The following is a 56,007-nucleotide window of genomic DNA, read 5'->3' as shown; positions in this document are numbered from 1 at the left end:
ATCGCCCAGGTCGCCAACGGCCAGCGCGAGAAACTGTCCGTGTACGGTGGCGACTACCCGACCCCGGACGGCACCGGCATGCGCGACTACATCCACGTGGTCGACCTGGCGATCGGCCACGTCAAGACCCTCGACAAGCTGGCCCAGGGAGCCGGCCTGCATACTTACAACCTCGGCACCGGCAATGGCAACAGCGTGCTGGAAATGGTGCATGCCTTCAAAAAGGCTTGCGGCAAGCCGATTCCGTATCAGATCGTAGACCGTCGCCCCGGCGACATCGCGAAGTGCTACGCCGACCCGATCCGCGCGCGCGAGGAACTCGGTTGGACGGCGAAGCGTGACATCGCGCAAATGTGCGCCGACTCCTGGCGCTACCAGACGACCCCAAAATGAGCATGAGGTAACTCGCGGACCGCCCCCTTCCTTACGCTCTGAATCAGGCAATCTATGCAAGCGATTGTCTGATTCAGTTCGCACCCACCAGGCTCGTCACCCGGATCGTCTTGGTTTCCGGAATCTCGGAATGCGACAGGACCTTCAACTGCGGCAGCGCCCGGCGCAGGAAGCGCGACAGCAGCGTACGCAGCGGTCCCGGCACCAGCAGCACCGGCGTCAGCCCCATCGCCTCCTGCTGCTGGGTGGCGTTGGCGGCCTGCTGGACGATGGTATCGGCCAGGCCCGGCTCGATGCCGGTGCCGTCGCCGCCGGCGTTCAGGGCTTGCACCAGCAGGCGCTCGAGACGGTTGTCCAGGGTCATCACCGACAGCTCATTAGTGCCCGGGAAAAGCTGCTGGACGATGGCGCGGCCCAGCGCGATGCGCACCAGCGCCGTCAGGTCGTTCGGATCCTGCACCGCCCCCCCATGCTCGGACAGGGTCTCGATGATGGTGCGCATGTCGCGGATATGCACGCCTTCCTGCAGCAGGTTCTGCAGCACTTTCTGCAAGGTCGACAGCGACACGACCTTCGGCACCAGGTCCTCGACCAGCTTCGGCGCATCTTTTGCCAAATGGTCAAGAAGTGCCTGCACCTCGGTGCGACCCAGCAGCTCCGAGGCGTGGGTCGTGATCAAGTGATTCAGGTGGGTGGCGATCACGGTGCCGGCGTCGACCACCGTATAACCCATGTTCTGCGCCTCGTCCCTGAGGCCGGCGTCGATCCAGATTGCCGGCAGGCCGAAGGCCGGATCGGTGGTGACCGTACCGGGCAGCGTGCCGCTCGCCATGCCGGGGTTGATCGCCAGGAACTGGCCGTTCATGGCTTCGCCGCTGCCCATTTCCACACCCTTCAGGGTGATGCGGTAGGCCGAGGGCTTCAGCTCCAGGTTGTCGCGGATGTGCACTGGCGGCGCCAGGAAACCGACTTCCTGGGCAAACTTCTTGCGGATGCCCTTGATGCGCTTGAGCAGGTCGCCGTTCTGGCCCTTGTCGACCAGCGGAATGAGGCGGTAGCCAACTTCCAGGCCCAGGGTATCGACCGGCATGACGTCCTGCCAGGTGGCCTCTTCCTGCTCGGTCGGCGCCGCCGCCGCTGCACCGCCGGCACCTCCCGCCCCGCCGGCGGCCTGCCCGGCGGCGGCGGCGCTGCGCGGCCCGCTTCCCGCCGGCGCGTTCTTGAGGCGCCGCTCCACCAGCCAGCCGGCGCCGATCAGGACGCTGCCCAGCAGCAGGAACACGAGGTTGGGCATGCCCGGGATCAGACCCATGCCGCCGATGATGCCGCCGGTGATATACATGACGATGGGACGGCCGAACAGCTGGCCGATGACCTGCTCGCCGACGTCCTGGTCGCTGGCCACGCGCGACACCACCATACCGGCGGCGATCGAGATGATCAGCGAAGGGATCTGCGCGACTAGGCCGTCGCCGATGGCCAGCAGGGTGTAGTTCTTGACCGCGTCGGCGAAGCCCATGTCGTGCTGGAGCATGCCGACGATCAGGCCGCCGATCACGTTGATCAGGGTCACCAGGATGCCGGCCACCGCATCGCCCTGCACGTACTTCGAGGCACCGTCCATCGAGCCATAGAATTCGGCTTCCATCGCCACGTCCGCGCGGCGCTGCTTGGCCTCCGCCTCGCCGATCAGGCCGGCGTTCAGGTCGGCGTCGATCGCCATCTGCTTGCCCGGCATCGCATCCAGGGCGAAGCGCGCCCCCACCTCGGCGATACGGCCGGCACCCTTGGTGACGACCATGAAGTTGATGATGGTGAGGATGATGAACACCACCAGGCCGACGGTGTAGTTGCCGCCGATGAGGAAGTGGCCGAAGGCTTCGATCACCTTGCCGGCCGCCGCGCCGCCGGTATGGCCTTCGGTCAGCACCACGCGGGTCGAAGCCACGTTCAGCGCCAGGCGCAGCAGGGTGGTAACCAGCAGCACCGCCGGGAAGGCCATGAAGTCGAGCGGCTTGACCGTGTACAGGGCGGTCAGCAGCACGATGACGGACATCGCGATGTTAAAGCTGAAGAACAGGTCGAGTGCGAAGGCCGGCAGCGGCAGGATCATCATCGACAGCAGCAGGATGATGAGGATAGGCGCCGCCAGCGCGTTGCCGCGTCCCGCGATGCCCTGGAGCCAGGCCGGTAGTCTGAAGCCGTTCATTGCTTGATTTCCTCGATTGCTTTCTTTGTTTGTTGCTTATTGCTTTTGCTGCGACGCGGGATTGAACGGGTCCATCTCCGGCGGCACCGGCAGCTTGTCCGGGCGGTCCGGATAGTGGTCGCTGCTGCCCTTGGTGTAGGCGCGCAGCTGGTACACATAGGCCAGCACTTCGGCCACCGCCGAGTACAGGGCTTCCGGGATCTCGTCGTCGATGTCGGCGTGCTTGTACAGCGCACGGGCCAGGGCCGGGGCTTCCAGCAGCGCGACCTTGTTTTCCTTCGCGATCTCGCGAATCCTGGCCGCGACTTCGTCGGTACCCTTGGCCACCACGCGCGGCGCGCCCTTCTGGCCGTCGGCGTACTTCAGCGCCACCGCGAAGTGGGTCGGGTTGGTCACGACCACGTCGGCGGTCGGGACGTTGCTCATCATGCGCTTGCGCGCCATCTCGCGCTGCAGCTGGCGGATCTTGCCCTTGATCTGGGGATTACCCTCCGACTCCTTGGACTCCTGGATCACTTCCTGGCGCGTCATCTTCAGCTTGTTGGCGTAGTGCCATTTCTGGTACGGGCCGTCCAGCACCGCAATCGCCCCTAGCGAGCCGACCATGATCATGAAGGCCTTGACCAGCAGGCTCGTGAGGTGACCGGTGGCGGTGCCCAGCGGCTCGAGCGCCAGGCCGATCACGGCGTCCTTCTCGCTCATCAGCACATACCAGGCCACCGCGCCGACCAGCAGGGTCTTGGCGACGGCTTTCAGCAGCTCGATCAGGGAGTTGCTCGAGACCATGTTGCCGAGGCCGTTCAGCGGATTCATCTTGCCGAAGTTCGGCATGAAGGATTTGGAGGTGAAGTTCCAGCCGCCGATCAGCAGCGGCGACACCACGCCGACCAGCATGATGGCGATCGCAAGCGGCAGGCAGGCCAGGATCACGCTGCCGATATCGGCGGTGATGCGTTCGATCAGGAGGTTCGGGTTGGTGATCTGGTCGCGGTTGAGCGAGAGGCCGCGCGCCAGCGTGCTCGACAGCTTGTTGACGACACCGCCGCCCAGCATCCACAGGACGGCACCGGCGGTCATCAGGACGGTAAAGGTGGAAACTTCGCGCGAGCGGGGAATGTCGCCGTTCTTGCGTGCGTCACGCAAGCGTTTGGCTGACGCTGGTTCTGTCTTTTCTGCGTTGCTGCTCTCCGCCATTCCCGCTCCTGTTGCGCCGGCTGCGCTGCCGGCTTTGGTTCAGGATGGGATTATTCCAGAAGTTGCCCTAGGGCTATAGAGCGAACAGGTGGGAAAAGAGCTGCCTTTTCCGTTCCTGGGGCTGGAAAGCGTTAGAAAATGTGAGATTGTTTAAATATAATTGCTGTACACTGATGTGTTACGGGCAAGTGAAAGAATATTTACACTTTCCGTATGGGTCGTTGGAAAGACTGGCCTGACACTTTTAATGATTTAAAGGAACAACATGAAAAAATTGATGATCGTCGGCGCCATCCTGAGCGCACTGTCGGCACAAGTGCTGGCACAAGACAATACTGCTCCGGCTTCGAACTCGGGTAATACCGCTGCTGCCCAGACCGGCACTGCTTCGACCGGCACCACCGGCGCCGCGTCGTCGTCGGGCAGCTTCTTCGGCAGCGGCACCATCGCCGGCATGTCGACCGGCACCGCTATTGCCATCGGCAGCGCGATTGCCTTCGTTGCCGTCGCTGCTTCGGACAACGAGACCACCACCAGCCACGCGACCACGACTCACCACTGATCGGCTTGCCGGACGCTTTTGGGCGTCCGGCAATTTCACTAACCGCCTATGCCGCGGTTCGTGGAAAAATACTCACAGTTTTCGTCCTTGATTGCTGAACAGGCAGGTTGATAGTGAGTCAAGGCAACATTTCGTTGTTATAATCCCATAGCAACAAAGTATTGCTGCACTATTTATTTAATCAAGGACCCAATATGAAGAAAATCATCGCTGCTGGCGCAATCCTGAGCCTGCTGTCGGCACCAGTGCTGGCACAAGAATCCGCTGCTGCCTCGAACACCGGTAACGCTGCTGCCGCTGGCCAGACCGCTGGTACTGCCGGCACCGCTGGCACCGCCGGCACCGCTGCTGGTGCAGCGTCGTCGGGTGGCTTCTTCGGCGCCGGCGCCATCGCTGGCCTGTCGACCGGCACCCTGGTCGCCGTCGGCGCCGCTGTGGCTGCCGTGGCCGTTGCCGCTTCGGACAATGGCTCGACCACCAACCACTCGACCACCACCCACCACTAATCGGTGCGTGGGCGCCTCGCGCGCTCCGGTTGCAAAAATATCGGCTGCTCACGCAGCCGATTTTTTTTACCCGAACACCTCGATCTCGCCGAAAGACTTCCCCTGCGCGTCCTTCGGCGCCAGCCGGGGTTCGCCGTCGATGGGCCAGGCAATGTCCAGGGACGGATCCTTCCACGACAGCGTGCGCTCATGCTCCGGGTACCAGTAATCGGTGGTCTTGTAGAGCACCTCGGCCACCTCGCTCAAGGCCAGGAAGCCATGGGCGAAGCCGGGCGGAATCCATAACTGCCGGCGGTTCTCCGCGCTCAGCACTGCGCCGGCCCAGCGTCCGAAGGTAGGCGAGGACTTGCGCAGATCGACCGCGACGTCGAACACGCTGCCGCCCACGGCGCGCATCAGCTTTCCCTGCGGATGCCGGATCTGGTAGTGCAGGCCGCGCAGTACACCCTGCGTGGACATGCTGTGATTTTCTTGTACGAATTCGACATCAAGTCCTGTCGCGTTCCAGAAATCGCGCAGGTTGTAGCTTTCATAAAAGTAGCCGCGATCGTCGCTGAAGACCTTTGGTTCAAGCAGCAGTACATCGGGGATCGTGGTGGCGGTGACGGTGTAGGGCATGTGTTAACTTGTCTGGAAAATCTGGCGCAATACACTGCCTACACCCTCTTGCCACGGCGGCAGCCGCAGGCCGAAGGTGCTGCCGAACAGGCTCGTGTCGAGACACGAATTGGCCGGGCGCTTTGCCGCGCTCGGAAAGGCGGCCGTCTTCACTGGCATTACGCTCTCGGGTGCCGCCATGAGCGGTTTGCCGGCCGCGCGCGCGGCCTCGAGCACGAAACGGGCATAGTCGTACCAGCTGGTTTGACCTGCTGCCGTCACATGATAAGTCCCGTAAGGGAAGACATGGCCGCCTTCACGCGCATACTGCCGGACCAGATGGGCAGTCAGGTCTGCCAGCAAGGCGGCGGAGGTAGGTGCACCGAACTGGTCGTCGACGACTTGCAGCCATTCGCGTTCGGCGGCCAGGCGCAGCATGGTCTTTGCAAAATTGCCGCCGTGGCTGCCCAGCACCCAGCTGGTACGCAGGATCAGGTGGCGCGCCGTGGCCCCGGCCAGCGCGCGCTCACCGGCCAGCTTGCTGCTGCCGTAGACGCTCTGCGGCGCGGGCGTATCGCTTTCCTTGTAGGGGGCCTGGCCTGAGCCATCGAAGACGTAGTCGGTCGAGTAGTGAACGACCAGGGCATTTAGACGCGCGGCTTCTTCGCCCAGGACGCCGGGTGCGCTGGCATTGACGGCAAATGCGGCCTCGCGCTCGGATTCGGCGCGGTCGACCGCGGTCCAGGCAGCCGGGTTGACGATGACGTCGGGGGCCACGCGCCGCACCAGTTTGCGCACGGCGGCCGCATCGCCCAGATCGCAGTCGGCGCGGCCGACGGCGACGACCTCCCCCAGCGGCGCCAGTGCGCGCGCCAGTTCGAAGCCGACCTGCCCGTCCTTGCCCGTCAACAGAATCTTCATCGATGTCCCGTAGCGATGCGCGCTGGTTCTAGCACGTATATTCTTTCCATTGTACGTGCAGAACCTTACGCGCAGGGGGCACCGTCAGTAGCTGCCGCTCCAGGCCACGCTGACCGACTTCGGCCCCGGGGCGACGGCAAAGCTCGAGCGCGTATCGCTGCGCTGCGCCTGCCACAGCCAGCTGCCCATCGCATAGCCGAGCACACCGCCGGCAACCACGTCGGACACCCAGTGCTCGCGCCCCGCGGCACGGCCCAGCGAACTGGCGGCGGCAAGACCGTACAGCCACGGCGCATCGTACTCCTGTGCGAACGGGGTCACCGCCGCGAACGCGACCGTGCTGTGATTCGACGGGAAGGAGGCATTCGAGCGGTCCGAGGCCTTGCTCCACTGCCCCAGTCCTTCGTTGGGCCGCGCACGGCCGACGATGCGCTTGGTGGCCATCGACACCGCCGCCGCGCCGGCAATCGACTCGAGCGAGATGATGCCCATGTTCTGGGCGCGCGCATCGCCAAAGGCAACCGCACCGGCGGCAGCGCCGGCCAGCAGCACCGGCATGCCCTTGCCCACGTTGTCCCAGGCGCGCGCGATGCTGGAGCCGGCGTGCTTTTCCATGAAGCGGTCGACCGGCTTGTCGAGCAGGGCGCCGCCCAGGATCGCACCGCCGCCAAGCACCGTGCCCTTCGCCCATTGCGGCAGGGTCGGCGTATTCGAGAACGACTGCTCGATGCGATAGCGGAACAGCGGCCACATGTTCGGCGTCGGCCGCACCGGCGGATTCACGGCTGCCAGGTTCTGCTCGTCGCGGCGCTCGGCAAAGTTGCCCAAGCCGTCGTAGGTCGTCAGGTCGCGGCGCGGCTGCTCGAACAGGTCGTACAGGTCGCCGGGGCTGGCGACCATCTGGCCGACGTCGCGGGTCCAGGGCGACAGGCCGATGCCGGCCGTCGACTGCGAATCCATCGGCAGCATGATGTTCAGCGGCACCGACAGGAATACGCCTTTGTCATTGTAGGGATTGGTCGGCGTGCCCGGGTTGGTGATGTCCTTGCCGTTGGTCTTGGTGTACCAGGCGCCGATCTCGACACCCGAGGGGAAGCGGCGCTTGAGCTCGAAACGCACGCCTTCGTCGCGCGCCAGGAAGCGCCCTGCCCGCGCAGTTGCGGTCATGTCGTAAGGTAGCTTGTAGTGCAAGGAGCCTAGCGCCGTGACGGTCTTGTAGTCGAGCTTGTCGAACCACCCCTTGTAGCCGCGCTGCTGGAGCGCGTCGACCGCCACGTCGGCTGCCCAGCGGCTGTCCTTCGGCAGGTACAGCACCTGGCCGCCAACGCCTCGGTACATCTCTTCATAGAAGCCGGCCGAGGCGCGCGCATACAGGCGCTCGTCGAGCGTGAGGTACTGGTTGAGCAACAGGCGATTCAGCTTGAGGCGGCCACCGCGCTTGTACTCGGCGACGTCAGTGCGCACGTGCGGCAGCAGGCTGTTGGACTTCTGGGTCACGCCCGACACGTTCTCGAACAGGTCGAGCTTGAACGCGCTGTTCAGGTAAGTGCCCTGGCCCAGGCGCTTGTCGTAATTGGCCGCGGCCGCCACCTCGTAGCGCAGCGCGCCGCTCGGATCGTTGAAGAAGAAGGCGATCTTCGGCACCGTCTTGAAGCGATTGGCCTCGCGGTCTTCGGACACGACCTGGACGATGTTGCCGTCCTGGCCCACCTGCACCGCCAGACCGCTCTTCTCCTCGCGCACCGCGGCGAGCAGGCCCTGCTGGTCGTCGATACGGTCCGCCGGGCTCGAATAGCGCACCAGCACGGTCTGCAAGAAGGACTCGCGGTCGGCCAGGCCGGTCAGGTAGTCCGTAAGTCGCTGCATGTCCTGGAACTCGTAGGTAGCAATCGGCTGTTCGAGCTTGGTGTACGTGACATGGATCGCACGCGTACCTTCCGGTGCGAACGCGAGCGCGGTGCGCACCGCCCGGCCGATGGCGCGTCCCATATTCGAGATGCGGTTGTTGGTCAGCGTGAGCTTGAGGACGTTGCTGTCGAGTTCGACGCGCACGTTCTTGAAGTCCTGCCTGACCAGGGCCTGGGCGAGCGCGGCCCCGTGGTTGCCGTCCTGCTGCCATTCCGCGGCCGACACCTTCGCTGGGGCCTTCTTCGGGTCGAAGGGGGCCGGTTCGTACAGCTTCGGGATGAATTCCCGCTCCGAGAATGGGATGCTGACGTAGGCGTTGGCGCTGAAGTGGTCGCGGTGGCGCGCGACTTGAGCGCCTAGCCAGCCCCAGCGGTATTCGAGGCCGACGGCCGGGCCTTTTTCGCGCAGGGCGGCACCGGTGTCGGCGGCGTGGAAATCCTTCTTGTAGTCGTTGGCGTCGTATTCGGCGACCACGGCCCAGCCTGGCAGCGCGGTCGGGGCCCAGCGGGCGCCTGCGAATAGACCGCTTGGGCGCTTTCGTCCGTAACCCAGACTGGCCTCAATATTCCGCGCCGCGCCAAAAGTCTTGGTCAACACCACGTACTGCCCCTTGAACAGCTCAGTCCCGAGCAAGTCGGTTGCGCCAACCGACACAGCCGGCAACCAGCCCGTTTCCTTCCAGACGTTGAGCTTGGCGTCGAAGACCTTGTCTTTATAGCGCCCATATCGCTGTCCGTATTCCGGACTGACGCTCTCGAACGGAGGCACCCCGTTCAAGGAAACATAACGGCCTGTCAACTGGAGGAACGGCAAGAAGGTCGCGGACACCCATGTACTACCGTATGGGCTGTCATAACTGTAACCTGTGCTAAAAGTGCCATCCTGCTCGACCCAGGCGCTCGGCATATTGATATAACCAGACTGCCCCTGGGTTCCAGGAGTCGATCCGAATGCGCTCGTTGCGGCAAGCACCAGTGAACTGCAAAGGGACAGCTTGAATGAGTTTCTGAATGCGGTATCGATCATCTAAAAATCCGGCAAAGACGCGATCGACCTCTAATCCGAAATCTCGTGCTAATGACAATCGCAAATGTGAGATTTTATCAGCTCAACCATCAGCAGCCAACTGCGCATCCTGGTATCCGGTGAATAACAGACAACACCGAAATTTATAAGTCGCTGAACACTACTTCATCAGGGGTGTAAAGATGTTAAAAGCGTTCCTCTCGAAAATTCGTTCAAATACGGATGATGCAACTACGCAACAGTTCGTTAAGACTCTTCTTAGTCGCAAGTCTTTCGGAAACTGCAGGCTTTAGCTTGTTTGTAGCTTGCCCAAGGTCTGCCACTTCAAGCTTTTTCCCTGCAAGAAGGACCAATTTACTGCAAAAATATTACCTCAATTAACCATTTTGCAACTCTCAAATTCCCCCACTGGAGGAGGAAAAATCCTACTCCTGCCTGCCTTTTTCCTCAGCAATAAAGTATCATTCTGGGCACATCATGCATTGCAGCAGCCCCGTAAGTCAGCGCTCGCAAATCCGTTACAAACGGTGAGAATTTAACCGCCCCAGGAATAAGAAATTTTCCCGGCATTCGCCGAAAAGCTCGGTTTTCATTCAAAAAATCGCTGCGCTGAATAATTGATGACATTTAGGCGAAACAAAAAGTCATCTCATTACAAAATATGAAGAAAACATTCCTCGACCTACCTCGTCGCCAAAAGCAGGCCGTCGCAGCCGCAGCGGATCTGATTTTTGTGCCGCTGACTTTTATTGTGGCGCTGGCGCTACACTTCAACAGCATCCAGCCATCGGAATTCAGTAAATACATATGGCTGATCCTGGCTGCACCAATCATCTCGATTCCGGTGTATGCACGGATTGGGCTCTATCGCGCCATTATCCGCTATATCGACCACCAAATCGTCGTGACGGTCGTGAGAGGTGCGGCTGTGTCTGTAGCCATGCTTGCCCTGATGGCGCTGGTATCGCTCGGTGATGCGTTTTCGCCGACTCCGTTCCTTATCTTTACCGCCAACCTTATCCTATATTTGCTGGCAAGCCGCTTCTTGGCGCGTGGGTTCTTCTTGGGAGACCGTCGTGCCGCCGACCGCGTCAACGTGATCATTTATGGCGCAGGCGATGCGGGCGTGCAGCTTGCCAATGCTTTACTGCCCGGCAAAGAGTATCTGCCGGTCGCCTTCGTGGACGACAATCCCCAGTTGCACCGAGCGACGATCAGCGGCATCAAGGTCCACGCATCGGAGCGGCTCGGCGATCTCGTGGAGCGACATGACGTCAACACCGTCCTGCTGGCGATGCCCTCGCTGAGCCGCGGCGAACAGAAGCAGATTATCGACCGCCTCACTCCGCTCAAGGTCAAGATCAAGGTCACGCCGCCGGTCAAGAACCTGGTCAAGGGTATGTCGCGGGTCGACGACGTGCGGCAGGTCGAGATCGAGGACCTGCTCAGCCGCGACCCGGTCGCGCCCGATGAGGCCCTGCTGTCGGTCTGCATTACCGGCAAGGCGGTGGCGGTCAGCGGCGCCGGCGGTTCGATCGGTTCGGAACTGTGCCGCCAGATCATCAAGCTGAAACCGCGCCGCCTGGTCCTGCTCGAGATTTCCGAGTATGCGCTATACGCGATCGACCAGGAACTGCGCGCTGCGTTGGCGGCAAGCGGCCAGGAGACCGAACTCGTTCCCTTTATTGGATCGGTGCTGGATTTCGACAAGGCACGCGACATCTTCCAGCATTTCGAGATCGACACCGTGTATCACGCAGCAGCGTACAAGCACGTGCCGCTGGTGGAGCAGAATCCGGTCGCGGGCATCCGCAACAACGTGTTCGGCACGCTGAACTTTGCCCGTGCCGCAGTGGCGGCTAAGGTGAAATGCTTCGTCCTGGTTTCTACCGACAAGGCAGTCCGCCCGACCAATGTGATGGGGTCAACTAAGCGTCTGGCCGAACTGATCCTGCAGGCTTTTGCACGCCAGCACAGCGGTACCCGCTTCTGCATGGTCCGCTTTGGTAACGTGCTCGGTTCGTCCGGTTCGGTCGTACCGCTGTTCCGCAAACAGATCGCCGCCGGCGGCCCGGTGACCCTGACCCATCCGGAAATCACGCGCTACTTCATGACGATTCCCGAAGCAGCCCAGCTCGTCATTCAGGCCGGCTCGATGGGCCAAGGCGGCGACGTGTTCGTGCTCGACATGGGCGAACCGGTCAAGATTGCCGACCTGGCGAAGAAAATGATCCAACTGAGCGGCAACGAAGTCAGGTCTCCCATGTCGGAGAGTGGCATCGAGATCCGCTATGTCGGGCTGCGCCCTGGCGAAAAGCTTTATGAAGAGCTGCTCATCGGCGACAACGTGAGCGGCACCGACCATCCACTGATCATGCGCGCCCAGGAAGCCGAGATTGCGTGGCCCTTCCTGGAAATCATGCTGAAGCACCTGGACGAGGCCTGCGCCCGCAGCGATCAAGACGCGATCCGCGCCCAGCTGCGCAAGATCGTTCCGGAATTCACCCCATCGTCGGAGATCGACGACCACTTCTGGAAAAGCCGTAGGGAAGACCTGGATTCCACCGGCATCGATAAACCGCTCGAAGAAGCGCGTGCCTGAACATTAAGTATTAAGGGTTAGTACCACATGAAACGTGTAGTTGATTTTGTATTGGCATTGATCGCATCGCTGATTTTCCTTCCCCTGCTGTCCGTGCTCGCGGTCGTGGTAAAGCTGACCTCGAAAGGACCTGTGCTGTACTGGTCGGATCGCGTCGGTCGGGATAACCGCATGTTCTCGATGCCCAAGCTGCGCACCATGCGCACCGACACGCCGGTGGTGGCAACCCACCTGCTGTCCGATCCGAACCAATATCTGACTCCGGTCGGCGGTTTCCTGCGCCGTACTAGCTTGGACGAACTGCCCCAGCTTTGGTGCATCCTGACAGGCGACATGAGCGTGGTCGGACCGCGCCCTGCGTTGTTCAATCAACAGAACCTGATCGAATTGCGCACCGAACATGGCGTCCATACGATCCGTCCAGGGCTGACTGGCTGGGCACAGATCAATGGCCGTGACGAACTTCCGATCCCGGACAAAGTGCGACTTGATGCTGACTATCTTCACAGGCAATCATTTGTCTTCGATGCTAAAGTTATGATTCTTACCTTTATCAAGGTGGCGCGTCGGGAAGGTATTACTCACTGATGCAGAATCGGCGCAGGTTTCAAAAAGGTCAGGACCGGGCAATCTCGACCTGCCAATTCTAGTACATCGAACGAAGCCTTGAACGCAAAGCGTCCGCTGAACACAGTAGACGCTCCAGATCCGCTCTAGGTACCTTGCCGGTAGCGGAAAAGCCGGTAACTCGGCAATCAGCAATATACAATCAATCCACGAGCTTTCGAACGGCGGCAACGACAATTGACCGCCGCAGCCGTGGCCTGATTTTTCTCTCGCGCAACGAACTTCCAGTTCAGGTTCGCCGCTTTCCCTCAAATGTCGAGGGAATCCAATGATCGCTTCAGCGCAAGTTATCGCCTACTAACTGGAAACCCTGTAATACAGTCTTTGGCGGTGCCCAGTTCAATAGTCTCCGGGTTTTCGCCATGTCGACCTGCAGGTTACCGACAAGCTGTTTGTAGACGTGCGGCTTCCCAACCAAGGTGGTCGCAATCCGCAACATCCACAGTGGTATCGGCACCAATCTTGCCTTGACACCGACAGCATGCGCCATCGTCGAGACCAGTTCCGTTGTAGAAAGATCATGGTCATCGCAAACAAGGAAGACCTGGTTTTTGGCAGCCACATGCCGCAGACATCCAGTCGTCAAAAGGTCGACCAGGTTTTCGACAGAAACAAGACTTCGGCGGTTTTCCCGGATGGCCCCCAGAGGTAAAGGCCTACGCTGTCGCACCGCGTTCAAGAGCGAACCCAGATTACCGGGCGCGAAAGCGCCATAGACGAGCGGCGCGCGGACAATAACTACCTCCATATCACTCTGCTCCGCCAAAGACATGAGCCCTCGCTCTGCCTCCAACTTCGACAGTGCGTAAGGCGTTTGAGGATCAGGTTTGTCATCCGCCGTAAACGGAAGGTCGAAGGTTTCCGAGCCATTTACACCAATTGAGCTCAAGAATATGAACCGGCGTACGCCGCATTCGGTAGCCTGCGTCGCAAGTCTGAGAGTCCCATCCGTGTTTACAGACCTGTAAACAGCTATCGCCTCTGCGCCGCTGCGCCGATCAGCCAGCTTGTGGGCTCTGGCCGCAAGATGAAAAACCGCCTCAATCCCTTGCAATGCGGCTGTCCAATCGGTTTCCGGTCCCACGACCGCCGCAAAATGCTTGCAGCCGTCAGGAACTGGCTCATTTGGCGAGCGCGTATGAAAGATGATTTCCGTAGTCCCTGACTCGAGCAACCTTTTGACCAAAGACCGCCCGACGAATCCATTTGCACCGGTAACCAAAACTTTCATGCGGCAGCTTTCAACAAAACGTTGTCATAAACGGCCAATGTCTCCGCTCGCATCTTGTCGAACGAATACTCAGCCAGGAATCTTTGACGCCCATTATCCCCCAGCAGGCGAGCCTTACTCGGCGATCCCAAGAGTTCGAGAACTGCGGAGGCGATATCCTCCACCGCATTATTGTCCACCAAGCGGCCATTTACGCCATCCTCTACCAACTCGGGAATTCCACCAACTTTCGAGGCGACGACCGGTAAACCCGCCCTCATCGCTTCAATGATAGTCAAAGGTAACCCCTCCCAGTCCGACAACAGAACGAACACGTGGGATCTCGCCAGTCTTGCGGCTACGTCATTGCAGGCGCCAGAAAACTGAACATTACGCAATCCCAGCTCATCCGCCCGACGAACACACGCCTCGAGTGCTGGCCCATCGCCGACGAATTCCATTTGCCAGTTGTGTACGGGGAGCCGCGCGAGCGCCTCGAGTACCAAGGCTTGGCGTTTGGGCGCCTCGAAACGAGCCACCATGATCAGGCGGGTTTCGCCAGCGGGCTGAGGAGGAGGCACGTAATCCGGGACGCATGGCATACCGTTTGGAATTGTCCTGATTTTTTCTTCCTTGATGACGTTCAAGGAGAGTGCAAGGTTTCGATCGTAGTTCGACACAGCAATAATTGCTGCGGCAAATCTTGCCAGCGTACGTTCGATAAAGATGTAGAGCGCACGTCGGGATTGAGCGACACCTTCCGTGAACGCCCATCCATGCGCTGTAAATACAGCGGGAATACGGCACCAAGCTGCCGCGAGTCTGCCAACAATACCGGCCTTGGAAGAATGCAGATGGATGACGTCCGGTTTGACGCGCTTGATCCATCTGATCAGTTCGAAGATGGCAAGTGTGTCCGAAACAATTCGGATTTCGCGCACGAGCCATGTCAAGGAGGCGATCGGAAGATTGCGAGCACGCGCCTTCTCCAAAAGAATACCAGAGCCGCCTGTCAAGATAAATACTTCATGCCCCGAAGCATGTACCCCTTCAGCGAGATCAAGCATATGTACGCTTGCGCCGCCCATTACATCAGAACGAGTTATTACAAAAAGTATTTTCATACCATCTACGATCGAAATATTTATTCGTGCCCCAAGCTCTACGATAGACCGTATTCGGAGTCGTCAAGTCACGTGGGAAATTGCTAAAACAGTGTCAGACTACTGCCCGGTTCCAGACGCCCTGATAGCCAGCGACCATCCGATCGAGACTGAAGTTTTGTTCCACTCGCTGACGCGCCCGCCGCTTTCGGTCGTCCCAGTCTCCGGTCTGACGGGCTGCAAGCGCCAATCCCATCGACTTTGCCAAGGCTGCCGCGTTGTTTGGCGGTGTGACCCAGCCCGTGTCGCCGACGATCAATGCAGCATCACCGACGTCAGTCGTAACGCAAGGGGTGCCACAAGCCATGGCCTCCGCCAACACGTTCGGAAAGGCTTCTGCGGAACTGGACAGTACGTGCAGATCCAGCGCACTCATCACTGCCGGAATATCATGGCGAGGCCCCAGCAACATTATTTCCGACTGTAGGCCGGCGTGGGCGATTCTTTCGCTCAGTTCAGCATTCTCGGCCACCATTCCTGACCCCACCAGCAAACAGCAAAACCGTTGCCCTGATTTCTTCAACTCGGCCAACGCTTTGATCAGATTGGCGTGGTCTTTCTGCGGATCGTAGCGGCTCACCATGCCAAGCAATGGCACGCTTTTATCGACATTCCAACTCGTGCGTAAAGCGGCACGTTGCTGTTCGTCGTACATGAAGTTCTGGAGATCGTACCCGTTCGGCACGACAACCATCTTTTCGGCTTTGTAACCAAGTGCCGCATGCACCACTACACTCTTTTCAGCGCAGGCCGTAATTTGTCTCGGGATAAAGTGCGACAACCTAGCCAGGAGCCGGGCAATCATGATCGTCTCGCTCTTCGATTTTCCTGGTTCGAGAACTGTATGATGAATTCCCCACACGACCGATTTTACGCCAGCAAGACGAGCCGCTAATCCACCCAGAAGGTCAGCGTGGTACATCCAGGTCTGAACGACGTCAGGTCGCGCAGTACGGATCAGATTCCAAAGCTTGGCCAGACCGCGCATCGTGACGCGACCACGCGGCATATCCAAAGCATGGACATCCACATTTGCGGCGAGAAGTTTAGAACCATAGTAACCCAAGTCCATCAAGGAAATTACTATGTGGGAATTCTGTTTATCGGACAAACATAGACGGTAAAGAACAGCTTCCGCCCCACCATTCCCGAGTCCCGTAATGACGTGAAGAATACGCCTACTATCGCTCATGCCAGACCAAATCCTAATAACGGTTGATTCAAACGTGCTACCCATTGCACTGCCAACAACGCTCCTAACACCACCAGAGCGGCATGGCGCCGCCAACCGGTCAAGTTAAAAGCAGCGAGGCAAACCAGCACTGCACCGCTCTCGAAAATACGGGCAGTTACTTCGACAAAGAAATACGTTCCCAAATAGAACAGAACCACACTGGTTTCGAACATGTATTTCTTCAGATATTTCTTTCCTTCGAAGGACATCAATAGAAAGATAATCGCCCAGAAGAGGAAGCCGACACCGCTGATTCCCGTAGCGCCGAAGCTGTACTCATCCGCCTGACGCGCGCCAACGAGTGAGGCTACCCATCCGAGACCGACGCCGACCGCAATTCCGATCCCCAGAAACGCCGGCAAGCGTAAACTGGGACCAAGTCGAAAGCGCTGAGTTGCGGATGTAATGCCAATCAATAACAGAATAAAGACAAACGACGTATGTATAAAAGGCGCACATGCAATCAATGTCCATCGTACTTTTCGCCGCGGAGAAAACCAGCCTACGAGGAAAACGGCTAACGCTGCGCCCTGCCTGATGTGAATCAGATAGTTCTTGATAACCATGGGCATGATTAACAGAAAAAACCCAAAAACAACGATTCTGCGATCGAATCGCAAAATCTTCAGCGCAGCCGATGTGGCCGACACAAAAATGATCGTTCGCACGACCGCTTCTGGGGTCAAAATCAGCCCAAGGACCGAATTCAACAGCAGCCATAGCGGTTCATTAGCAAAAACCACAAGAGGGTTAATTGTCCAGAACGCAACAAGCTGGTCCCATGCGTTTTGAGCATAGGACAGATAGTTTTCGTGATCGAAGAAATTTTCATTAGGCAGCAGACATACGATACTGCCGTAAATTACCGCAAGCACCAAGGTGCCAACCTGAAAATTCAGGCTGCTGACGGCATCACGCCCCTCGGCCACAAGCCTCGAATTGCTCACATCAGCCACCACACGTTTCTCTTACCGCTTGCTCAGAATGTGAAATTTGAAGCAGCTGTAAATATCCATCTACGGATCTCTCGACAGAAAAATCGCTGGCGCGCTCATACACGTTTGGCGGGTTCTCATCAGCGAGGGCAGCTGCCATCGCTGCGGCTAGAGCCCGCGTATCATCCATTGGCACGACCCGCCCCCACTTTCCATTTTCCAGAATCTCCGCCGGGCCGCTGGGGCAGTCGGTGCTCACGACCTTGGCTTCACAGGACATTGCTTCGATCAGCACTGTCGGCAACCCTTCCCACGATGACGAAAGCACGAAGAGACCGGCGGCACGGAGGTAAGCATATGGATTGCTGACGAAGCCCGGCAGTGCGACGCAGGCGCTCAGTCCGAGGGTTTTTACTTGCTCTTCCAAGTCGCTTCTAAGTTCACCCTCGCCAAGAATCATTAACCGAGCCTCAATGCCCCTAGATGAACGCAGAAGGGCGAACGAATTGAGCAAATGTTCGAAATTCTTCTGGCGCGTCAACCGACCGATGGCAACAATGACCGGCGGTTGTCCTGGAGCGAACCACGGATGATCGACCGACTCCAGACTCTTCTGTTTTATCTGAACAGCATCGATCGGGTTATATACGGTATTTACCCGACTACGGGGAAGCCCAAGTGCCTTCGCCAAGTCGTCGGAAACACCATTCGACACCCCGACGATTGCATCTGCCCGCGGATAGCTGAACTTCATGGCGCCAACTTCGATTGAGCCGCGAAGCGATACACGTCCTTTGACAGCGCTACTCAAGGTATTGTGCTCGCTGACGACCAACCTGGTCCTCACGCCCGACATTGCCCGAGCGGCGATCGCGATGACATTCGCATGGTTCAGCACAGACAAAGTAGCTGTTGGACGCTCCTCGCGCAGGTAATTTATCAGGCCTGAGCAACTTGTCAGTACTCGCGAAGCGCCAAGGTCGACAATATTAACCGCCGGGCTCACATGAGCCAGATAAGGACCGGTAGCTTGCGCCAGCACCAGATCCACGTTAACGCCACGTTCGGCAATAGCATTTGCCAGAGTACCGGTCACGCGCTCAGCCCCGCCCCCGCCCAGAGAAGGAAGGTAGATTGCTAACTTGTTTTTTAGCGTTTCAGTTGTTCTATTTTTCATTGAAGGTCTGCTGCATCGTACCCGATGTCCTAAGAGCTTGGCTCATCACCACACTCACATGCGGTCAGTTCTTGTTCCAAATATCGCAGTAAGTAGACGCCACTTTGACATGACTGTGTACTTCCTCTGCAAATTTCCTTGATTCAAAACCTATTTGCGGAATTTCACTCCGCCGCTCGAGCAATTTTTCGATTTCAAGCACAATGCTCGCTGCGTTCGGGCTGATATTTATTACTGGCGACGAACGCACGCCGATCGAGGTAAGCGACTCCGGCTCAGCTCCGCCAAGCACGACCTTCCCCATGGCCAAAGCATACACGCCGTTGACGCCTAGCGAATACGTATTGGTCTGGTCGATCACGACGTTGGTACGCTCCATCAGTTTAAGGTAGCGATCCAGCGGCATTTTCCCATCAATTATGAGCTCCAGGTCATTAGGGTATTTTTTCGCCAAAAACCCGAACGCTTCCTCCACGTGCCGCGTGCCCTTGGCACCGTAGCGGTTAAGACCATGAAACACGACAATCTTTCCCTCGCACCGGTTTTCTCGATACTGAATTTTTTCCAAATTCAACGGGATCGGTATAGTTGGAAGACGATTTTCGGCGCCGGCATAGCTGACCTCGTATTCGTACATGATCGGAATAATCCCGCGTACCATCTTCAAGGCAGCCTCGTTGAAGCGAAACGCTGCATCCTCCTGCATGTAGAAAGACTCGGCTTCCAAGTCATATTTCAGAATATCGTCAAACGGACTATAGCGTAGCGCAGCCTTTCCAAAACGCCAGAGATAAGCGTCATCGCCGGAAGCCGACATGAAAAGCTTTCGGTTTTCAGCGGCGATCTTCTTGATGCAATGCAGACCAGGGAAAAATTTCTGGTAAAGTATGAATGGATTAATCAACTGCACAACATCGAAGTTTTTTATCTTCGAAATCGCTCTGAACAGTTTTGCGCGTCGATGCACAGAACCAAGAATGGACGGCAAGGGACTATCGAGGTCCACATCCCGTGGAATTTTCTTAAAGCCATCGGCGCCGGCCACAAGGGTAACCTCGTGCCCTAGGGAGACTAGGCCGTCTTTTAAGTTGTTGTGCAGTGAACTGTATTCACCGAGAAGCAGGACTTTCATTCCAACCGCCAGCTGTTGATTCGTTATTTAGCGAAATATTTCAATGCCTTGTATACGAAGGCGAAATAAAGACAGTAATTGGCCGCATAAGCGAGATTTGCGCCGGCCACACCATATTCAGCGACGAAAAACCATGTCAGCACCGGGAAACTAATTCCAAATAATATTTCCGTCCCGATGAACCATTTAGCGGCACCGCGCGAAAGCATAGGGAACGCAAATAGCCAGCTAAAAATCTTGACCACGTCGCCTATCAATTGAATCGCGAACAGGTCACGCGCCGGCCGAAATTGTGCGGTAAACAGCAGATTGATTGCGACGTCACGCAATAAATAAATCCCAATGGCCAAAATCGACACAACGGGAATGGCCACCCGACTGACCGACAATATTTCCGCCCGGATGGCTTGGTAGCCTGAAAGGGTGGAAAGCCGCGGCAGATAATAGGTAGACAAGGCCATAGTGATGACGCCGAGATAGACCTCCGATATCTTGTACACAGCTTGCCACTGTCCGGCCTCCGTCCAGCCAACCCTGCTGATCAAAATATTGCGTACCACCACCAAAGATACGGGAGCGCAAATTGCCGAGACGACTGCCATCGCAACGTAGCTACCTACGCTGCGAAAATGCGATCTATCCACACTGCCGAACCAGAGGCGCAAGCGGAACCAAGGTTGACGCACAGCCCCCAGCAACATCACAACGCCAGAGATACCGGAAAACAATGCTGCGGCCAATAGGGCACCATCTAGCTGCCGAGTGTAAGCTAGGGCCAGCATAACTGCAGTCGCAATAACTACGGATATGGTACTGAGACCGATAAAGCGCCTGTATTGCTGTTGACCGTTAATTACCGAAGCAAGTAGCGTATTCAGCGCGGATAGCGGCAATACGATTCCAACGAGAACGATCACCCAAGCGTATTTTTGCTCGCCGAACAGCAGTGTTGCCAACGACTTGGCACCGAAGCATACGACTGGAACCGTCAACAGAAGGATGAACTGGAGCCACCGTACGGATGCGCGCCACCACGGCCGGCAGGCGTCGAATCCGCTTGCATCGTGCTCGGCTGTATAACGCACGAGCCCATTCCCGACTGGTGCCGCGACAATTCCATTGAGAGCAGTAATGATGCTCTGCAGTTGGCCAAGCATCGCCATGCCGCTCGGACCGGTCTGGATCGCGACTACTTTCGCGACAATAAAACCGCTGCCGATGCGCAGTAGGGTGAGCAGCCCACTGAACATCGTTACACTTATTAAACGCTTCACTTGCAGCAGACTTTTACTCGTGCGATTACCTGCTCGATCTGGTCATCTGTCATGGACGGTCCCATCGGCAGGCTGAGGACTTCCTCGTGAATCTGCTCGGCCAGCGGGAGGTCGCCTTTCTTGAGTCCGAGCTCGGCATACGCCGGCTGAAGATGCGGCGGAATCGGGTAATGAATCATCGTACTAACCCCTGCTTCCGCCAGTTTCTTCTGCAAGTTATCGCGATTGATGCTACGCACGACATACAGATGCCATACGTGGTCGCCGGTATTCGCGCTCTTTGGAAGAACCAGACCGGTATCGGCAAGCTCCTCGTTATAACGCGCAGCAATAGCTTGCCGACGCTCAGTTTCCTTATCCAGAAACGGTAGCTTCACGCGCAGCAATGCCGCTTGCAACTCATCCAGGCGACAGTTGTATCCTTGCACTTCGTTATGGTACTTGCGCTGTGATCCATAGTTCAATAGCACTCTGACTTTGTTAGCCAGATCGGCGTCATTCGTCGTTACCCCGCCAGCATCGCCCAAAGCGCCCAGATTTTTGCCGGGGTAGAAGCTGAATCCGGCCGCATGTCCGAGATTGCCAACGCGCTTTCCCTTGTATAGCGCGCCATGCGCCTGAGCGCCATCTTCAATAACCTTGAGATCGTACTTTGCCGCGATCCGCATGATCGAATCCATGTCCGCCGCTTCGCCATAAAGATGAACGACGATGATCGCCTTGGTACGTGGCGTAACGGCAGCTTCGATGCGCTCTGGATCGATATTGTATCCGCCGTCAATAGGCTCTACAGGCACTGGAGTTGCGCCGGCATAGGTTGCGGCAAGCCAAGTCGCGATATAGGTATTGGAGGGCACGATGACTTCGTCGCCGGGTCCGATCCCATATCCGCGCAAGATCAGGTGCAATGCGTCGAGACCATTGCTGACGCCAATTGCGTGCTCGGTACCGCAATACTCGGCAAATTCCTGCTCAAATGCTTTCACCTCTGTACCGAGTATGTACCATCCGGACTGCAGAACACGATCGAATGCCACTTTGAGTTCAGCCTCATGGGCAAGATTAATCGCTTTTAAATCGAGAAAAGGAATCAATTTATAACATCCATTCATAAAATTCATGCAAGAGGCCACGTCCACCTAATCCCTGATCGTGGTCGTTCAAGCCTTGATTTGACCGCCATTTGCCGTTTTCAGTAGATACACATGGCTGAAGTATCCATTCCTTACCAGCAGGACATGATCTTAGGAATCCAGTCGAGTTCAGACGGATTGCGAAGGTAGCCACAGCATGTCCATATAAATACTGGCGGAACAGCATAACCGACATACTGCGAATACCTCGCCTATCCCAGGTTGCTGATCACGCTTTGGGCCGCGAGAGCTGCGTCGAGGATCAGGATTTCTTGCTCACTGCTTGGCAAGTTCCACAAACTCGTCGTAACCACGAATGTAATCCGACTCATCATAATGACCGTCTGCTAGAACCATCAATACACAATCTTCGGAAAAATCATACATTTCGTGCCACAACATTGGAGGCAGCAGCAAGCCTTGGGCGGGATTGTCCAACAGCAGATCTATCTTTTCTTTACCATCGTCCAGATGGAAACGGCACGAGCCACGGACTACAATCGCCAGTTGCTTCAATTCACGGTGCGCATGAAAACCACGACGGATGTCGCTTTTGGTTTCGAACAAGTAGTAAACTCGACGAATCGGAAAGGGGACGTTGCGTTGATCTTCAAGAGCGACGAGGCGCCCTCGTTCATCGCCGTGTTTTTGCAGCTGTACTAATTTAATTTCCATCTGAAGTTTTTTTCTATCTAGGATTACGCAGCAATACTGATGAGATACTGGCCATAACTTGTCTTGCACAAGTTTTCGCCTGCCCGACGCACGGCTTCTTTACTAAGCCAACCGTTATGCAAAGCAATCTCTTCCAGACATGCCACTTTATAGCCCTGTCTCGTCTCAATTGTTTCCACGAAATGTGCCGCGTCGAGCAAACTCTCGTGCGTCCCCGTGTCGAGCCACGCAAATCCACGTCCCAGCATTTCGACGCGAAGTTGCCCTTGTTTGAGATAGGTTTCGTTAACGCAGGTAATCTCGAGTTCTCCACGCGGTGACGGCTCGATGGATTTGGCGATGCGAATTACGTCGTTGTCATAGAAGTAAAGCCCAGTTACGGCAACGTTCGATTTCGGTGCAGCTGGCTTTTCTTCCAGCGAAATAGCGGTCATGTTGGCATCGAATTCGACGACGCCGAACCGCTGTGGATCCTTGACCGAATAACCAAACACGGTTGCACCAGTTTGCTGGGAAGCTGCGCGCTGCAACATCGGGCTGAAGCCCTGTCCGAAGAAAATGTTATCTCCAAGAACCAGGCAAACGTTGTCATCGCCGATGAATTCTTCACCGATCAAGAATGCTTGCGCCAGACCTTCCGGCTTTTCTTGAACCGCATAGGTCAGCTTAATACCAAATTCGGAACCGTCACCGAGCAATCGCACGAAGCCGGCTTGATCTTCAAGCGTGGTGATGATCAGAATTTCCTGGATACCCGCCAACATTAATACCGATAACGGATAATAGATCATCGGTTTGTCGTAGACTGGCAAGAGCTGTTTCGACACACCACGAGTAATTGGATACAACCGAGTGCCGGAACCGCCGGCCAGGACAATGCCCTTATACCGTTTTTTAGACACGTTCAACCCCGTCCGTCGTAATGCAGACCGATCCAGGTGCGATACGCACCACTGGTCACGTTTTCCACCCATTCTTTGTGGGTGAGATACCACTCAACTGTCTTGCGCAGCCCGCTTTCAAACGTTTCGTTTGGTTTCCAACCAAGCTCGCGTTCGAGCTTGCGCGCATCGATTGCATATCTCCGGTCATGACCGGGCCTGTCTTTTACAAAAGTAATCTGGCTCCTGTACGAATCGCCCTCAGCCTTAGGAGACAACTGGTCGAGAATGTCGCAAATAGCGTTAACGACTTCGATGTTGGCTTTTTCGTTCCATCCGCCTACGTTGTATACCTCGCCTACTTTTCCGGCTTCAAGAACGCGCCGAATGGCCGAGCAGTGATCGCGAACAAATAGCCAGTCACGGATCTGCCGACCATCTCCGTAAATCGGGAGATTTTTCCCAGCCAATGCATTATGGATCACCAACGGGATTAATTTCTCTGGGAAATGATAAGGGCCGTAATTATTCGAACAATTGGTGGTCAGCACCGGCAGCCCATATGTGTGATGGTAGGCCCTGACGAGATGGTCGCTTGCAGCCTTGCTGGCTGAGTATGGGCTGTTGGGCTCATAGCGGTTTTTTTCAGAAAAAGGGGCTGCATCTTGCGTCAGAGAGCCGTAAACCTCATCGGTTGAAACGTGCAACAGCCGGAACTCTGCCTGCCTGTCTGCAGGCAGGGCGTTCCAATGATGTCGAACAGCCTCGAGAAGATTAAAAGTCCCTACGATATTCGTTTCCACGAATGCAGCCGGGCCCACGATACTTCTATCGACATGCGATTCTGCGGCGAAATTAATGACCGCGCGAGGCTGATATTCTGCCAATAGCCGGGTTACCAGCTCAGAGTCGTTGATACTCCCCTTAACAAATACATGACGATTGTCATCGCTGACGGACCGTAGATTTTCAAGATTGCCGGCATATGTCAGAACATCTAGATTGACGACCTGTTCGTCGTTCACTTCCAGCCAATCCAGTACGAAATTACTGCCGATGAAACCGGCACCGCCAGTTACAAGAATTGTCATAATGCGTATTAAGGTTAATCTAATTAGCCGTGTTTTCACAGTGAGGCTGGTTTCGGACGGCGCCAGGAAGTCCTGACTTACCCTTTCCGGAGCCGCGAAACCAGCTCTGCCCACTTTCGAGCACTGGCTGGGTTTGCCAAGGCTTTTGCTTTGCTCTCAAGGGCAAATGCAGCAATCACAGCTGCTATAAAGCTCGCGATGACTGATGCCAGTACGATGAAGGCACGCTTTGGCTTGGCTCGACGCTCGGGCTCAACAGCCGGGTCTAGAACTTGAACGATCGAGGGGTCCTTGGCTTCGTCAAGACGGGCAGCTTCGTACTGCTTTGCCAGCAGTTCATACAGCATCTGGAAATACTTGAGGTCACGGAAACGCTGAATACTCTCCAATCCGCCCTGTTGTACGTTTGCTCCACCGCTTTCCGTAACACCCTGCTTCTCTTCATGGCCATTTTCAAGCTTCGACAATTGGCCTCTAAGGCTGTTAAGTTCTTCTTGAACGCGTTGGAACTCAGGATGGCTTGTTGTGACAAATGCACGCATGGAATTCAGTTCAATTTCCTTTGCAGAGATTTGCGCCCTCAACCGCGCCATGGTTTCAACGGCGGCTCGGCTTTCGACATCAACACTGACCACTCCATGTTGTTCGAGTGAACTCTTCAAGGCAATTTCCGCTTTCGCCAGCTTGTTTTTTGCGGACTCAAGCTCGCGCTCGAAGAACAAACGCCGTTGAGCAGCTTCGGTCACGGCCAGCGTACGAGTCAGGCCGAGTAACTCATCCACATATGAGTTTGCAAGCTTTGCAACGCGGTTCTGATCGCGATCCTCGACCTCGATGGTAATAAGCCCATCCTTCCCTGACGCGATTAAGGTGTTTTCGCTCAACCGCATCCTGGCACTCTCAGCCAATTCCGTCTGGTAGACTTTCTTGAGATCGTATTGGGCGATCAGACGATCGGCTATGGTCCGGCTTTTCAACATCCCGACGTAAAGATCGTTAGGATTTTTCAACCCGGCGACGCCAGCAGCCATACTCGCTACACCGCCGAATTGTGCAAGCAAGGCACTCGCACCGGATTGTTGTTGTTGCGGAGGTAGCAGTTTTACTGCCGCTTTATACGTCTCAGGCAAAGCAAGGCTTACTCCAGCAGAAACGACCGCTGCGATCAGCGGCACGATGCAAATCAGCTTTTTATGTTTAGCGAGAACGATCATCAAATCGATCAAGCCAAGCTCGCTGTCATTCTCATCGTGCGACGCTACGTCAGGTGGGACTTGTACTTCGCTCATGTTCCAGCGCTCTTCCATTCAGGTTGTTCTTGATGCAAAGTAATCTCGCGGATCAATTCCGCAGAGTTTTAATCGCCGCAGCACCAAGTCCAAAGTTCGCCAGAATCTGCGTCCACTCACGCGCACCCTGCGTAAATTTGGTCCACGCAGTCTGCCTGTCCAGCTTCTCAGGCACGACGATCGTATCCCCCGGCATCACTTCTAGACCACCGATCTTGCCAAAGAACCAGCCCTGCGAATCCGAGGACACCACGGTACCATCGACACGCAGCACGAAAGCGTTGTCGATATCCGCATCCGAGGTCGTACCCGCCATCTTCAGGTAATCCTTGACGCGGCTATTCGGGCGCCACAGTGGCGACGCCTCGACATTTACGGCGCCGAACACATGCACGAAGGCCGGCTTCGACGGCACCACCAGACGGTCGCCGTTCTGCAGCGTGACCTGCGGCAAGCGCGCGAACGAGCGCTCATTCGGATCCAGGCCGAAAGCAATACGGCCGGTCGGCTGCAGCTTGCGGAAGCGTGCAATGCGTTCTTCCGCGGTACGACGCTCGGTTTCGAACTGGGCGGTCATTGCGGCGGCTTCGGTCGGCGAAAGACCGCTCAGGTTGGCCAGCTGGCGCGACTGCTCGCTTCGCAGCTGGGATTCCAGACGGTCCGCAGCGCGCTGCAGGTTGGCCGACTGTTCCTTCTGTACTTCGTCGCGGTAGAAGCCGGTACCGAACAGGTAGGCGTTACCGGTCGGGCCGCCCGCCTTGGCGATCAGGCTCTGCAGGGTGTCGCCAGCCGTCATCTGGTACACGCCCGGCACCTTGACTTCGCCTTCGACGCGCACAAAGACCTGGCGCTTGTCCATCGGGACCGCCACGTCTTCCTGCGAGAAGATGGTAACGGTGTCGCCCGGCTGCAGCTGGATATTGTCCGGACCGGCCGGGTTGGAGAACACGGCGCCCAGGTTGAACGGGATCAGCTTGACGCTCAGGTCGCTGCGGTTGACGCGCTCGATGACCGCATAGTCCCAGTTGATCGGCGCGATCAGGTTGCCGATGCGCGAGGCGATCTTGGCCGCGTCCTGGGTCGTATCCTTTTCGTTGTCGCCGGCCGCCACGACATTGTTCTGGCGCTTAACCGATTCGCGGCTGATCAGGTATTCGCGGCTCGGGATCAAGTCGCTGACGCGCATGCCCTGCTTGAACGGCGCGCGCACCGGCTGGTCGACGTTACCGCGCAGCACCACGGCATTCGAGAAGTCCGGTGTGATCGACACCACGTTGAGCACGTCGCCGTTCTTCAGCGGACGCTGCAGGCCTTCCGGATTCAGCGCGAATTCTTCGACGCTACGCGGATGGCTCTTGTTCGGATCGATGCGTTCCAGATAAGCGCGGCGCGGATCGGCCACAACCGGCAGACCACCTGCGAAGTCGAGCAGGGATCCGATGCTGTCGCTGTTGTTCTTGAGTTCGTAAATGGCCGGGCTGTTGACCTTGCCGACCAAGGCCACATAGCCACCCGCCGGCGGGATATAGATGGTGTCGCCATCCAGCAGCTTGATGTCGGCCGACTTGTCGCCCTTGGCGATGAAGGAATACAGGTCGAGTTCCGCCGCGACCTTGCCGCCGCGTTTCACCTGCACGCGGCGCATGCTGCCGTTGGCGTTCGGACCGCCGCTCGCGAACAGGGCCGTCACCAGGGTCGACAGGCTCGACACGGTATAGGTACCCGGGCGGCTGGCCTGGCCGACCACGTACACGGTAATCGCACGCAGCTGGCCGAAGTTGACGCTGACCGTCACGCCCTTGTACAGGCGTGCGACGGCATTGCGGATCACGGTTTCGGCATCGCCGGCCTTGACGCCAGCCAGCACGACCGAGCCGATGGTCGGGATATTGATGGTGCCGTTACGGTCGATGGTGGCGCGAAAATCGATATCGATCGTGCCCCAGCCGCGGATGTTTAACTCGTCGCCCGGTCCAAGCGGGTAATCGCTCGGAACAGGGGAATTCTGGATCGGCGCAAACGTCGGCTGAGCGTTGGCGAAGAATTCGGAACCGAAAATCGGCAATACCTTGTTGGTATTATCTTCAATGAATTTCTGAAATTCGCTCAATGGCGCATTCTGATCCGCCATTCGCTTTTGCAGCTGGCGCGAATCCATTCCTTCCCGCGCGCCATTCGCTGCCGGGCGGCCACGGCCGGCCTGACCCTGGACTTGCCCATTTGCCTGATTCAAGGCCTGGGCACCGACCTGACCCGAGGGCGCATTCGAGATGGTCAGCCTGCGGGTCTGGGCAGGCGCGGCGGTGTTGACCGAGTCGCCGACCGCAGACGGCGTGTCCTGGCCGAACATGTCAGCCTTGTTGGTCGCCTCTTGGGCGGAAGCGGCAATAGCCGTCATGGCCAGCGCGACGGCCGTAAAACTCTTGGTGAACTTGAACATTGGTCTTGGAAGGAGTGGAGCGTGGACGCGTCTCAAACAGCCCGTCATTTTACCCGACAGCAATATGGTTGGGAAACCTTTTGTTGTCACCAGTTCTATGCATTTGTCGCCAAAGATGTGAAATTCGGCATATACACCACAGTCGAAATCCCCCTTCGATGGGTAATTAGCAGAAGCGCAAAACGCCCGGTATTTACCTGTGGATAGATTGGGATTGGCGAAGTGACATCCGCGTGATTTTTGGTGAGATTATGGGCACCCAACAAATTCACGCTCTGATTAATCGAACAGTAAATATGTTGAAATCAAAATAATATGAGTAGACATTTTGATATAAAAATATTTCAATTTTTCGAATTTCTTCGTACTGCCGGATTTTGGCTATTTCTGGCAATTGCGACAATTTCAAGCGCGGCCGTCGGTGCAAGCGAAACCACCGACGTCCTCGCCGCCCAGCGCGAAGCCGAAGCCCGCGCCGCCATCGCCCAGGCCGAACGCGCTGAGCTGCTCGCCCGCCTGCCACCCTCCTCCATCAAGCCCCTTCAGGGCAGCGTCGACACCGGCAAATTCGGCGCCGCCGGCCTGGTCAGGGCCTTCGACCTGGCCCGTGAGCTAGCCACAGAAGTTTGCGCCGCCCTGCCCGCCGGCCGCAAAACCACCATCTACGAGCCGGCGGCCGCCCAGGGCGTCCTGGCGGCGCGCCTCGTGCAGGACGCGATGGAGCGCCTCAAGGACGACCTGGGCAAGCAGAACAAGGAGCTGCAGCAGGCCATCGAAACGCATACGCCGCAGGGCAGCGCCGCCGCCGTCGCCTTCACCGTGCTGACGGCGGTGCCGGCGACGCTGAAGGCCGGCGCCGGTCTGGCCGCGCTGTTCAGGTCCGACGTGTCGGCGCAGGGCATCGGCTATGGTGACGGCGCCCGCGTCCTGTTCGCGACCGCCCTCGCGCGCAGCTGCCCGGAGCGGATCGCGGGACTTGGTGCAGGCTACCTGGGTGAGCTGGACGGCAAGCAGTACGCCGCCCTGCTCTCCCGCGTGCGTGCGCTGGCGGCGCAGCGTGGCGAGCTGGCGCAGCGGATCGCGGCGCTGAACCGGCTGGCCGATGCCGCCAAGGGCGAGGAAAAACGCGAGCTGTCGGCATTGGCCTCAAACGCCGGCGCGCTGCTGAAGACCGTCGACGCCTTCATCGACTCGCTCAAGGCCGGCGAGGCGGGCGAGCGCAGTCCGCTGTACAACGCGGCGCGCTACCTGGGCTATGCGGCGCGCACCGAGGGGGCGCCGGTGCTCGATTTCGACTTGCGGCTGGAGGGGATGAGCATCGTGAAGGATGCCCTGTTCACGGGGCAGAAGCTGCGGCTGTCCGGCGTGGCCTTCCTCTGGTACCGGGTGCATGAGGCGGATGGGCGGCTGCTGGTTGCGGATGTGGTGCGCAGGGTTTCGCGGCCGGTGGAGGTGGATTTACGAGGCGATGAAGTTAGTGGGGAGTTTTGGGGCGGTAGGTAATTGGTTACTCAGCATGGATTCCCGCTTTCGCGGGAATGACGATGGACGCGGGAACGACGGCCATACGGTTCGGTTATGGTTCCAGCCGCGCCACCTTCTGCTCGATCACCCCGAAGATCGACTTGCCCTTCTCGTCCAGCATCTCGATGCGGATCGTGTCGCCGAAGCGCATGAACTGGGTGACCGGCTGGCCGTATTCGATCGTCTCCAGGCAGCGCTGTTCGGCGATGCAAGAGTAGCCCTTCGAGGCATCCTTGTTCGACACCGTGCCCGAGCCGATGATGCTGCCGGCGCGCGCGTTGCGGGTCTTGCAGAGGTGGGCGATCAACTGCGGAAAATTGAAGACCATGTCGACGCCCGCATCCGGCTGGCCGACCAGGCGGCCGTTCCAGGTCGAGCGCAGCGGCAGGTGGACCTTTCCTCCCTTCCAGGCTTCGCCCAGCTCATCCGGCGTCACCGCCACCGGCGAGAAGGCCGTTGCCGGTTTCGACTGCAAGAAGCCGAAGCCCTCCGCCAGCTCGGGCGGGATCAGGTTGCGCAGCGAGACGTCGTTGGCCAGCATCAGCAGGCGGATCTGCTGGTGCGCCTCGTCGGGCGTGGCGCCGATCTTGACGTCCCCTAGGATCACGGCCACTTCGGCCTCGAAGTCGATGCCCCACTCTTCGTGCGCCAGCACGATGTCGTCCATCGGGCCCAGAAAATCGTCGCTGCCGCCCTGGTACATCAGCGGGTCTTCCCAGAACGAGGCCGGCATCTCGGCACCACGCGCCTTGCGCACCAGCTCGACGTGGTTGACGTAGGCCGAGCCGTCGGCCCACTGGTAGGCGCGCGGCAGCGGCGCCATGCAGCGCGCCGGGTCGAAGTCGAAGGGGCGGCGGGCGCGGCCGGCGTTGAGCTGGTCGTAGAGTTCCGCCAACTGGGGCGCGATGAAGGCCCAGTCGTCCAGCGCGGCCTGCAGGGTGGGCGCGATGCCGTCGGCAATGTGGGCGGTTTTCAGGTCACGCGAGACGACGGCCAGCTGGCCGTCGCGCGATCCGTCGTTGAGGGTGGCGAGTTTCATCTCGCCATTGTAGTGCAGCCTGGACGGCTGCTGGCCGCTCAGAAGGTGCCGAGCAGCCCCACGCCGACCACGTTCTGGTAGTAGTTGTAGTCGATCAGGCTCTGGCCATAGCCGGAGAAATACTGCAGATAGCCCTTGAAGTGGCCGGCCAGCGGGAAAGCCCAGCTGAGCTGGACGGCGCCGCGGTTCGTCGAGAAATTGCGGCGCAGCAGGGCCGAGTAGTCGTGTCCGTTGTTGCGGTAGGTGACGGCCAGGTCGCCGCGGCCCATGTAGTCGACGATGTTCGGGTTGTTGTCGTCGCTCGCCGCTTCGTTGACGCGTTTCCAGACCCGTCCCAGCACGGTAAAGCCGGCGCGTTCGAGGCCGAGCTGGGCATAGACCCGGTTCCAGCTGCGCGACAAGGTCGAGGCCTGGCCGTTCGACTGGTGCACCACGCCAAGGTTGAGGTAGCTGGCGTGCATGCCCAGCACGTCGAAGTTCAGTGGCATCACCGCCATCAGCTCGGGCTGGTAATTGGTTTCGCGGAATGGACTGGATGCCTGGCGGTTGCCGGCCTGCCAGAAACTGTTCTGCGTATAGCCGAACCACAGGTCGACCGGCTTCTTCCCGATGTCTTCCAGCACCTTGGTCTTGAAGCTCAGCTGGTACACCAGTTCGTTGTGCGCCAGGTCGGTGTTGAAGTCGGCAAGGTTGCGGAAGGGCCGGTAAGGCGCATCGTTCGGATGCGCCGTGCGCGTGATCATCAGGTAGGTCGCGTTGTGCGGGCGGAAATTGAAGACGCCGCGCTTGTGCTCCCGGTCCAGTTCCCAATGGTCGGCCAGGCTGAAGCCGCGGGTCTTTTCGGGCGAGAGGTCGAGGGCCGACTGGACTTCGCGCTCGGATTGCGCCGCAGGCGGGCTGGACACGGCTGCGGCCGCTTGTGCGGGCGCCGGGCTGACGCCGGCGAGGCGGTCATAGCAGGCCAGGCGCTGGGCGGCGTCGGTGATCTGTGCACAGCCGGCCAGGTCGGGAACGCCCTGCTGGGCCAGGGCGGAATTAACTACGAAGAGTGCTGAAACGGAGAGAAATCGGTACGTTTTCGGAGATGTCGATATCATCTTGCTGAGTTGCTTCAATAATAAGATGACAAGTGTCGCGGAAAAGGCTGTTGTGCGTCGCACGACACCGCCGCTGCTCCCGAAAGGCGGAGGCGATGCCGAGAATCAAGATTAATAATGCCAGAAACAATGCGCTATTTCCAAGACGCTGGCTTCTTAACGCAGGTCAGTAGCGCTATTCCACCTGCGTGAACAGCCGGGCTGGACAATGCCCAGCACAACGGTCCGCCGGCGCGCGCTATTTCAGCACCAAGAAATGCAGTAGTACCTGCTCCAGATAACACCAATGCTTTCCTCAGCCCAACGATTCCAGTGTTAGCGCCCAACAGGGATAGTGGAGTGCCGTGCAGCTTCTGGAACAAACAGCAAGCATGACACGAGAAACTCAGGTCTCACGAAAGTATATTGAACACACTACGGGTTTACTTCCTAAATTTGGAGAAATAAATCAACTAGAGAACCCACTCGTAGAAATCGTGCACTATACCCCGCCCACCAAACCCTTCTTTCTGGGCGATCAATCCTGTGTTCAGAACACGTCCTTGCTGTTCCGTCGAAATTCCAAAACTTAAAAATTTCTTATCGGAAAAGTATTTTTCAACTAAATTCAGCAATAAATAATCCAACGCACCTATCTGCCGACCTTCATCAGAACTTGCTAAATATTGCGTATGAACCACATGACCACAGTCATAGGCGAGACATGCAGCATACAACCGGCCGCCAATTAATGTCCCGAACAATCGGATCTGTTCCGGGAAACGTGCCTTCAATAATTCGAGCTCGCCCACCGAATGCACCGGAGCCGCACCAAACTTGCTCAGCACATGCGCGAGAAGTGCGTGAAATTCGTGAAAACTATTTAGTTCAACAGCGACTGCCCCGGCTTTCTCAGCCTTCCTTGCAGTATTTTTTCGTGAATCGCTGAGTTTAGGCCGATGTGCGATTTCAATCACGCTAGACAGGTCTCGCCTGACCAGGGATGCTCCGACTCGCGTCAGTGCATATAAATCTTCATCGGCAGGGTAAGTGTGAAATATCTGCGGCACAACTTTGTATAAAATTTTACGCTTACCATTTTCGCGAAAATAATTGCCTATCGCCTCAAAGATCTCTAGCACAGTTGCCGCATGAACGTCTTTTCCGTATAGCAAGCCCCCGTATGTCAGGCCACCATGGCTATAAACTTGATCCTCTACGACATTACAAGGGAATGCAGCAATTACTTTACCGTTTTTAAATATCAGGATCGAATGATCGACGAAGCGATCCGCATGATAGTCTACATAGTCGCGATAATGCAAAAATGTGGCATTCTTGGCTTTATCGACAAGAGCATCCCACGTGGGCTTTAATTCAACCTTATATCGCACCAGCTCAATCTGATTTTTTTGATCGTTCATGTAATATTCCGGCAATCAATGTTGCGCTCCATCCAATCAAAATCCTGATCCGAATCATATTTATTGAATCGCATCCGCCCATACAATCTAATTGCGGCAACATTATTTTTTAAAACCTTGAGATATATTCGAGATAGCCCCGCATTAGTCGAAAGCTCAAGCACTTGCTGCATCATCCAAGTACCAATACCGCTCCCCCAAAGCTCTTTTGACCCAATATATCCCCAGTACTCCCCATTGCGGTCGCGAATATTTTTTACTCCAAAAACACCTATGGGTTTGTCATCCAGCTTGACGCCCCAAATCAAATAATCTTTCTTGGAAGCCAAACTAGAATACCACGCCAATTGCTGATCACGACTAAAATCTGGTGTGGCTGTAAGCGCCTTTGTCTCTGGGTCATTTAACCACTCCCAAGAACAGTTGAGAAATTCTTGGGTGTAAGGCGAAATACTCAACCTCAAAAAATCAATTCTTTCGTTCGGCATTCAATTTCTCCAGCGCATTAAATTCGCAGAAATCACATAAAATTGCATATATCTCTTTTCCAACAAAATTCAGAAATTTTCTGAATTTCATTATGGAAAGTACACCAGCGCGTTCAAACGAAAATTCATCACATCTGTTATCAACCCTAGCCTATTCGAATCAGATTACATTCCTCTGCGAACAGTCTTATAAGTAATAATTTCTACGTGGGAAAATAAAATAAAAGGGTCTGAAAACTGTGTGTCAAAATCATTACGACAGTATCAGTTGAACCTGCGCCAGCAAGCCCAGTTGATCTTGCTCCAGATAGCACCACTCCCCTTCCTTCAGGCCGAGCGATTCGAGCGTCAGGCCGCCGATCTGCGAGCGGTGCAGGGCCACGCAGTGGTTGCCGGCTGCAGCGAGCATGCGTTTGACCTGGTGATATTTCCCCTGTTCCAGCACGATCTCGAGCTGGTGGTCGCCGCGCTGGACGCAGGTCAGGGCCGCCAGCGGAGCGGGCTCATCAATCAGCTGGACGCCGGCCAGCAACTGGTCGACCAGTGCCTGGGTCACCGGCTCCTGCGTCCTTGCCTGGTAGACCTTCGGCACATGACGCTTGGGCGAGGACTGGGCGTGGATGAAGGGACCGTCGTCCGACATCAGCAGCAGGCCGGTGGTGTCGTGGTCGAGGCGGCCGACCGGCTGCACTTCGCGCCAGGTAAATTGTTCGGGCAACAGGGTCAGCACGCCGGGATGGTGGCTGGGCTTGCGCGAGCATTCGAAGTTGGCCGGTTTGTAGAGGGCGAGATAGACGCGCTCGCGATAAATCCACTCCTCGTCGAACACGGTCAGCACCAGGCCGTCGGTCTCGACCGTGGTCTTGTAGCTGGTCTGGACCTCGCCACCGATCGCGACGTCGCCGTCCTCGATCAGGGCGCGGCAGTATTTGCGCGTGCCGAAGCCTTGGGATTGCAGCACGCGGTCGAGGGAAAGTTTGCTCATGGGGCGGAACTTTAACAGAACGGATGTGTATGGCAAAGATCAGGTAGTTCCACTGTTTGAATCGGTAGCAAAACTACGTTTGACACGCGTCAATGCCACATCAGTTTCCATTGCTACACTGAAGCCTCGTTAGGAATCGACCTACAATCGTTGAGCGTAGGACTACCGTTCATCAACTTGTAGGATTAACACTCACCGATTTTTCAAACAAGAGATGAGGTAAATGTGCATATTGAAGAAGAAAAAAATCGCCCTCCCTTCCATGGAAAGGATTCCATGGATCAGGCATGCCATGTGGCGAGCGAGTACGCGGCGACGTTTCCAACCCGCCTCGCGCTGGCGCGCTGGACACGCGGTGGCGATACTCCCCATGTCTTTGCCTCCGCTCACAACGTACCCATGCGTGCCGCATGGTACGGCCAGGCCCAGCGCCAATTCCAGGCCTGGCTCGAGGATGGAGGTTTTCATGCCGAATAAATGAAAACGACGGCTTGCGCCGTCGTTTTCTCCCATAGCGGGATCCAACCTGAGGAATGGAGTTCACTCGAAACCGCCTTGAAGCGGGTCTGTAGGTGTAAGCTACAAAACAACTATAGCCGACACTTTGGAATTTTCAAGGCACATTGTTACGAGTCAGCGGCGGCATTGCATCAAATGATTCCACTACTAGCACCGATCTCGTCCAGGAACAATCGATAGGCTGCGCCCGTTTCCGGATGCCGTAAACCCATGGCAGTCATTGCCTTCAAATAGCCAAGTTTGGATCCACAATCATAACGCTGTCCGGCAAACCTATGGGCCAGCACTCGGTCAACTGCCATCAATTTGGCAATGCCATCCGTCAACTGAATTTCGCCTCCCGCTCCTGCATCCAGGGCTTCCAGATGGTCAAAGATGTGCGGCGATAGAACGTAGCGTCCAACCACGGCCAAGGTGGAGGGTGCATCAGCAGGATGAGGCTTTTCGACTATACCAGACACCTGCTCGATGTCGGGGCGATACGCGGATGTACTAACGATGCCGTACTGCCGTGTATTTTCGCGTGGGACATTCTGTACTGCCAGTATGCTGCATTTTTCGTAGTTGTACAGATCTGTCATCTGTGCCAAAACTGGCTTGTATCCTGGGGCCGCATCCATGAAATCGTCCGCTAATAGCACCGCGAAGGGCTCATTCTGGACGATAGGGCGTGCGCAAAGTACAGCGTGACCCAGACCAAGCGGGGCGGCCTGTCGGATATAAATGCAACTTACGTTTTTGGGGATCACCGACTGCACTAGATTAAGCAGCTCGTGCTTCTGCGCTGCTGCAAGTTCCGACTCGAGTTCATATGCCTTGTCGAAATGATCTTCGATCGCCCTTTTATTGCGGCCTGTAATGAAAATCATTTCTGTGATTCCAGCTGCTACGGCTTCCTCGACAGCATATTGAATCAAGGGCTTGTCAACGACCGGCAACATTTCTTTTGGTTGCGCCTTGGTCGCTGGCAAAAATCGGCTCCCCAACCCTGCTACAGGGAAGACTGCTTTCTTTATTTTCATTATTTCAATACTTATTAAAAACCAAATCAGCGAAGACTCGGAACCGGTCCCCGGTAAATCGAATGCACGGCGCCCGCCCCCACCGATGCGCCAAATTTCTTCAGCACACGCTCCGGCAAGCCTTCATGCGCGGTGTAGTCGATGATGTCTTCGGCCTTCACCACGTCGCGGGCGACGGTGTCGACGGTGCCGAAACCATCGGCCAGGCCCATCTCGACGGCCTTGGCGCCGGTCCAGTAGAGGCCGGAGAAGATTTCCGGATTTTCCTTCAGGCGCTTGCCGCGGCCGGCACGGACCACGGCGATGAATTGCTCGTGGATTTCGTTCAGCATGGCCAGCGCGTGCTGCTTCTGCTTGTCGGATTGCGGGCTGAAGGGATCGAGGAAGCCTTTGTTTTCGCCCGCCGTCAGCAGGCGGCGCTCGATGCCCAGTTTGTCCATCAGGCCGGTAAAGCCGAAGCCGTCCATCAGCACGCCGACCGAACCGACGATGCTGGCCTTGTTGACGAAGATCTTGTCGGCGGCCGAGGCGATGTAATAGCCGCCCGAAGCGCAGATTTCGTCCACGACCACGTACAGCGGCTTGTTCGGATAGCCCTTCTTGAGGCGCTGGATTTCGTCGACGATGATGCCTGCCTGCACCGGACTACCGCCTGGACTATTGATGCGCAGCACCACCGCAGCCGAGCCGGCGTCGGCAAAGGCCTTGTTCAGGGACGGGATCACGGTATCGGCGGCGCCGCTGCCTTCGTCGTCGATGCTGCCGTCGATTTCGATCAGGGCGGTATGGCGGCCGAGAGATTCGGTGCCGGAGCCGGTGCTGAAGTCGAAATAGGCCCAGATCGCGAAAAATGCCAGCAACAAGAAGGATAGCTTGAAGAAGATCCCCCAGCGCCGTGCAGCCCGCTGCTCACGCACCGTGGCAAACACGAGCCGCTCGAGGGTCTCGCGCTCCCAATAGCGCATTGCCCCTGGGTCATTCGCGTTCTGATTCTCGTTCCTGTTGTTTTCGCTCATAAATGTGTGCTTGTTTTACTTCGGCGGCTGGAAATGCTGGTCCGGCTGCCAATAGACGCCATCGCCGGATTCGCGCACGGCAATCGGGCGCAGCCTGCCGCCCCGGCATGGTCCACCGGTGCAGACCCCGGTTTCGGGCGCATAGATCGCGCCGTGGGTCGAACACATGAGGTATAGCTTGCTCGACTCGAAAAACTCGCCCTTGAACCAGTCCAGTTCGACGGGAACGTGGGCGCAGCGGTTCAGGTAGCCGTAGACCTTGCCGCCATGGCGCACCACGAAACCGGTGGCTTCATCGCCGAACGCGACCACCGGAAAGCGAACGCCATTGCCGCCGTCGACCAGGGCATCGGGCCCGCAGATATAGACCTCGTTTGCTTCGCTCATGCGTTCTCGACCAGCCACTGGTGGAGTTCAGGCACATTCTTTGCCGTGAAGACCGGGTGACATGCCTGCAGTTGCTGCACAGGATGCGCGCCGTACTCGACCGCGATGCCTGAGGCGCCGGCATTGTTGGCCATAAGCAAGTCGTGCGTCGTGTCGCCGATCATAACGGTGCGACGCATGTCTTGCCCCAGCTCCCTTGTCAATTCTTGCAACATTGCAGGATGCGGCTTGGAAAATGTCTCGTCCGCGCAACGGGTTGCATCGAAGGTCGACAGCAGTCCGCAGGCATTCAGGGCGCGGTTCAGGCCGACCCGGCTCTTGCCGGTGGCGACGGCCAGGAAATAGCCGAGCTGGGAGAGTTCTTCCAGCATGGCGGGAACGCCGCGGAATAGCACCAGTTCGTGGTCTTTTGTCAGGAAATGATAACGATACCGCTCCACCATGCGCGGATACAGGGCCGGGTCGATGTCCGGCATCACGGCCTGCATCGCTTCAAGCAGGCCGAGCCCGATGACATGCGCGGCGGCGGCATCGCTGGGAACGCTCAGGCCGAGGTCCTTGGCGGCGGATTGGATGCATTTGACGATGGTGGCGGTGCTGTCCATCAGCGTGCCATCCCAGTCGAAGACGATCAGGTCGAATTGCTTGCGTGCCATTATGAATGTTTGCTTGTCGGTTGCCCCAAGCTTACCAAGAAACGCTCGCATTCCGCCGGCAGTGGCGCCGTCAGGGTCATCGGCTTGTCGGTTTCGGGGTGCTGGAAAGTGATCCGGTACGCATGCAGGAACATCCGCTTGAGGGCTCCGCGCGTATTATTTGCCTTCTGAAGCTGCTTGTTCAATGCAAAATCGCCGTATTTCTCGTCACCTGCGATCGGGAAACCGCTCGATGCCAGGTGCACGCGGATCTGGTGCGTACGCCCGGTCTTGAGCTCGGCTTCCAGCAGGGCGAAGCCTTCCCAGCGGCGCAGCAGGTTGAACACGGTATGCGCTTCCTGGCCGCCGGCCTGCACCACCACGCGGCGCTCGCCGTCCGAGGTCGTGTACTTGTGCAGGGGCAGCTTGACGTGCTGGCGCGGGTTGGTCCAGTTGCCGCTGACCAGGGTCAGGTAGCGCTTGTCCGTCGTGCCGTCACGCATTTGCTCGTGCAAATTGGTCAGCGCCGAACGTTTCTTCGCTAACAACAATAAACCCGAGGTTTCGCGGTCGAGGCGATGCACCAGTTCCAGGAACTTGGCTTGCGGACGCGCCGCGCGCAGCTGTTCGATGACGCCATAGGACACGCCCGAGCCGCCATGCACGGCGACGCCGGCCGGTTTGTCGATCACCAGCAGGTGGCTGTCCTCATGCACGATCGCGAATTCGGCGCCGGGCACGGGAGCGCTGCCGGCTGCCTTTTCGGCGATGCGGATCGGCGGAATACGCACCACATCGCCCGTTTCCAGGCGGTACAACTGATCGATACGCCCCTTGTTCACGCGCACCTCGCCAGAGCGGAGGATGCGGTAAATATGGCTTTTTGGGACACCTTTACAAACACGCAGCAGGTAGTTGTCGATACGTTGCCCGGCTTCTTCTTCAGCGATTGTTACAAGCTGGACAGAATTTCTCTCTAAGTCCTTCATTTTGAATATATAATCGACAGGCGGCGGTCAAACCTCTGCTGGTGTAAGAATTAAAACGATATTTTACACAGGGGCGCCTTCGTCGACCCCGCAAAAATGCGAATTCGATGAAGAAAAAAAGGAATCTCGCGAAATCATAGCGAGCGGAAGTAGTGGTGACCGAGAAGCGCAGCTGTACGAAAGTACGGTGAGCATCGCTGGCCGCCAATGCGAAGCGCAGCAGGTTTGGTGAGATGACAAACGTGTACGCACATTCTTGCGCGCGCCAAGGTTGCACCGCAGTTGTAATCGGGTAGCGCGCAGGACTGCAGGATTGGATTGTTTGGAATCGTAAGGATAAGTACCGGCAAGCCAGGTTCAGCCTGGCTCGCCGGGTGATGGCGTCGATAACGCTTGTCGTTTTCGCCGGACCCGCTGCAAGGAGCCTCTCCAGGAATCCGCAGGCCAAGGCTGATAAGCGCCTGGCCCGGATTCCCGCTACGGTCGCCCCGCGGTCTGGCTGTGGTCGCTGTTAGCACCCGCCCCAAGGCCCTGGCGCCGCCCCGATCGGGCCGCGCCGGCCGAACAAGGTTGCGGCGTGCGCGCGACAATGACGTTCGATGCCATTTGCGCCCTGTGGCCGGCAATGCCGTGCCACGCTCCGGGCATACCACCGCCAACACTCCCCTCCCCGCGTACGTTTCCAGTAATTAAACGGTCCACGGGCCGCGGAGTTAATAAAAATGAAACGTATGTTGTTTAACGCTACGCAGCAAGAGGAGCTGCGCGTAGCGATTGTCGACGGCCAAAAACTGATCGACATCGATATCGAGACCGCCGGTCGCGAACAGCGAAAATCGAATATCTACAAAGGCGTCATCACCCGCATCGAACCCTCCCTTGAAGCCTGCTTCGTCAGCTACGGCGAAGACCGCCACGGTTTCCTCCCCTTTAAAGAAGTCGCCCGCTCGTATTTCCGTGAAGGTGTCGACGTCCGGAATTGCACCATCAAGGAAGCCCTGCGCGAAGGCCAGGAAATCATGGTGCAGGTCGAGAAAGAGGAACGCGGCAACAAGGGCGCGGCACTGACTTCCTTCATTTCGCTGGCCGGCCGCTACCTGGTCCTGATGCCGAACAATCCGCGCGGCGGCGGCGTCTCCCGCCGGGTCGAAGGCGAAGAACGCCAGGAACTGCGCGAGACCATGGACAAGCTGGACCTGCCGCAAGGCATGTCGGTGATTGCCCGGACCGCCGGCATCGGCCGCAACGTCGAAGAACTCCAGTGGGACCTGAATTACCTGATGCAACTCTGGCGCGCGATCGAAGGCGCCGGCAAATCGGCCCCCGGGGCCTTCCTGATCTACCAGGAATCCTCCCTCGTCATCCGCGCCATCCGCGACTACTTCCAGCCCGACATCGGTGAAGTCCTGATCGACACCGACGAGATCTTCGACCAAGCCCAGCAATTCATGAGCCACGTGATGCCCGACATGGCGCACCGCGTGAAACGCTATACCGACGACGTCCCGCTGTTCTCCCGTTTCCAGATCGAACACCAGATCGAGACCGCGTACTCGCGTACCGTCCCGCTGCCGTCGGGCGGCGCGATCGTGATCGACCACACCGAAGCCCTGGTGTCCATCGACGTCAACTCGGCCCGCGCCACCCGCGGTTCGGACATCGAAACCACCGCCTTTAACACCAACTGCGAAGCGGCCGACGAAGTGGCCCGCCAGCTGCGCCTGCGCGACCTGGGCGGCCTGATCGTGATCGACTTCATCGACATGGAAGTCGCCAAGAACCAGCGCGAAGTCGAACAGCGCCTGAAGGACGCCCTGCACCATGACCGTGCACGCGTCCAGATGGGCAAGATCTCGCGCTTCGGCCTGATGGAACTGTCGCGCCAGCGCCTGCGTCCTTCGCTGTCGGAAGGTTCGCACGTCACCTGCCCGCGCTGCTCGGGCACCGGCCACATCCGCGATACCGAATCCTCGGCTCTGCAAGTCCTGCGTATCATCCAGGAAGAGGCGATGAAGGAAAACTCGGCCGCGATCCACGTCCAGGTTCCGGTCGACGTCGCTGCGTTCCTGCTGAACGAAAAGCGCGGCGAAGTGCTGAAGATCGAAACCCGTCACCGCATCACGGTCATTTTGGTGCCGAACAAGCATCTGGAGACCCCGCACTACAAGCTCGAGCGCATCAAGCACGACGATCCGCGCCTGGAAGACGCCGCCTCCAGCTACACGCTGGCCGAGTCGGCCGACACCGACATGGCTTTTGCCAAGCGCCAGAAGGAAGAAGCCAAGCCGCGCCAGGAAGCCGTGGTCAAGACCATTACCCCGGCCCAGCCGGCGCCGATGGTGGAACGCCGCGAGCCGGTCAAGGCCGAGGCCGCTCCTGCCGCAGCGCCCGCCGCTCCGGTGGCGCCGCCGCCTCCGGCCGAGCAGGGCTTCTTTGCCAAGCTGCGTAACTTCTTCTTCGGCACCCCGGCGCCGATGACCCCGCCGCCGGCTCCGGCAGCGGCACCCGTCAAGCCGGCCGAGCCGGCAGCGGCAGCCGCCGAGCGCGGCAACCGCGGCCAGCGCAATGGCCGTGGCGGCCGTAACGGTACCGGTACCGGCAAGGGCCGTGAGCGCGAAGACCGCGAACAGCTCGCCAAAGGCGCGCCGGCCGACGAGACCGCCAAGCCGGTCGACGCCGAAGGCAAGCCGGCCCGTCCGCCGCGCAAGCCGCGTGAACCGCGCGAGCCGCGTGAAGGCCGCGAGACCCGTGAAGTGCGCGAAACCCGCGACCAGGCCGAGGCGCCAGCCCAGCCGGCCCCGCGCACCGAGCGTGGCGAACGCGCCGAGCGTCCGGAACGTGCCGAGCGCCAGCCGCGCCAGCCGCGTGAGCGTGCCGAGCGCGCCCAGGTGGTCGAAGCCAAGGCCGAAGAACTGAGCGTGGTCCAGGCTACCGCCGCGACCACGGTCACGATCGCGGCTACCGCTCCGAATGGCGATCAGGAAATCATCCAGGAACAGGTGGTGCAGACCGTGATGGCTACCGTCGGCCCGAACGGCGAGGAAGCCGAGACCGATGGTGGCGATGAACCGCGCCGCCGCCGCCGTCGTGGCGGCCGCAACCGCAACCGCCGCGATCGCGACGGGGCCGACATCATCGACAACGAGAGCGGTGAAGAAGGCGCGGCACCGGCCTTCGCACCGGTTGCCGACGAAGAAGCCGCCAAGGTCCAGGCCGAAACCAAGGCTGCGAAAGCCAAAGGCGCCAAGCCGGCCAAGGCTGCTGCCACCCCGGGTCCGTGGCCCTTCCCGACCGCCGCTTCGGTGAAAGCCGCTGCCGAGAAAGCCGCGGCCGAACACGCCGCCGCCGAACACGCCGCAACCCAGGCACGTGCCGAAGCCGCGGCAGCAGCAGCCCTGCACGCCGCCGCCGCACAGGCAGCAGCCGAGGCCGCTGCCGCAGAGGTGAAGGCATCGAACCAGGGTGCGTGGCCCTTCCCGACCGCGCAATCGGTCGCCGAAGCCGCTGCCCGTCACGCTGCCGCCATGGCGCCGGTTGCTCCGGTTGCTCCGGCACCGGCTCCGGTTGAAGCCGTGGCTCCGGTCGAAGCCGCCGCTCCGGTCGAAGCCGCCGCTCCGGCTGCCCAGCCGGTCGTGATGCCGGCGCCGGTGGCCCCGGTGGCCCCTGCTCCGGCTCCGGTCGCAGCACCGGCACCGGCACCGGCACCGGTTGGCGCTGCCCCGGCCGATCTGGGCGAAACGCTGGCCCAGGCCGGCCTGCAACTGGCATCGACCGATCCGGAAAAGCTGCGCGCCGCCCAGGAAGCGGCTGCCCAGTCCCAGCAGCCGGTCCGTCTCGGCCGCACCCGCAAGCTTGCGCCGCCGCCGGCCCAGGAGCCGCTGATCCAGGTGGATACGCGCCAGTAAGTAGTATTAGCGCCAGCTAGCTGGCATTGAACGAAAATGGGAAGCCTCGGCTTCCCATTTTCATTTCAAGCGCTCGAATGTCAGTCGAACACCAGCGAGCGGTGTGCCGCGATGCCGGCCATCGCACCGTCGCCGATCGCGAACGATACGCTGCCCATGAAGCGGGCCGCGTCGCCGCAGGCGAACACGCCCGGCACCGAGGTCGCCTTCGACTCGTCGGTCCTGATCACCGCACCGAGTGGCCCCTCGCTCAGCTCGCAGCCGAGCTGGGCCGCCATCGGCCCCTGGATGCTGATGCGCGGGGCGACGAACAGCCCGGCCAGCTCCACCACAGTCCCGTCGGCCAGCCTGACGGATGCGCCTTCGCCGCAGATCTCGCCGACCGCCCGCGTCTCGATGGCGACGCCGCGTGCCTCCAGCTGGCGCAGCTGCTCCGCATTGGGCATGAAGGCGCCGTTGGTGAACAGGGTGGTCGGACCCCACTCCGGAATCAGGAGCGCCTGGTGCATCGACACCTCGCCCGCCGCCAGCACGCCCAGCGGTCCGCGATCGAATTCGTAGCCGTGGCAATACGGACAGGGAACGACCGAGCGGCCCCAGCGCTCGCGCAGGCCCGGCACATCCGGCAGGCGGTCGCTGACGCCGGTCGCCAGGATCAGGCGCTTGCCCTGCGCGGTTTCGCCGTCCTCGGTGCGCAGCTCGAAGCCGTCGCCGCTGCGCACCGCGGAGGCCACCCTGCCCTCGCGCCAGCTCAGGTCCGGATAGGCCAGCAACTGCTCCCTGGCATCGGCAAAAATCGCTTCCGGCGCCCGTCCATCCTGGCCGAGCAGGCCGTGCGATTCCGTGGCAAAGCGGTTGCGGCGCAGGCCGGCGTCGATCACCAGCACCTTGCGGCGTGCGCGCACCAGTTGCAGGGCGGCGGCCATGCCGGCATAGCTGCCGCCGGCGACGATCACGTCATGGTTCATGCGTTTCTCCCAACCGGCGCCGCATGTCTTCGGCCAGCTCGGCCAGGGACACTTCGCCCAGGCGCGCCAGCAGCAGGGCTTCGGCATCCTGAAAAGCCTGGTCCATGGCGGCATTCACCACCTGCTCGACCAGGCAGCCGGGGGATTCGCTGCGGTTGCCGATCGCCAGGATGGTCGGCGCGCCGAGGGCGTCGTAAATGTCGCGCAGCGTCACCCTGCTCAGGTCGCAGGACAGCTTCCAGCCGCCGCCATGCCCCTTCCCGGACTGGACGAAGCCTTGCTCGCGCAGGCCGGCCAGGATGCGCCGGATCACGACCGGATTGGTCTGCATCATCCCCGCCAGGGCCTCCGAGGTCATCGGCTGGTCCGTTTGCGCCATGTGGAGCAGGACGTGGAGCACGCCCGATAATTTGCTGTCGGTTTTCATGTAACTTATCGTATTACATGAAAAGCGGATTGGCAAGCCATGTAAAATGCTCAACCTTTCCCGATCTTTCATTGCATGCAGCCCATCCCCTTCCGCACCGCCCTGCGCTACTGGCTCAAGCTGGGTTTCATCAGCTTCGGCGGACCGGCCGGACAGATCGCGATGATGCATGCCGAGCTGGTCGAACGCCGCCGCTGGATCTCCGAGCAGCGCTTCCTGCACGCGCTCAACTACTGCATGCTGCTGCCCGGCCCGGAAGCGACCCAGCTCGCCGTCTACATCGGCTGGCTGATGCACCGTACCCTCGGCGGCATCGTGGCCGGGGTGCTGTTCGTGCTGCCTTCGCTGCTGATCCTGATCGCGCTGTCGTGGATCTACATGGCCTACGGCCACCTGCCGGCCATCGCCGGCGTCATGAACGGCATCAAGCCGGCGGTGGTCGCCATCGTGCTCGGCGCCGCCTGGCGCATCGGCAGCCGTACGATCCGCAACTGGCTGCTGGCCGCCATCGCCACTTGCGCCTTCGTCGCCATCGCCGTGCTGGCGCTGCCCTTCCCGCTGGTGGTACTGGGCGCGGCGCTGGCGGGCGTCGTGGGCGGACGCCTGCGCCCCGCCCTGTTCCAGCCCGGCGGCGCCCACAAGGCGGGCGGCAAGTCCCATGGCCCCGCGCTGATCGACGACGACACGCCGACGCCGCCACACGCCCGCTTCAGCTGGCGCGGGCTGGTGCGGGTGAGCCTGGCCGGCTGCGGCATCGGCCTGGCGGCCTGGCTGCTGCTGGCGGCGCTGTACGGCCCGTCGGGCGCGCTGGCGAGCATGGGCTGGTTCTTCACCAAGGCCGCGATGATGAGTTTTGGGGGCGCCTATGCCGTGCTGCCCTACGTCGTGCAGGGCGCCGTCGAGCACTATGGCTGGCTGAGCGCCGGCCAGATGATCGACGGCCTGGCGCTCGGCGAGACCACGCCCGGCCCGCTGATCATGATCGTGGCTTTTGTGGGCTTCGTCGGCGGCTGGACCCATGCGCTGTTCGGGCCGGGCGCACTGTTCGCCGCCGGCGCGGCCGGGGCGGCGGTGGCCAGCCTGTTCACCTTCCTGCCCTCCTTCGTGTTCATCCTGGCCGGCGGGCCGCTGGTCGAGTCCACGCGCGGCGACCTGCGCATGACGGCGCCCCTGACGGCGATCTCGGCGGCGGTGGTCGGCGTGATCGCCAGCCTGGCGGTGTTCTTCGGCGGCCAGGTGTTCCTGGGCGGCGGCAGGGCGCATTGGCCGGCGATCGCGATCGGCGCCACCGCCACCGTCGCCCTGCTCCGCTACAAGGTGGGAACGATCCCGCTGATCCTCGCCTGTGCGCTTGCGGGCATCATGCTATCGTATTGGAATGTCTGAGAAAATCATCATGCTGGGCGACGCCGGATCGCCGGCAATGCCTGCGCCGGCGGCGCTGGCCGAGCCTTCGGGACTGCTCGCGGACGCGCTCGGCCGGCCGCTGCACGACCTGCGCATCTCGGTCACCGACCGCTGCAACTTCCGCTGCGTCTACTGCATGCCGAAAGAGGTGTTCGACAAGAACTACGCCTACCTGCCCCACTCGTCGCTGCTGAGCTTCGAGGAGATCACCCGGGTGGCGCGCCTGTTCGTCGCCCACGGCGTCGAGAAGATCCGCCTGACCGGCGGCGAGCCGCTGCTGCGCAAGGACCTGGAACGCCTCGTCGCCCAGCTGCGCGAACTGCGGACGCCGTCCGGCCGCCCGCTCGACCTCACCCTCACCACCAACGGCTCGCTGCTGGCGCGCAAGGCCCGCGTACTGAAGGACGCCGGCCTGGACCGCGTCACGGTTTCGCTCGACGCCATCGACGACGCCATCTTCAAGCGCATGAACGACGTCGACTTCGCGGTCTCCGATGTCCTCGAAGGCATCGAGGCCGCGCACGCCGCCGGCCTCGGTCCGGTGAAGGTCAACATGGTGGTCAAGGGCGGCATGAACGACGCCCAGATCCTGCCGATGGCGCGCCACTTCAAGGGCACGCCGACCATCCTGCGCTTCATCGAATACATGGACGTGGGCGCCTCGAACGGCTGGAACATGGACGAAGTCATTCCGTCCGGCGAAGTGGTGCGGCGCATCGCCGCCGAGATGCCGCTCGAACCCATCGGCGCCAACTACGCGGGCGAGACCGCTTCGCGCTGGCGTTACGTGGACGGCAGCGGCGAGCTCGGCATGATCTCGAGCGTGACCCAGGCCTTCTGCAGCGACTGCTCGCGCATCCGCCTGTCCACCGAGGGCAAGCTCTACACCTGCCTGTTCGCGACCCGCGGCCACGACCTGCGCGCCCTGCTGCGCGAAGACCGCAGCGACCTCGAGATATCGTCCAGCATCGCCCAGCTGTGGAGCCGGCGCGCGGACCGCTATTCGGAAACGCGGACGATCAATACCGAAGGCCTGTCGCGCGGCGCGAAGAAAATCGAAATGTCTTACATCGGCGGATAAGAAAATGAATACTGAATCGATCAGCGGCCTGGTCCTGGCCGGCGGACGCGGCACGCGCATGGGCAACGTGGACAAGGGCCTGCAGCCCTTCGGCGGCTCGACCATGGTGGCGCACGTCCTGGACCGCCTGCGGCCGCAGGTGGCCAGCGTGGCCATCAACGCCAACCAGAACCTCGAAGCCTATGGCGCCTTCGGCGTGCCGGTCTGGCCGGACGATACGCCGGGCTTTGCCGGTCCGCTGGCCGGACTGGAAGCGGGCCTGCGCCGCTGCGCCACGCCCTACCTGCTGACCGCCCCCTGCGACTCGCCCTTCCTCCCGTCGGACCTGGCGGCGCGCCTGCTGCAGGGCCTGGAGGATGCCAGCGCCGACCTCGCGCTGGCGGTGACGGAAGAAAACGGCCTGCGCCAACCGCATCCAGTTTTCTGCATAATTAAATCCAGTAAAGTGGACGTGCTGTCGGCCTATCTTGCCGCCGGCGGACGCCGCATGGACGGCTGGTACCCGCAGATCAAGGTGGCCGAGGTGCTGTTCGAGGACACCGCCGCCTTCCGCAACATCAATACCCGCGACGAGCTGCAGAGTCTCGATCCCGCCGGGTCGCCCGTATCGGCTCCGCGCTTGGCCGACGTCGTCAGCTGCCTGTCCGCATATGACCCGGATGCCCTGCCGGTGCGCGACGCGCAGCGGATCATCCGCGACTTCGTTTCGCCGCTGCGCGCGACCGAACAGGTGGCGCTGCGCGCCGCGCTGGGACGGGTGCTGGCGGCGGACATCACGTCGCCGATCGACGTGCCGGCCCACGACAACTCGGCGATGGACGGCTATGCCCTGCGCGGCGAAGATTTGTCTACCGAAGCGTTGGTGCTTCTGCGCGTGATCGACACCGTGTATGCCGGTCGCACCTCCAGCGCCGTACCCGGCCCCGGCGAATGCGTGCGCATCATGACCGGCGGCGTGATGCCTGCCGGCTGCGACAGCGTGGTGCCGCAGGAACTCGTGACCGAATCCGGCGGTGTCATGGTCATGGCCCCCGGCACCATCCGCGCCGGCGACAACCGCCGCCTGGCCGGCGAAGACCTGAAGGCCGGCAGCGCCGCCCTGCGCAAGGGGAAGGTCATCCGCCCGGCCGACCTGGGCCTGCTGGCATCGCTCGGCGTGGCCGAGGTGCCGGTGCGGCGGCGCCTGCGCGTCGCCTTCTTCTCGACCGGCGACGAGCTGCGCTCGATCGGCCAGCCGCTCGACCAAGGCTGCGTCTACGACAGCAACCGCTACACCATCTACGGCATGCTGACGCGGCTGGGCTGCGACATCATCGACATGGGCGTGGTGCGCGACGACCCGCAGGCGCTGGAAGACGCATTACGCGAGGCCTGCGAAAACGCCGACGCCATCATCACCTCGGGCGGCGTCTCGGTGGGCGCGGCCGACTACACGAAGCAGATCATGGCGAAGCTCGGCGACGTCACCTTCTGGAAGATCGGCATGCGCCCGGGCCGTCCGCTGGCCTTCGGCCGCATCGCCTCCAAGGGCCACAGCGCCTTCCTGTTCGGGCTGCCGGGCAATCCGGTGGCGGTGATGGTCTCCTTCTACTTCTTCGCCCGCGAAGCGCTGCTGCGCATGATGGGGGCCGAGTCACCCCTGCCTTTATTGAAGGCGCGTTCGGTTGCGCCGATCCGCAAGAAGCCGGGCCGCACCGAATACCAGCGCGGCGTACTGTCGCGCGGCGCGGACGGACAGCCCGAGGTGAAGATCACCGGCTCGCAAGGCTCGGGCATTTTGCGCTCGATGTCGGAGGCGAACTGCATGGTGGTGCTGCAGGATGAACAGGGTAGCGTGCAGGCTGGGGAGATGGTGGATGTGTTGATGTTCGAGGGCTTGATTTGAACATGCCTTGCTGTCCGCTTCTGGGGTTGGCATGCGTAACTGATATTTAGCAAAGACTTTATTGATATCAATGTAGCGACGATTCGGATTCCTACCATTGAGCAGTTCTGCTTACATGGATTGGGAACCCTGGATGAATTTCAAAGATATCGTCGAAGGATTCGCCGGCTTATCCGAAGCGAATCGTCCCATCCGGGCGCGGCTGTCCAAAGGACCGCGCGTGCTCGAAGACGTCTTGCTGATCAAACGGGTCACCGGAAGCGAGACCTTATGCGGTGGGCTGGAATACCGCCTCCTGTGTGTATCGACGCGTGTCGATCTCCCCTTGAAGGAATTCATTGCGTCGCCGGTCGAGCTGCAGTTCGTGACGGATCGCGGCGATCTGCGCTCCGTGTGCGGCATTGTCGCGCAAGCGGCTGCGGGGCAGAGCGACGGCGGCCTGGCGACCTATGAACTGGTGCTGCGCGACGCACTGGCGCTGATGGAGTGCCGCAGCAATACACGCGTCTTCCGCAACCTGAACGAATTGGACATTACCGAAGTCATCCTCGACGAGTGGCGACGGAACAATCCCGTGCTGGCCAAGGCTTTCGACGTGGACTGGTCCTTTGTGACCGGCAGCTATCCCGCCCGCGAATTCACGATGCAGCATAACGAATCCGACGCGGACTTCCTGCGCCGGCTTTGGAAACGGCGCGGCATCGCATGGTTCATGCGGCCCGGACAAGCCAGCCAGGACATACCGGCTCATTCCCTGGTGCTGTTCGACGACGCGTTCACGCTCCCGCAGAATGCCGCCGGTACCGTCCGCTACCACCGGGACGACGGCACCGAGCAAAGCGACAGCATTTTCGCGTGGAGCCCGGTACGCGCGCTCAGACCCGGCAATGTCAGTCGCCTCAGCACGGATTACATGCAGGGCCGTCCGATGACAAGTCACACGCCGTCCCATATCGATCAGGGAGCGGCGGGCAACCGGTTCGCATTCAGTCTCGACGATTACCTGATCGACGTGCCGCACGCAGGCAACGATGGGGACGACTACCGGAATCTCGGCGAATTGCGCATGAAACGCCATGAGTACGAGTCGAAATGCTTTTACGGCGAAAGCAGCGTGCGTGATTTGTGTATCGGGCAGTGGATCGGCTTGACCGGCCATCCCGAGATCGATACCCACCCCGCAAAAGAACGGGAATTCATCGTCACGCGTCTGGAGGTCGAGGCGGAAAACAATCTTCCCAAGACCGTCGCGGACCGCGTACAGCGCTTATTCACCCACAACCGGTGGAACGAAGGGCCCGTCGATAGCGCGCTACGGCAAGCCAGCGAAGAGCGCGGCATGCGTTATACCAATCGCTTTTCGTGCGTGCGTCGCGGCATTCCCATCGTCCCCGCCTTCGACCCGCGTAGCGATTTGCCGCGCCCGCAACTGCAAAGCGCCATCGTGGTCGGCCCACCCGGCGAAGAAGTGCACTGCGACGAGAATGGCCGGGTCAAGGTGCGCTTTCCGGGCACCAGGGTGGAGGACCATAGCCACGCGCAAGGGGCGGGCGCCAGCGATACCGGCCGCGACTCCGCCTGGATACGCGTAGCCAGTACCTGGGCCAGCAATCAATGGGGAACGATCACCTTGCCACGGGTGGGCGATGAAGTCATCGTCGATTTCCTCGGCGGGGACCCGGACAAACCGATCATCGTGGCGCAAGTCTACGGGGCCATGGCGCCGCCGCCCTCCTTCAGCCACACAGGAAAGCTGCCCGGCAACAAGCACCTGGCTGGTATCAAGAGCAAGGAAGTACAAGGCCTTCGCTACAACCAGCTGCGTCTCGACGACACCCCGGGACAGATCAATGCGCAACTCTCTTCCCAGCACGGACACAGCGAACTGAATCTCGGCTGGCTCACCCATCCGCGCAACGACGGCAAGGGTGAGGCACGCGGCGAAGGTGCCGAGCTGCGCAGCGACCACGCGGTTGCGGTACGCGGAGCGCAAGGCGTGCTCATCAGCGCCGCGGCACGCCAGAAGGCCAGCGGCAAACAACTGGACCGCGCCGAACTGATCGGTCTGGTCGAGGCGCTACAGGGTGTACAGCAGCAGCTCTCCGAACTGTCGGTGACCCATCACGCGGACGCTACCTCCGACAAAGAGCTCAAACAGCTGATCGCTTACCTAAAGCAGTGGGAAGCCGGCAGCAACACCGACAGCAATGGCACGGACGATGGCGGCCAGGCAGTGGTCGCGCTTTCCGCGCCCGCAGGCGTCGCGCTAAGCAGCCAGGACAACATCGCCATCGGCGCACAGACGCATGTCGATGTGCTCAGCATCGGGAACACCCAGCTGTCGGTCGGCAGAAAACTGCTGGCGCGGGTCGCGGAAAGTATCAGCCTGTTCGCGCACCGGCTCGGCATCAAGCTGATCGCCGCGAGCGGCAAGCTCGAACTGCAGACACATGCCGACGATATTGAGCTCACCTCTTCCAAGCGCATCGTCTTGACTGCCACCGAGGAGATCGTGCTGCAGGCACCGAAGATCCGCATGGTGGCGCAGGGCGCGCAAGTGGATATCGGCGGTGGCTCCATCACGCAGCAGAGCAGCGGTGAGCACACCATCAAGTCGTCGAAATTCGCGCACGTCGGGCCGACTGGAGGTTCTCCGGTCGCAGTGCCTTCGATCGTCAGCGAGTCGGCGCACGACCAGCAGACGGTTCTCCGATGGATTGGGACCGACGAGCCGATGAAGAACCAGCGCTATCGCATTACTACCGAGGACGGGCGCACGTTCGAAGGACGGACTGATGCAGCTGGGTTGACCGAACGCTTTACCAGTGCGATTCCATTCGGGCGCTACAGCATCGAAGCTTTGGACGACTGATTTCATGGGGAGAATACGATGACGACTGCCGAACATCCCTTGCCCGCGCAAGCACATGCTGGTGCCGCCCGCAAAGCCGAAGGGTTTGCGACACCGAAGCAGGACAAGAAGCCTCAATGTGCGCGGATGCTGCCGAAACGGGTACTGCCGATCATCTTTTTGCCAGGGATTATGGGGTCGAATTTGCGGATGAGTATGGAGCGGCAGAAGGAGTTGCGCCAGAAGGACAATATTGCCTGGCGGCCGGACACGCTTGACCCTTCGAAACCAATCAACATTACCAGGGCCGCCAACGAAAGCCCAGCCGATCGCCAATTGCGGCTGGACCCGTTACAAACGACAGTGGACATTTACGACTCCTCTGGACCTTCGAACGTAGTGGGTGACGGGCGCCATGGCAATGTCGAACTCGCCCCGAACTTTGACTCTGCCTTACTGGCAAGCGATCCGGTAGTCCTATCTGGCGGCGGCACGGCTGCACAAAAGGCACGTGCACGAGGCTGGGGCGAAGTCTTTTTTAAGAGCTATGGACAATTGCTGCAACATCTTGAATCACGCCTCAACAGTACTTTCTCCGAAGGCAAACTTCGTCCGGAGTGGCACGATGTCGTGGGAGTCGAGCCAAAAATCTGGGGTGCGGATCCAAAACTCCCCCAACAGGCATAAACGGCGGAAGAACTCAAAAAGCTTGCGACTGGCTGCTGGTTTGCCGTTTATTCGTTTGGTTATAACTGGCTGCAATCGAATGGCGACAGCGCAAAGATTATTGCTGTCCGAATCAATAAGCTCATCGACGATTTCAACCGCTCAGGCTACGAATGCAACCAAGTCATCGTTGTAACGCATTCGATGGGTGGCCTTGTCGGTCGGGCGCTGATTCATTCGAACTTCGGCAACCTGCAAGACAAGGTGTTGGGCATCGTGCATGGTGTGATGCCGGCCATTGGCGCGCCTGCAGCTTATCGACGCATGCGCGCAGGTTTCGAAGATCCTGGCCTGATTAGTACTAGCAAAGCCAATATCGAAGCGAGCGTTGCCGCCAAGGTGGCAGGGAACCACGGTGACGAAGTCACGGCAGTGCTGGCGAACGCGCCTGGTGGGCTTCAGTTGCTGCCTAGCGAGGCTTACGGAAATGGCTGGCTACGCGTTCGCCATAATGGGCATGACCTGGACGCCTGGCCAAAAAATGGCGATCCTTACAATGAAATATACAAAATTCAGGGCAAATGGTATGCGCTGTTTCGAGAAGACTGGATCAATCCCTCCGGGCGTTCTCTTGAAAAGGGTGGCGGAACATTCGAACGTACTTGCGAATATCTCGACATAGCCAGAAACTTTCATCGAATGATTATGAAAACCTATCACCCGAACAGTTATGCTCATTACGGCGCCGACAGCAAACGACATAGTTTCGGTGAGGTGGTGTGGGAAATCATTAATTGCACCGCCGCAACTGGGTGGCAAAATTGGCCAATTCTTGAAGATAACAAACAGGGCCAGCTAAGATTGGTTGACTGGGACCCTGGCGCCGCAAATAACATCGCCAGCTTGCTGGCCGAGGATCTGGTTCCCGCCCCGGTATTCGCAAGGATCCTCCCGGCTTCGTCTCCTGGAGACCAGACCGTACCCGCCAAATCTGCAGACCATCAACTGCACAGCGATAGTTTCAAAGGCATATTTCGCCAAACCGGATACGAACATCAGTCCAGCTACAAAGACCCGCGGGCTGTTGCCGCTACCTTGTACAGCATCGTTCGCATCGCTCAGAACGCCAAATGGAAAAACGAGAAGGAGTAATTGCATATGGCTCTTACGAAATGCTTGCCTTTCATTCTTCTCTCAAGCGTGGCATTGCTGCTCACTGCCTGCGATCCTAAACCCCAACAATGGAAAAAGCCGAACATGATCGCACTCTCACCCCGTCTGCAACCAATTTTCAAAAAAACCAGGACGGTGTGCTTTGGCAGATTTATGGTAGATGTACCGGCATCGACAACCGTGGTTTGGGGCGGAGTCGATATACCGTTGGGCGTGAATGTCTACCCCAATGGCGTTGAGGAAGTAAATGGGTTGGCGCAAAAGCTCATCAATGAGTTGAAAAGCGAAAAAGCTATTTATCTCAACGATATCCCTTTGCTGATTTCGGTTGAGAACTTGAAAGACCCCGATGGCCAGATCGTAACGGGTTACGACGGTTTTGAAGCAATTGGGGCACTTAAAATCAACGGATACTTTAAACTGAATGACGATGGCGTTATCATCGACGCCCGCCCGCTAAAAGACCGTCGGGAGAGTGCTACAGCCCGCATCAAGAGCATGGCTCGCCGCCTGCGCCTACGTGCCGAAAACGAGATCCCGACTGAGCCCGGCAACTGCATCGAATATGCCTTCCTGCCGGATGAACCCGGACCACCCAAGGAGCCGCCAGCCGAACTCCTAAGTATCGGCTTCCGCCTGAAAGAATTTCCGGACGTACACCTTTCAATCCAAATTCGCCCCTCCAACCCGCATTATTCCGAAAGCGACTCGCTGGAATGGCAACTGGAGCGTTTAGAGAAAGATCTGAAAGCAGAAGATCCCAACCATCCAATGTTGAAAACTGTCTATTTCCGCAGAGGGCCCCGCCAGATCCATGATTGGGTAAACGGCTTCGAAGGCTTGTCACGCTCGCCGGAACAAAGCACGGTACACTCGGTTCATGATTTCGCTATCGCGTTTAGAGGCGTCGCGGGAAACTATTTGAAACCTTTTGCGGACATCCGCATGCAAACCGGCGTCGCCAATAACGCCATCGGCGCCACCAAAGCCAGCCTGACCGACGAAGAAGCCATCGCCGTCTGGGACAAGATCACCAGCACGATCCGCCTGCGTCCAACCGGGACGACGACAGTCAAAGCCACTGACGCAGGACCACGGCTGCCGCTGGGAGAACTTGCCGCAACCGGGCGCATTTGTCCGCAAACGGGGTGGTGGGAATCCGACGAACCGGCAGCACGACAGGACGACCGGCGCCAGCACATCAAGGCCGGAGAACGGATGCCGCATGTGGTATCGCTTGGCGAGCCGTCGCTGTGGCAAAAAATCAAAGGAGTATATCCCTCTTACCGTACGGCGACCGTATGGAAACTGGTCGGATATGGCGATCCGCCCGCCCCCGCCCACCTGGCAGCAGAGACGCCAACCGACAAAAAGGGTTAAGCCATGCGCAACGTGATCCGTCTAGGCGACCCCACTTCACACGGTGGCAAGGTCGAAAGCGTAAGCGCGACGCACTTCACGGTCGGCGGCATCCCGGTCGCCCGCGTCGGCGACAAATGCAGCTGCCCCATCAAAGGCCACGACAACTGCACGATCGCCGAGGGCGACCCGCATCACGTCATCGACGGGATCGCCGTTGCACACGAGGGTCATAAAACGACGTGCGGCGCGACATTGATTGCGACGACAGGCAATTACGGCGGCGAATGATCAAGCGAGGTCGTCGCCATCCGCCGGCGCAGCCCCCAGCATCAACTGCGCCGCCTCGCTCGGCAGCGCCTCGACCGACTTCAGCTTGCGCGCCATCTGCCGGCTGCGCACCTCGGCATTCTCGATGTTCTTGGCCGCGCGTTCGAGCGTGGTCTTGGTGGCGGCCAGCACGTCGCCGAACTTGCCGAACTCGGTCTTCACCGCGCCCAGCACCTGCCAGACTTCGGATGAGCGCTTTTCCAGCGCCAGCGTGCGGAAGCCCATCTGCAGGCTGTTGAGCAGCGCGGTCAAGGTCGACGGTCCGGCGATCGTCACGCGCAGGGTGCGCTGCAGCTCGTCGGCCAGGCCCGGGCGGCGCATCACCTCGGCGTACAGGCCTTCGGTGGGCAGGAACAGGATCGCGAAGTCGGTGGTCTGCGGCGGCGAGACGTATTTTTCGCAGATCGTTTTCGCCTCGTTGCGCACCGCGCGTTCCAGCTCGGCGCCGGCGCGCACCACGCCGTCGGCATCGGCGGTATCGGCCGCATCCACCAGGCGCTCGTACTGCTCTTTCGGGAACTTGGCGTCGATGGGCAGCCACAGCGGCGGGCCGCCCTCGACCGTGCCCGGCAGCTTGATCGCGAACTCGACGCGCGCGTTCGAGCCGCTGACCGTCTCGACGTTCTTGGCATACTGCTCGACCGTCAGCACCTGCTCGAGCAGCATCTCCAG

At 59.3% G+C, this 56,007-nt stretch carries 46 protein-coding genes and 1 pseudogene (1 of these 47 only partly in view); 15 read left to right on the top strand and 32 right to left on the bottom strand.

Translation table 11 applies throughout. From position 1 onward, the window contains the following. On the top strand, positions 1-393 hold a 393-nt coding region (locus tag AB4Z32_RS19090), incomplete at its 5' end, for a GDP-mannose 4,6-dehydratase (RefSeq protein WP_442123439.1). 73 nt (positions 394-466) lie between these two features. Here the strand turns inward: AB4Z32_RS19090 and flhA are convergent. Further along, positions 467-2,602: a flagellar biosynthesis protein FlhA gene (flhA, locus tag AB4Z32_RS19085; RefSeq protein ID WP_442123438.1), complete on the bottom strand. Its 2,136-nt coding sequence runs from the start codon at positions 2,600-2,602 to the stop codon at positions 467-469. 36 nt (positions 2,603-2,638) lie between these two features. Continuing rightward, positions 2,639-3,796 carry a flagellar biosynthesis protein FlhB gene (gene flhB / locus AB4Z32_RS19080; protein WP_442123437.1) on the bottom strand — a complete coding sequence of 386 codons (1,158 nt, stop codon included), beginning with the start codon at positions 3,794-3,796 and terminating at the stop codon, positions 2,639-2,641. A 265-nt stretch (positions 3,797-4,061) separates the two neighbouring features. Here flhB and AB4Z32_RS19075 point away from each other — a divergent pair, with 265 nt between their 5' ends. Further along, positions 4,062-4,358: a hypothetical protein gene (locus AB4Z32_RS19075; RefSeq protein WP_442123436.1), complete on the top strand. Its 297-nt coding sequence runs from the start codon at positions 4,062-4,064 to the stop codon at positions 4,356-4,358. A gap of 194 nt (positions 4,359-4,552) precedes the next feature. Beyond that, a complete protein-coding gene (locus tag AB4Z32_RS19070) occupies positions 4,553-4,864 on the top strand; it encodes a hypothetical protein (RefSeq protein WP_442123435.1) in 312 nt (103 codons plus the stop codon). Positions 4,865-4,930: 66 nt separating this feature from the next. On the opposite strand, the gene rfbC is transcribed toward AB4Z32_RS19070, so the two are convergent. The 3 genes from rfbC to AB4Z32_RS19055 form a co-directional block, all read right to left on the bottom strand. Further along, positions 4,931-5,482 (bottom strand): dTDP-4-dehydrorhamnose 3,5-epimerase, encoded by a 552-nt coding sequence (gene rfbC / locus AB4Z32_RS19065; protein WP_442123434.1) that lies wholly within the window; start codon positions 5,480-5,482, stop codon positions 4,931-4,933. 3 nt (positions 5,483-5,485) lie between these two features. Next, on the bottom strand, positions 5,486-6,382 hold the full coding sequence (gene rfbD / locus AB4Z32_RS19060; RefSeq protein WP_442123433.1) for a dTDP-4-dehydrorhamnose reductase: 897 nt from the start codon (positions 6,380-6,382) through the stop codon (positions 5,486-5,488). A gap of 84 nt (positions 6,383-6,466) precedes the next feature. Continuing rightward, the gene (locus AB4Z32_RS19055; protein ID WP_442123432.1) at positions 6,467-9,316 is read right to left on the bottom strand and encodes a YjbH domain-containing protein; all 2,850 of its coding nucleotides are present in this window, start codon (positions 9,314-9,316) and stop codon (positions 6,467-6,469) included. A gap of 661 nt (positions 9,317-9,977) precedes the next feature. Here AB4Z32_RS19055 and AB4Z32_RS19050 point away from each other — a divergent pair. Then, on the top strand, positions 9,978-11,918 hold the full coding sequence (locus tag AB4Z32_RS19050; RefSeq protein ID WP_442123431.1) for a polysaccharide biosynthesis protein: 1,941 nt from the start codon (positions 9,978-9,980) through the stop codon (positions 11,916-11,918). A gap of 27 nt (positions 11,919-11,945) precedes the next feature. Continuing rightward, entirely contained in the window at positions 11,946-12,506 is a 561-nt protein-coding gene (locus AB4Z32_RS19045) for a sugar transferase (RefSeq protein ID WP_442123430.1), read from the top strand. 316 nt (positions 12,507-12,822) lie between these two features. Here the strand turns inward: AB4Z32_RS19045 and AB4Z32_RS19040 are convergent, their stop codons facing one another. The 13 genes from AB4Z32_RS19040 to AB4Z32_RS18980 all read right to left on the bottom strand — a co-directional run bounded on the left by AB4Z32_RS19040 (position 12,823) and on the right by AB4Z32_RS18980 (position 28,179). Then, positions 12,823-13,776 (bottom strand): NAD-dependent epimerase/dehydratase family protein, encoded by a 954-nt coding sequence (locus AB4Z32_RS19040; RefSeq protein ID WP_442123429.1) that lies wholly within the window; start codon positions 13,774-13,776, stop codon positions 12,823-12,825. Further along, positions 13,773-14,879 carry a glycosyltransferase family 4 protein gene (locus tag AB4Z32_RS19035; RefSeq protein ID WP_442123428.1) on the bottom strand — a complete coding sequence of 369 codons (1,107 nt, stop codon included), beginning with the start codon at positions 14,877-14,879 and terminating at the stop codon, positions 13,773-13,775. The genes AB4Z32_RS19040 and AB4Z32_RS19035 overlap by 4 nt, the downstream gene beginning before the upstream one ends. A 94-nt stretch (positions 14,880-14,973) precedes the next feature. Beyond that, complete coding sequence (locus AB4Z32_RS19030; RefSeq protein WP_442123427.1) at positions 14,974-16,110, bottom strand: glycosyltransferase family 4 protein; 1,137 nt, start codon at positions 16,108-16,110, stop codon at positions 14,974-14,976. After that, positions 16,107-17,108: an EpsG family protein gene (locus AB4Z32_RS19025; protein WP_442123426.1), complete on the bottom strand. Its 1,002-nt coding sequence runs from the start codon at positions 17,106-17,108 to the stop codon at positions 16,107-16,109. The genes AB4Z32_RS19030 and AB4Z32_RS19025 overlap by 4 nt, the downstream gene beginning before the upstream one ends. Continuing rightward, positions 17,101-18,264, bottom strand: a complete 1,164-nt coding sequence (locus AB4Z32_RS19020; RefSeq protein ID WP_442123425.1) for a glycosyltransferase — start codon at positions 18,262-18,264, stop codon at positions 17,101-17,103. The genes AB4Z32_RS19025 and AB4Z32_RS19020 overlap by 8 nt, the downstream gene beginning before the upstream one ends. A gap of 64 nt (positions 18,265-18,328) precedes the next feature. Continuing rightward, positions 18,329-19,396, bottom strand: coding sequence for a hypothetical protein (locus AB4Z32_RS19015; protein WP_442123424.1), 1,068 nt, complete (start codon positions 19,394-19,396; stop codon positions 18,329-18,331). 23 nt (positions 19,397-19,419) lie between these two features. After that, entirely contained in the window at positions 19,420-20,646 is a 1,227-nt protein-coding gene (locus tag AB4Z32_RS19010) for an O-antigen translocase (RefSeq protein ID WP_442123423.1), read from the bottom strand. A gap of 20 nt (positions 20,647-20,666) precedes the next feature. Continuing rightward, on the bottom strand, positions 20,667-21,791 hold the full coding sequence (locus AB4Z32_RS19005; protein WP_442123422.1) for a DegT/DnrJ/EryC1/StrS family aminotransferase: 1,125 nt from the start codon (positions 21,789-21,791) through the stop codon (positions 20,667-20,669). A gap of 288 nt (positions 21,792-22,079) precedes the next feature. Further along, the gene (locus AB4Z32_RS19000) at positions 22,080-22,478 is read right to left on the bottom strand and encodes a sugar 3,4-ketoisomerase (RefSeq protein ID WP_442123421.1); all 399 of its coding nucleotides are present in this window, start codon (positions 22,476-22,478) and stop codon (positions 22,080-22,082) included. A gap of 23 nt (positions 22,479-22,501) precedes the next feature. Then, the gene (rfbA, locus tag AB4Z32_RS18995) at positions 22,502-23,416 is read right to left on the bottom strand and encodes a glucose-1-phosphate thymidylyltransferase RfbA (protein ID WP_442123443.1); all 915 of its coding nucleotides are present in this window, start codon (positions 23,414-23,416) and stop codon (positions 22,502-22,504) included. Continuing rightward, on the bottom strand, positions 23,383-24,450 hold the full coding sequence (gene rfbB, locus AB4Z32_RS18990; RefSeq protein WP_442123420.1) for a dTDP-glucose 4,6-dehydratase: 1,068 nt from the start codon (positions 24,448-24,450) through the stop codon (positions 23,383-23,385). Before rfbB ends, rfbA begins: the two co-directional genes overlap by 34 nt. 77 nt (positions 24,451-24,527) lie before the next feature. Then, positions 24,528-25,757 carry a GumC family protein gene (locus tag AB4Z32_RS18985; protein WP_442123419.1) on the bottom strand — a complete coding sequence of 410 codons (1,230 nt, stop codon included), beginning with the start codon at positions 25,755-25,757 and terminating at the stop codon, positions 24,528-24,530. A gap of 34 nt (positions 25,758-25,791) precedes the next feature. Continuing rightward, positions 25,792-28,179 carry an SLBB domain-containing protein gene (locus AB4Z32_RS18980; RefSeq protein ID WP_442123418.1) on the bottom strand — a complete coding sequence of 796 codons (2,388 nt, stop codon included), beginning with the start codon at positions 28,177-28,179 and terminating at the stop codon, positions 25,792-25,794. A 315-nt stretch (positions 28,180-28,494) separates the two neighbouring features. On the opposite strand from AB4Z32_RS18980, the gene AB4Z32_RS18975 reads away from it, so the two are divergent. Next, a complete protein-coding gene (locus AB4Z32_RS18975; protein ID WP_442123417.1) occupies positions 28,495-29,682 on the top strand; it encodes a hypothetical protein in 1,188 nt (395 codons plus the stop codon). Positions 29,683-29,755: 73 nt separating this feature from the next. Here AB4Z32_RS18975 and AB4Z32_RS18970 read toward each other — a convergent pair whose 3' ends face one another. The 11 genes from AB4Z32_RS18970 to AB4Z32_RS18920 all read right to left on the bottom strand — a co-directional run bounded on the left by AB4Z32_RS18970 (position 29,756) and on the right by AB4Z32_RS18920 (position 39,283). After that, positions 29,756-30,742: a fumarylacetoacetate hydrolase family protein gene (locus AB4Z32_RS18970; protein WP_442123416.1), complete on the bottom strand. Its 987-nt coding sequence runs from the start codon at positions 30,740-30,742 to the stop codon at positions 29,756-29,758. A gap of 38 nt (positions 30,743-30,780) precedes the next feature. Further along, positions 30,781-31,839 carry a phospholipase A gene (locus tag AB4Z32_RS18965; RefSeq protein WP_442123415.1) on the bottom strand — a complete coding sequence of 353 codons (1,059 nt, stop codon included), beginning with the start codon at positions 31,837-31,839 and terminating at the stop codon, positions 30,781-30,783. A 452-nt stretch (positions 31,840-32,291) separates the two neighbouring features. Continuing rightward, positions 32,292-33,242: a GNAT family N-acetyltransferase gene (locus AB4Z32_RS18960; RefSeq protein WP_442123414.1), complete on the bottom strand. Its 951-nt coding sequence runs from the start codon at positions 33,240-33,242 to the stop codon at positions 32,292-32,294. Continuing rightward, complete coding sequence (locus AB4Z32_RS18955; protein ID WP_442123413.1) at positions 33,239-33,730, bottom strand: GNAT family N-acetyltransferase; 492 nt, start codon at positions 33,728-33,730, stop codon at positions 33,239-33,241. Before AB4Z32_RS18955 ends, AB4Z32_RS18960 begins: the two co-directional genes overlap by 4 nt. A gap of 253 nt (positions 33,731-33,983) precedes the next feature. Beyond that, a complete protein-coding gene (locus tag AB4Z32_RS18950; RefSeq protein ID WP_442123412.1) occupies positions 33,984-34,715 on the bottom strand; it encodes a pseudouridine synthase in 732 nt (243 codons plus the stop codon). 192 nt (positions 34,716-34,907) lie between these two features. Further along, entirely contained in the window at positions 34,908-35,228 is a 321-nt protein-coding gene (locus AB4Z32_RS18945; RefSeq protein ID WP_442123411.1) for a hypothetical protein, read from the bottom strand. Between the two features lie 137 nt (positions 35,229-35,365). After that, the gene (galU, locus tag AB4Z32_RS18940; RefSeq protein WP_442123410.1) at positions 35,366-36,256 is read right to left on the bottom strand and encodes a UTP--glucose-1-phosphate uridylyltransferase GalU; all 891 of its coding nucleotides are present in this window, start codon (positions 36,254-36,256) and stop codon (positions 35,366-35,368) included. A gap of 26 nt (positions 36,257-36,282) precedes the next feature. Then, on the bottom strand, positions 36,283-37,272 hold the full coding sequence (locus tag AB4Z32_RS18935) for a S49 family peptidase (RefSeq protein WP_442123409.1): 990 nt from the start codon (positions 37,270-37,272) through the stop codon (positions 36,283-36,285). Positions 37,273-37,287: 15 nt separating this feature from the next. Continuing rightward, positions 37,288-37,659 carry a Rieske (2Fe-2S) protein gene (locus AB4Z32_RS18930; RefSeq protein WP_442123408.1) on the bottom strand — a complete coding sequence of 124 codons (372 nt, stop codon included), beginning with the start codon at positions 37,657-37,659 and terminating at the stop codon, positions 37,288-37,290. Then, positions 37,656-38,315, bottom strand: a complete 660-nt coding sequence (locus tag AB4Z32_RS18925; protein WP_442123407.1) for an HAD-IIIA family hydrolase — start codon at positions 38,313-38,315, stop codon at positions 37,656-37,658. The genes AB4Z32_RS18930 and AB4Z32_RS18925 overlap by 4 nt, the downstream gene beginning before the upstream one ends. Beyond that, a complete protein-coding gene (locus AB4Z32_RS18920; protein WP_442123406.1) occupies positions 38,315-39,283 on the bottom strand; it encodes an RluA family pseudouridine synthase in 969 nt (322 codons plus the stop codon). The genes AB4Z32_RS18925 and AB4Z32_RS18920 overlap by 1 nt, the downstream gene beginning before the upstream one ends. A 722-nt stretch (positions 39,284-40,005) precedes the next feature. Between AB4Z32_RS18920 and AB4Z32_RS18915 the strand changes: the two genes are divergently transcribed. Then, positions 40,006-43,188 (top strand): Rne/Rng family ribonuclease, encoded by a 3,183-nt coding sequence (locus AB4Z32_RS18915; RefSeq protein WP_442123405.1) that lies wholly within the window; start codon positions 40,006-40,008, stop codon positions 43,186-43,188. 80 nt (positions 43,189-43,268) lie between these two features. Here AB4Z32_RS18915 and AB4Z32_RS18910 read toward each other — a convergent pair whose 3' ends face one another. Next, on the bottom strand, positions 43,269-44,156 hold the full coding sequence (locus AB4Z32_RS18910) for an NAD(P)/FAD-dependent oxidoreductase (RefSeq protein WP_442123404.1): 888 nt from the start codon (positions 44,154-44,156) through the stop codon (positions 43,269-43,271). Then, positions 44,146-44,583 carry an Rrf2 family transcriptional regulator gene (locus AB4Z32_RS18905; protein WP_442123403.1) on the bottom strand — a complete coding sequence of 146 codons (438 nt, stop codon included), beginning with the start codon at positions 44,581-44,583 and terminating at the stop codon, positions 44,146-44,148. The genes AB4Z32_RS18910 and AB4Z32_RS18905 overlap by 11 nt, the downstream gene beginning before the upstream one ends. 75 nt (positions 44,584-44,658) lie before the next feature. Between AB4Z32_RS18905 and chrA the strand changes: the two genes are divergently transcribed. The 8 genes and pseudogenes from chrA (at position 44,659) to AB4Z32_RS18865 (ending at position 55,296) form a co-directional block, all read left to right on the top strand. Continuing rightward, a complete protein-coding gene (gene chrA / locus AB4Z32_RS18900) occupies positions 44,659-45,969 on the top strand; it encodes a chromate efflux transporter (protein WP_442123402.1) in 1,311 nt (436 codons plus the stop codon). Further along, a complete protein-coding gene (moaA, locus tag AB4Z32_RS18895; protein WP_442123401.1) occupies positions 45,962-47,071 on the top strand; it encodes a GTP 3',8-cyclase MoaA in 1,110 nt (369 codons plus the stop codon). Before chrA ends, moaA begins: the two co-directional genes overlap by 8 nt. A 4-nt stretch (positions 47,072-47,075) precedes the next feature. Further along, the gene (gene moeA / locus AB4Z32_RS18890; RefSeq protein WP_442123400.1) at positions 47,076-48,956 is read left to right on the top strand and encodes a molybdopterin molybdotransferase MoeA; all 1,881 of its coding nucleotides are present in this window, start codon (positions 47,076-47,078) and stop codon (positions 48,954-48,956) included. 133 nt (positions 48,957-49,089) lie between these two features. Beyond that, positions 49,090-51,828 (top strand): type VI secretion system Vgr family protein, encoded by a 2,739-nt coding sequence (locus tag AB4Z32_RS18885; protein ID WP_442123399.1) that lies wholly within the window; start codon positions 49,090-49,092, stop codon positions 51,826-51,828. An 18-nt stretch (positions 51,829-51,846) separates the two neighbouring features. Next, entirely contained in the window at positions 51,847-52,494 is a 648-nt protein-coding gene (locus tag AB4Z32_RS18880; protein ID WP_442123398.1) for a hypothetical protein, read from the top strand. Positions 52,495-52,551: 57 nt separating this feature from the next. Beyond that, positions 52,552-53,625 (top strand): annotated as a pseudogene (locus AB4Z32_RS18875) (hypothetical protein); the annotation flags it as partial. A 6-nt stretch (positions 53,626-53,631) separates the two neighbouring features. Beyond that, positions 53,632-55,026, top strand: coding sequence for a T6SS immunity protein Tli4 family protein (locus AB4Z32_RS18870; protein WP_442123397.1), 1,395 nt, complete (start codon positions 53,632-53,634; stop codon positions 55,024-55,026). Between the two features lie 3 nt (positions 55,027-55,029). Next, positions 55,030-55,296 (top strand): PAAR domain-containing protein, encoded by a 267-nt coding sequence (locus AB4Z32_RS18865; protein ID WP_442123396.1) that lies wholly within the window; start codon positions 55,030-55,032, stop codon positions 55,294-55,296. Here AB4Z32_RS18865 and AB4Z32_RS18860 read toward each other — a convergent pair whose 3' ends face one another. Continuing rightward, on the bottom strand, positions 55,297-56,007 hold the 3' portion of the coding sequence (locus tag AB4Z32_RS18860) for a DNA recombination protein RmuC (protein WP_442123395.1). It continues 633 nt past the right edge of the window; only the last 711 of its 1,344 coding nucleotides appear in the window; its start codon lies beyond the right edge, outside the window; its stop codon occupies positions 55,297-55,299.

Origin of the sequence: Massilia sp. 2TAF26 (genome assembly GCF_052115005.1) — a bacterium.
Classification (GTDB): domain Bacteria; phylum Pseudomonadota; class Gammaproteobacteria; order Burkholderiales; family Burkholderiaceae_D; genus Telluria.
This window is presented reverse-complemented; position numbering and strand designations above follow the sequence as displayed.

What these genes read in the sequence shown, in the direction of transcription:
- flhA (WP_442123438.1), bottom strand. Translation starts at nt 2,602, where the DNA reads ATGAACGGCTTCAGACTACCGGCCTGGCTCCAGGGCATCGCGGGACGC.
- flhB (WP_442123437.1), bottom strand. Translation starts at nt 3,796, where the DNA reads ATGGCGGAGAGCAGCAACGCAGAAAAGACAGAACCAGCGTCAGCCAAA.
- AB4Z32_RS19075 (WP_442123436.1), top strand. Translation starts at nt 4,062, where the DNA reads ATGAAAAAATTGATGATCGTCGGCGCCATCCTGAGCGCACTGTCGGCA.
- AB4Z32_RS19070 (WP_442123435.1), top strand. Translation starts at nt 4,553, where the DNA reads ATGAAGAAAATCATCGCTGCTGGCGCAATCCTGAGCCTGCTGTCGGCA.
- rfbC (WP_442123434.1), bottom strand. Translation starts at nt 5,482, where the DNA reads ATGCCCTACACCGTCACCGCCACCACGATCCCCGATGTACTGCTGCTT.
- rfbD (WP_442123433.1), bottom strand. Translation starts at nt 6,382, where the DNA reads ATGAAGATTCTGTTGACGGGCAAGGACGGGCAGGTCGGCTTCGAACTG.
- AB4Z32_RS19055 (WP_442123432.1), bottom strand. Translation starts at nt 9,316, where the DNA reads ATGATCGATACCGCATTCAGAAACTCATTCAAGCTGTCCCTTTGCAGT.
- AB4Z32_RS19050 (WP_442123431.1), top strand. Translation starts at nt 9,978, where the DNA reads ATGAAGAAAACATTCCTCGACCTACCTCGTCGCCAAAAGCAGGCCGTC.
- AB4Z32_RS19045 (WP_442123430.1), top strand. Translation starts at nt 11,946, where the DNA reads ATGAAACGTGTAGTTGATTTTGTATTGGCATTGATCGCATCGCTGATT.
- AB4Z32_RS19040 (WP_442123429.1), bottom strand. Translation starts at nt 13,776, where the DNA reads ATGAAAGTTTTGGTTACCGGTGCAAATGGATTCGTCGGGCGGTCTTTG.
- AB4Z32_RS19035 (WP_442123428.1), bottom strand. Translation starts at nt 14,879, where the DNA reads ATGAAAATACTTTTTGTAATAACTCGTTCTGATGTAATGGGCGGCGCA.
- AB4Z32_RS19030 (WP_442123427.1), bottom strand. Translation starts at nt 16,110, where the DNA reads ATGAGCGATAGTAGGCGTATTCTTCACGTCATTACGGGACTCGGGAAT.
- AB4Z32_RS19020 (WP_442123425.1), bottom strand. Translation starts at nt 18,264, where the DNA reads ATGAAAAATAGAACAACTGAAACGCTAAAAAACAAGTTAGCAATCTAC.
- AB4Z32_RS19015 (WP_442123424.1), bottom strand. Translation starts at nt 19,396, where the DNA reads ATGAAAGTCCTGCTTCTCGGTGAATACAGTTCACTGCACAACAACTTA.
- AB4Z32_RS19010 (WP_442123423.1), bottom strand. Translation starts at nt 20,646, where the DNA reads ATGTTCAGTGGGCTGCTCACCCTACTGCGCATCGGCAGCGGTTTTATT.
- AB4Z32_RS19005 (WP_442123422.1), bottom strand. Translation starts at nt 21,791, where the DNA reads ATGAATTTTATGAATGGATGTTATAAATTGATTCCTTTTCTCGATTTA.
- AB4Z32_RS19000 (WP_442123421.1), bottom strand. Translation starts at nt 22,478, where the DNA reads ATGGAAATTAAATTAGTACAGCTGCAAAAACACGGCGATGAACGAGGG.
- rfbB (WP_442123420.1), bottom strand. Translation starts at nt 24,450, where the DNA reads ATGACAATTCTTGTAACTGGCGGTGCCGGTTTCATCGGCAGTAATTTC.
- AB4Z32_RS18985 (WP_442123419.1), bottom strand. Translation starts at nt 25,757, where the DNA reads ATGGAAGAGCGCTGGAACATGAGCGAAGTACAAGTCCCACCTGACGTA.
- AB4Z32_RS18980 (WP_442123418.1), bottom strand. Translation starts at nt 28,179, where the DNA reads ATGTTCAAGTTCACCAAGAGTTTTACGGCCGTCGCGCTGGCCATGACG.
- AB4Z32_RS18975 (WP_442123417.1), top strand. Translation starts at nt 28,495, where the DNA reads ATGAGTAGACATTTTGATATAAAAATATTTCAATTTTTCGAATTTCTT.
- AB4Z32_RS18970 (WP_442123416.1), bottom strand. Translation starts at nt 30,742, where the DNA reads ATGAAACTCGCCACCCTCAACGACGGATCGCGCGACGGCCAGCTGGCC.
- AB4Z32_RS18965 (WP_442123415.1), bottom strand. Translation starts at nt 31,839, where the DNA reads ATGATATCGACATCTCCGAAAACGTACCGATTTCTCTCCGTTTCAGCA.
- AB4Z32_RS18960 (WP_442123414.1), bottom strand. Translation starts at nt 33,242, where the DNA reads ATGAACGATCAAAAAAATCAGATTGAGCTGGTGCGATATAAGGTTGAA.
- AB4Z32_RS18955 (WP_442123413.1), bottom strand. Translation starts at nt 33,730, where the DNA reads ATGCCGAACGAAAGAATTGATTTTTTGAGGTTGAGTATTTCGCCTTAC.
- AB4Z32_RS18950 (WP_442123412.1), bottom strand. Translation starts at nt 34,715, where the DNA reads ATGAGCAAACTTTCCCTCGACCGCGTGCTGCAATCCCAAGGCTTCGGC.
- AB4Z32_RS18945 (WP_442123411.1), bottom strand. Translation starts at nt 35,228, where the DNA reads ATGGGAGAAAACGACGGCGCAAGCCGTCGTTTTCATTTATTCGGCATG.
- galU (WP_442123410.1), bottom strand. Translation starts at nt 36,256, where the DNA reads ATGAAAATAAAGAAAGCAGTCTTCCCTGTAGCAGGGTTGGGGAGCCGA.
- AB4Z32_RS18935 (WP_442123409.1), bottom strand. Translation starts at nt 37,272, where the DNA reads ATGAGCGAAAACAACAGGAACGAGAATCAGAACGCGAATGACCCAGGG.
- AB4Z32_RS18930 (WP_442123408.1), bottom strand. Translation starts at nt 37,659, where the DNA reads ATGAGCGAAGCAAACGAGGTCTATATCTGCGGGCCCGATGCCCTGGTC.
- AB4Z32_RS18925 (WP_442123407.1), bottom strand. Translation starts at nt 38,315, where the DNA reads ATGGCACGCAAGCAATTCGACCTGATCGTCTTCGACTGGGATGGCACG.
- AB4Z32_RS18920 (WP_442123406.1), bottom strand. Translation starts at nt 39,283, where the DNA reads ATGAAGGACTTAGAGAGAAATTCTGTCCAGCTTGTAACAATCGCTGAA.
- AB4Z32_RS18915 (WP_442123405.1), top strand. Translation starts at nt 40,006, where the DNA reads ATGAAACGTATGTTGTTTAACGCTACGCAGCAAGAGGAGCTGCGCGTA.
- AB4Z32_RS18910 (WP_442123404.1), bottom strand. Translation starts at nt 44,156, where the DNA reads ATGAACCATGACGTGATCGTCGCCGGCGGCAGCTATGCCGGCATGGCC.
- AB4Z32_RS18905 (WP_442123403.1), bottom strand. Translation starts at nt 44,583, where the DNA reads ATGAAAACCGACAGCAAATTATCGGGCGTGCTCCACGTCCTGCTCCAC.
- chrA (WP_442123402.1), top strand. Translation starts at nt 44,659, where the DNA reads ATGCAGCCCATCCCCTTCCGCACCGCCCTGCGCTACTGGCTCAAGCTG.
- moaA (WP_442123401.1), top strand. Translation starts at nt 45,962, where the DNA reads ATGTCTGAGAAAATCATCATGCTGGGCGACGCCGGATCGCCGGCAATG.
- moeA (WP_442123400.1), top strand. Translation starts at nt 47,076, where the DNA reads ATGAATACTGAATCGATCAGCGGCCTGGTCCTGGCCGGCGGACGCGGC.
- AB4Z32_RS18885 (WP_442123399.1), top strand. Translation starts at nt 49,090, where the DNA reads ATGAATTTCAAAGATATCGTCGAAGGATTCGCCGGCTTATCCGAAGCG.
- AB4Z32_RS18880 (WP_442123398.1), top strand. Translation starts at nt 51,847, where the DNA reads ATGACGACTGCCGAACATCCCTTGCCCGCGCAAGCACATGCTGGTGCC.
- AB4Z32_RS18870 (WP_442123397.1), top strand. Translation starts at nt 53,632, where the DNA reads ATGGCTCTTACGAAATGCTTGCCTTTCATTCTTCTCTCAAGCGTGGCA.
- AB4Z32_RS18865 (WP_442123396.1), top strand. Translation starts at nt 55,030, where the DNA reads ATGCGCAACGTGATCCGTCTAGGCGACCCCACTTCACACGGTGGCAAG.